Raw genomic sequence first — 56612 nt, 5'->3', positions numbered from 1 at the left:
ATAAAAAAGCCTTTATAATGGTTGGGAGGTACTAAACCATCCAAATCCAAAATAAAGGACAATAAGCATAGATAAGTTTACACGAAAAACATCATTTGAACAATGGTTTTCACCGATTTTCTCCACAAAACTCGAGGAATTGGTTGAAAGCTATCAATTAAATTACTATACAAAGAAGCTACACATTGCGTCATTCTTGAAATTGTTCGTATTCGCTCAGCTCAATGAAACCGAGAGTCTGCGTGCAGTCAGTGAGACATTATTTTCTGACGACCTTCAAAAAGCGACGCATTTAGAAGCGATTAGCTTTTCGCAGCTCGGACGCCGATTAAATCAAGTGCCGACTGAAGTGTTCCAACAGGTATTTTTGGATTTAGTTGCCCAAATTCACGAGAAATCACATTATGAGCAGCGCCGAGAAACGACAACACCACTGAAAATTATCGACTCGAGTACGTTGCCATTGAACTTGAAAAACCATAAGTGGGCTGAATTCCGTAAAACAAAGTCGGGCATCAAGCTTCATTTACGTCTTGTTTACGCAGAAAAAGGCTGTTCCTATCCAGATAAAGCGGTGCTGACAAACGCGAAAGAACATGATCGTGGTCAGCTGGAAGTACTCGTTGACGACAAAGAATGCATGTACGTCTTTGACCGGGGTTACTTGGATTATGAACGATTTGACCGCATGACAGACGATGGGTATTTCTTTGTGTCACGCTTACGAAAAAACGCTGTCATTCGTGTAATCGAGCCATTTAAACTGCCTGAAGACTCGCTTGTGTTTTCAGATGAAATGGTTTTGATTGGTACACCACAAAACCGTGCAGAAAACGCTTTTCGCTTCATCAAAGTGCTCGATTCAAAAGGAAACGAACTGCATCTGATCACGAATCGATTTGATTTAAGCGCTGACGAAATCGCTGAGTTATATAAGTCGCGCTGGGCAATCGAGCTATTTTTTAAATGGCTGAAGCAGCACTTGACTATTAAAAAGTTCTACGCACAAAGCGAACAAGGCGTGCATAATCAGGTGTACATCGCGATGATTGTCTATTGCCTGCATGTACTGGCACAACTGAACACGAATAGTTCGAGAACGTACTTACAAATTAGTCGTTTACTGAAGGCAGCTCCATGGAAATCCGCTCACTTATGGCTACGAAAAATCGCAGGAAAAGCGGTCCCATAAAGGGTTTCCCGCCTCTGTCACACTCGTCAACAGTTATAGTAAAAAAATGGATGTTTACTACCTCTGTTCAAGAGTATTCGTTTTTCTTTATAAAAGGAAAAATAAGAAAACAGAAAATTCGGTTAAAATTTATGCGACGCTAGTGACTATTTATATGTAAAAACTCTCTTAACTCGGTATAGTTATAGCGATACTGAAAGCGTGGTTCTTCAGCAGCCCATGAGGTAGAGGTACAGGTGAAAAACAGCATTAATGTTGTTAAGAGAAGGATGATTTTTCTCATGTCGATTACTCCTTTCATCTGATTGTTTGTTATTGGTTAGCTTTTAACAGATAGAGTAAATTATGCATTATTCTTTACTTATCACCTCATTAGGCAATATGATGAAGTATGATAAAAAAATGACAATTTGATAAAGAATATGTAAAAGCTAGTCTCTATTAGCTTCATGATGATATAATAAGAGGGGTAAAGACGTAACTTGCGTAATGGAAACCTCTAATGTTAAATTAGGGGTTATTTTTTTACTATGTAAGTTAGTCTTTCTACTATGTAATGAGAATAAATGTGTAAAGAAGAAAATAATAAAACAAATGAATGTTTCAATAAAGGAGTTCAAAACATGGCTACTGAAAAGACGACAAGTGATCAGCTGAGAAGTCTGTTTAAGTCCTTAGTCTGCATAATTGCACTTATATATATTATTCGTACTTTTATATTTGGCCCATATATAGTCCAAGGAGCTTCGATGAACCCGACGCTAGAAAATGGGGAACGATTGTTTGTTAACAAATTGTCTTACGCTATCCATGATTTGCAACGTGGAGATATTATCATTGTTGATGGAAACGGAGAAGCTAAGCATTATGTAAAACGAGTAGTTGGGTTACCTGGAGAGAAAATTGAAATGAAAGATGATGAATTATATATTAATGATAAGAAAGTAAAAGAACCGTATTTAGAGCGTAATTTACAAGCGGCTCGATACTTACAAATGCAGTTAACCGGAGATTTTGGCCCGATTAAGGTCCCTTCAGACTCAATATTTGTAATGGGTGATAATCGATTATATAGCAAAGATAGTCGAAATGGATTAGGGAATGTTAATATCAATGATGTAGTAGGAAAGGCAGAATTTGTTTTCTACCCCATTCAGGACGTAAGGAACGTTTACTAAATAACGTTCCTTTTTTATGTGATAAATCGTCATAAAGGATTGAAATAAAAGCCAAGCTAAAAGAAAAAAGGGTGTGAAACCTTTGAACGCCTCATATGAAAAATTATTTAAACATTTTAAATTTGTCCACGGAATGGAAATGAAAAATCGCCTTGTTATGGGGCCTTTATTTACGCAGAGTTCTCATGAAAATGGAGAGTTGTCTGATAAAGATATGGCTTTTTATCGAGAGCGAATCAAGGATGTTAGCATGGTGATAGTAGGCCCCGCTTATATAGAAGAAGGCGGAAAGACAATGGATGGTCAATTAGGGATTCATAGAGATTATGTAGCAAGAAAACTCCATGAATTTACAGCCATGGCAAAAAGAATGAAGGTTAAAACGATTTTACGCATCTCTCATGGTGGAGCTTTGTCAGCTGAGTATTTAAAAGTTGGGGACAAAGCAGTTGCTCCTAGCAGGGTGGCGGTCCGTAGAAAAGGAAAAAAACCAAAAGAACTGAATGAACCTCAAATAGATCATACGTTACACGCATTTGCTCGTGCAACCGAGCGTGCTATTCAAGCTGGCTTTGATGGGGTTGAAATTGAAGGAGGAAGCGGGCATCTTTTACAGCAGTTTACTTCAAAGCAAGCAAATCATCGTAAAGATACTTTTGGAGGAACAGCTGAAAATCGCCTATCTTTTTCAATTCAAGTTATTCGCACGGTCTCCAAAGTTATTAAAAATACTACTAATAGACCCTTTTTACTTGGTTATGCGATGACTCCGGAGGAAAAGGGATATGGAGGCAATAAGGTAGATGATACCATGGTATGGATTGATAAGTTAATTGAAGAAAAAGTTGACTATGTTCATTTAGAAGTCAAATCTTTTCATGCTAAAACAACGCCTCATAAAGAGGGTGAGGCTGAGGTTGTGCCAGCGATTATTAAACATGTAAATCAGCGCATTCCCATTATTAGCGGAGGAAATTTATTTACACCTTTACAAGTGGAGGAGGCAATTAGAGGAAAGTTATCAATGGTAACGATTCAACAAGCTTTAAATCTAGATCCTTACTGGGTGGAAAAAGTAAGAAGAAGCGAAGAGCCATTCTATGGAAAGGTTCCTGAATTAGAAGAAGTTGAAGCTTATCAAAAAGTAGATAGTAATGAGGTTGAAGATTTATTGGAGGAACTTTAAAAAAGAGAAATCATTATTTATGATTTTCAAAAAACACAGTTGACTTCTAGGAATAGTTTGAATTAAAATGAAACCATCTCATAAAAGCTGAATATACTGTAGCTAGCAATGAGTGGGCTGATCGGAAAAACCGAAGGCTTCTAACAATAGGTTAGGAGTCTTTTTTTGTTACCCAAATACAAAAAGGACTTTAACTATAAAAGAAAACAATTTATCATCATGAAAGGGTAAGGAAATAAAAAAATGAAAAAACTACTTACGTTTGCAATTATCGGATTTTTCGCTCAATTAATTGATGGATCGTTAGGAATGGCTTACGGAGTTACATCAACCACGCTATTACTCACATTTGGAATTGCACCTGCTGTTGCATCTGCATCCGTTCATTTAGCGGAGGTCGTAACGACTGCTGCATCAGGAGCTTCCCATATTAGATTTGGAAATGTTGATAAGACAACCGTATTACGCTTAGTAATTCCAGGGTCAATTGGAGCGTTTGTTGGAGCGTGTTTTTTAAGTAACATACCAGGTGATATGGTAAAGCCTTATATCTCTACATTTTTACTGCTATTAGGGGTTTACGTTTTAATTCGGTTTTTATTTATTTTTAAAGTGAGTGAGGAAAGGGAAGCAAAGCCATTATCTGCAAAACAATCAATTCCTTTGGGGTTAATAGCGGGATTCGCTGATGCTACGGGGGGAGGAGGATGGGGACCAATTGCTACCCCAGTTTTATTAACAAAACGTGGATTGAGTGCTCGTAAAGTTATTGGTACAGTAGACACGAGTGAGTTTGCTATTGCGGTTTCAGCTACTTTAGGATTCTTAATTTCGCTTGGTTGGGAACAAGTGAACTGGATGTGGGTAGCTGCTTTAATGATTGGTGGAATTATTGCAGCGCCAATCGCAGCTTGGCTTGTACGAATTATTCCAGCCCATTTATTAGGGGCGTTGGTAGGTGGCTTTATTATTTTGACTAATGCACGAACTCTTTTAATGTCTAGCTCTGTTTCTACTCCTATGCAAACAGCTATCTATGCGTTTATTTTAATTGTTTGGGCTGCTTCCATCACGTTAGCGTTAAGAAGAGGTCAAAAAGAAAAAAAAGAAGCGGGAAACCTTGCAAATAAAGTGGTAAATAATTAAAGAGTGAGGCTGGGACATAAGTAATTCAGCCAATGATAAACCTAAACGGTTGAGGGCTCCTCACTTTTAATCGTTCAGGTTTTTTGTTGATTGTGAAAAAGATTTTGGAAACAGGGTGGAATGGAGCGTAAGACACTTAGCTCCTGCGGGAAAGAGAGGGAAAACTGAGATCCCGCAGCGCAATCGAACAAACGTATTCTGACAACGTAAAGAGATGAGAAAAGGAGTTGTTCTTCTTTTTGAAAACTTGTTTTGTTATGTCCCACCTTCATGTATATATTGCCTTATAAAAGAAAGGAGCTATTGATATGCCGTTTAGCTATGTAGAATCGTTATCTTGTCCAAAATGTCAAAAGAAATATGATGCATCTAAAGCTAGAGGGGCAGCGACCTTTGCTGCGGTGAGACAACTAAAAGCGAGTGGGTGGCTAAAAGGAACGGAGCACATAGTTTGCTTAAATACAGGACAAGGAATTAAATACCCAGAGAGCGTAGAAGAACATGTAGAAGTTTTACAACCTAGTGATCGAATTTCATTTATCAGATAATGCTTAATTTAGTAGTGCTATGGTACAATAAGGATAAAAATGACCGAATGAAGATTATATAATCTGCATTGGAATATAAAGGTGTGAAAGAAGTTTGTGGTTTATTTTATTCTAGTTCTTGTAGCAGCAATCGAAATTATTGTTTTAGGAATTAATCGATCCGTATTTGCCAATATCCCATTGGTAGAATTTTATATTGTCCCGCTTATAGCTGTAATAGCAGCTGCTATTTTATTATCAAAGCGACCGAACCGAATGATGCGAGTAGCTCGACAAGGGTTCTTTACAGCAGCCATTATTGTGTTAGTATTTGTCCCAGTTATTTATACAAACAACCTTCCATTATATAGTTACGAAGAGGCAAAAGATATACTCGCCCAGCGAGAACAGCTTCTTCTATCTCAATTTATGGAAGGTGATAAAGTGTATGAAGCAAATGGTCCTCAGAATTCTCAAAAGAGACAATATTTACTTACAGTTGCGCGTGGAGAGCAAGTGTTAAAGTATGCTTTTGACCCTTTTAGCGGAGGTTTTGAACTAATATCGAGAGGTAGCAAAGAGTAAAAGGGGCTGGGGCATAAGTGTTTCAGTCAATGATTTGAGGCTGGGACATAAGTAATTCAGCCAATGATAAACCTGAACGATTGAGAGTTTCTCACTTTTAATCGTTCAGGTTTTTTGTTCGTTGTGAAAACAATGTTGGAAACAGGGTGGAATGGAGCGTAAGACACTCGACTTCCCGCAGAAAGTGAGTGTCTGCAGCGCAATGGAACGAACTTGTTTTTACAACTTAACGATGTTAGAACAGTCATGATTCGTCTGTGAAAAGGAACCATGTAGTTACGTCCGAGTTTCTTTTTTGTAAGTTACATGTACTAGTTTGACAAAATTCTTAACGAGATTTTGTATAGATTGAGAGAGGGCTTCTTATCGCAATAGTAAGTTTTGTACTTTTTTTTATTACAGAATTTGTTATTATTAGGTAGGTGCTGTAGGTTATTAAGTTATTACATTATTAGTACAAGGCTCATATGAAATGATCATATTAAAATCAATGATATCTAGTCGATTCAGACAGCTGAATCGATTTTTTTTGAGAAAATATTGTTAAAAATTTGAAACTTTCATGTTTGCGTCGCGTATATAATGGTGTAATGTCACACAATCGTCACAAACGGAGGTGAAAAAAGATGGAGAGTTTGTTGGAATACCGTCTATTGAAATTAAATGAAACATATACTTCTATTTATCATTATGAGTCTATTGAACTAGAACAAGTGCTTGCTCGGAGGGAATGTGAATTTTTCGTAAAAGAAGGTGTTACCTATAAGCAGCGTTCGTCTGCTTTTGAAGATGATATTCATGTAATCTACGTTGATGAATATGAGCATGCTCCTAAAGAGGAGAAGGAAAGTGATAGCGAATATTTAACGCTTGAAATTCGAGAACTGAATTCGTATCGTAATCACCCGTTGCTTACAATCAAGTCCCTCTCCAATCACCTTGAAGTGCTCTCATATTTAGGCACTGTTTATAGTTATTTCAACGGTCGAGAATGGGAGCGGGACTCAGCAGAAATTGATGAAGACCGAAAAGTATATGTACTATATGTCACCGAAACAGGAGTTAAGTATTGAGGAGGAAGAAAGATGTCAAAAACAAAAAAAATGATGGCTGGCGTTTTAACCACTGTAATGGTTACTTCACTCGTTGGCTGCGGGTCGAATCGCCCTCCTGAACCGGATGATGACAGCTGTAGAGACTGGGATTGGGATGAAGATACTCAAACATATTATTGTGATAGCTCATCAAGTACAACTGGTGGAGGCCACTACTATCATAATGGAAAAACATATAGCTCTAAAAAATCCTTAACAAGTGACTCATCCTATAAATCTTATAAATCTGGAATTGGATCAGGGACTAAAGGTGGTTTTGGGGGATAAACATGACCGATATACGCAAACAATTCTATGAAAATATCGACTCGTTTTGGCATGATTTATACGATGAAGAGTACGCTTTATACGATATAAAAGTCGAAAAGGCAGAAAAAATTAAGCAGGTTAAAACCGCTGCAGATCGAGTGGGGCATGTATTTTTTAAAACAGCTCATCTTTTACGAACGCTTAACGACGAAACGTTGCAATCATTAGGATTTCCAAAAGAAGTTTTACCTTATATTCGGCTTCAGACCATGGAGGTAGAAACTGTGATTTCTCGAATTGATTTCATCGTTAACGAATCTGGTATCAAAGTGATGGAGTTAAATGCGGACACTCCTACCTTCATTAAAGAATTATTCCACGTGAATCGTCGTGTTTGCAAGCAGTTTGGTTTACATGATCCTAATCAAAAAGAAGAAGAACATTTATCTCGTGTATTAAAAGAAGCCATTTTCAAAGCTTATGAAAAGCTTGGGAAGACGACGCATCCGCATATTGTTTTTTCATCCCATGGTGACCATGAAGAAGACAAATGGACAACAACGTATTTAATGGAACAAGCCAATGTAAAAGCAAGGTATGAACCGTTAGATAAGCTTAGAATTGTAGATAAGCCAATATATGAACAAGGAGAGCTTGTTTTAGAGCCAGGACTATATGATACGACCGGGCAGAAAATTGACGTTCTTTATCGACAAACGTATCCCATTGAGCACTTAGTGAACGATAGAGATCCAGTTACAGATGAAGGCGTTGGTGAGATGCTTTTAAAGCTTGTCAAAGATAAACAACTCGCAATTATCAATCCGCCATCTGCTTTTTTATTGCAATCAAAAGCAATTCAAGTTGTGATTTGGGGCCTGTATGAGCAGAAGCATCCGTTTTTTACAAAAGAAGAGCATGAATGGATTTATACTTATTTCTTACCTACATATTTAGAAGAAGATGTTTTTATAAAAAGTCAAAAGCCTTATGTAAAAAAGCCTTCGTTTGGTCGAGAAGGTGATACGGTTGAAATATATGAAGGTTCAGGTAAAAAAGTGGCTGAGGACGCACAAAAAACGTATGAAGATGAAGTGCCTGTTTATCAACAATTCTTAGAACTTGACATAGCAGAAATTGTCACAGAGAAAGGAAAACAACCGGCCCATATTATGTATGGTTGCTTTTTACTAAATGGAAGGCCGAGTGCAGTTGGTATTCGAGCGGGAAATCAAATTACTGATAATGCATCTTATTATTTGCCAATTGGATTAAAAAATGAAAGTGAGGATGAAAAAAATGGCGTTGACTGAATGGATTGAATGGGGAAGTATTGGTAGCTTTCTAGCTCACGTAGTTGTAGGTTTACTTTTGTTATTTCTTGGAATTATCGTATTTGAATTAACAACAAAGTTTAATGACCGTGAACTTATTCGAAAAGGAAACCTTGCCGTTGCACTTAAGTTATGGGGAAAAGGAATTGGTCTTGCAATTGTTATTTACACGGTTTGGAGCAATAGCGTTAACTTAGTTGATGCAGCTGTTTGGGGCATAGTGGGAATTGTAACACAGGTGATTGCTTATTGGATTATTGAATACATTATGACACCTAAAACAAACTTGGCAAAGAAAGTTGAAGAAGGTAATATTGCCGTTGGTTTTACGCTGTTTGCTGCTGCGATTGCTGTTGGCTTTATTGTTGCGGGAAGCTTAACTTATTAACGTTAGCTGAAATGTTAAAGAATGAACGATAGACAAAAGGCGATTCCTTGATTAAGGGGAATCGCTTTTTGGTACTTTGGATTGCTCAGCATCAAGAAGCTCTTTTGTATGAGCTCGATCGGCTTGAACAATTCGTTGCTGCATATAAAAAGGAATCACAAACAGCAAAATAAATAAAAACAGATAGCCCATGTGCTTTCCTCCACAATTAAAAGTCTTACTTTTATTATGTGAAAAAATAATAAAAATAATTCTCTGTAGAAATTATCATTCAGCATATATTTTTCTCGTGTTCGTTCGCATAGTTTTATATTCAAAACAAACACTAAATACAGCCTTTTATACTGAATAAATTAAAGAGGGTGAATGAATGAAAAAGAGATTTTTGTTGTTAAGCTTTACAATGATGCTATTAATAAGTTGCAGTCGTTCAAATGAAACAGCTAGGCCAAGCCTCTATTTAATTCCCGATGGATATAGAGGTTGGGTGGCGGTTGAATATGATAAAGATAACGGGCAACCTACGGAAATGGAAGGGGAATATACAGTTTTTCATATTGACCAAAACGGCAGAAGTCGAACAAAAACGTTACTGACGCATGAAGGATGGGCTACGAATAAATATTACTATGTAAGCGACGGTGGCGATAGAAAAGAGTTAAAACCAGGAAAAATGATTCATGGCGCAACGGAAGGGACAGAAAATACCAATCATACAATTGAGTTTTTCTTTGTAGGAAGCGCAGATGAATTTGACAAAGCAGGTGATTACAGAAGGGAATATAAATCAAACTAAAAAAGTAGTCAGCTATGAGTGCTGGCTACTTTTCGGAATGAAAAACACTAAATTTGAGCTGTTCAATTTTAGCTAGCGCTTCTTTTTGATCTTCGCTGCTTGTAACCCAGCTAGGAACGTAAACATGGAACAAATCGGGCTCGGGAATATGCCTTGGGTGGCCGACTTTAACATAGGATTCAATGTATTGTAAGTGTTCTAAATTATATGCCCATAGCAAATGATTTGGACAAGATGTTTTTAAATACAAAGGCAAGTTAAAAAAGGGATCGAATCCTTCTTTAAATTCAAAAGAAAGTTCCATTTTATGTGAAGCACTATCATCATAACCGCAGTTTGAGCATTCACACTGATGTAACCCATTGATATGGCTAACTGAAGTTATACGAGCACAAAGTTGACAGCTTGGACATTGAACTAAAATAAAATCATGAAACTTATATAAGCATTCTTTTTTGTTTTCTTGTTGATTTGTCATCATTTGTACCTCAAATTGTAAAGCTTTTAGAAAAAGTAAAGAGTATTTTTACTTTAAACGTTTACTCTCTGTATTATTCATACCATAGCTTTTACAGGAAAACAATAAAAAACCTTTTCGGAACCAAAGTTGTGTGATATAGTATGACAAATCAGAAAAAATATAGAGAATGGTGAGATGAGATGAGTCAACAGGAACAATGGACATCAAAAATTGGCTTTATTTTAGCTTCGGCTGGTTCCGCTATCGGAATTGGAGCTATTTGGAAGCTTCCTTATGTAGCAGGTACAAGTGGGGGAGGAGCGTTCTTTCTTCTATTTATTCTGTTTACAGCTATTATCGGTCTTCCTTTACTACTAGCAGAGTTCGTATTAGGACGTAATACGCAAAAAGAAGCAATTCGTGCTTATGACGCTGTAGCGCCCAAATCCATCTGGAAAGGAATTGGCTACCTAGGCGTAATTACGTGCTTTATTTTGTTATCATTTTATAGTGTAGTTGGCGGCTGGATTTTACAATACTTATTTGCCAGCGTGACAGGTGGACTCAGTGGAGTGAAAGACTATAGTACATTGTTTGGTAACACAATTGCTAATCCAACAAGCGCTGTAATTGCACAGTTTGTATTTTTACTCCTGACAATTATCGTAGTATCTCGAGGGATTCAAAACGGAATTGAAAAAGCAAACAATATTTTAATGCCTGCATTATTTGTACTTTTTATTGCTATTATTATTCGATCTTTAACATTAGATGGCGCAATGGAAGGCGTCAAGTTTTTTCTTTATCCAGATTTTACAAACTTAACGTCTGAAGCTATTTTATTTGCGATGGGTCAGGCATTCTTTTCATTAAGTGTGGGTGTTTCCGTAATGGTAACGTATAGCTCATATTTAACGAAGCAACAGAACTTGCCGAAATCTGCAGTGTCTATTGCTGGTTTAAACATTGTCATATCTCTATTAGCTGGCCTTGCAATTTTTCCAGCAGTTTTTTCAATGGGAGGAGAGCCTGCAGAAGGACCTGGGCTGTTATTTGTAGTTTTACCTACAATTTTTGAACAACTTCCTTTTGGACTAGTATTCCAAACATTGTTTTTAGCGCTATTTTTATTTGCAACATTGACATCTGCTTTTTCTATGCTTGAGATTATTGTGGCGTCATTAGCAAAAGGGAAATCTGGTAAACGTATTAAGTTGTCATGGATATCTGGAGTATTAATTTTTATTGTTGGTATTCCTTCAGCACTATCGTTTGGACCGCTAGCAGACGTAATGATTTTTGGTAAATCAATTTTTGATGCTGCCGATTTTTTAGTAAGTAATATTTTAATGCCGTTAGGTTGTTTGCTCTTAGCTTTATTTGTACCATGGAAAATGAAAAAAGCTGTCTTAATTGAAGAGTTTCAACAAGGTTCTAACAATGTGAAAAAGTGGTTTGCGCTTTGGTTACTAGTCATTCGCTATGTAGCTCCCGTATTAATCATCATTGTATTTGTAAATATGTTAGGCTTTCTTTGATAAGTTGCGAGAGAACGCTGTTTTGACGGCGTTCTTTTTGCTATGAGTAAAAGGGGGGACACGCAGGTGATTAATTTCTTATATGAGATGTTTGTTGGTGTCGGAGTATTTGTTTTGCTGTTTGTTTTATTAATAATTGCTAGAGTTGTGGGGAGTAGAAAGAAGTAGATGGTAACAAATTCTATTTGAATTTCAAAAAAAATAGTACACGTTATTAAAAAATGTGGTAGTATAATATCCTATGAGCATAATTAGACAATGTTCGCATGTGTTGTGATGAAGCGTTTTTTAGAAAGAGGGATCGTCTTGAGTGAGGAAGTTCTGGTCAAGATTCTATCTCAAGCGTATGAACAAAATAAGACGTTACCAATTGTCTCATTAGCGTCTTTCTTTGACGAAAATAGTTTGCATTTTCGAGTGAAAGCTACGCTGCCAACCGGTCTTACGTATCGTACGCTTATGTCAATTCAGAATAAAACGTGTGTCCAAGATGTGTTAGTGGAAGTACTACAAGTCGATCATGTTAACAATGATGGACCAGTTTCTGAATGTGTTTATATTTTAACAAATGGCACAGCGAAAGAGGTTGAACAGTGGGTTGAACCACTACAGCCGACAATGGTGTGCGAAGGATATTTATATGGCGAACCGTACAATGCGCCACAGCTAAAACATGACTACCGCGTGTTTGCTGTAAAATGGTAATCCCGTTTCGAACAAAAACAGCCCCCCTGCTAGTAGGGGGGCTGTTTTTGTTGAAATATGTTTAATAAGGGTGGGCATCGTGTCCTTTTTGTTCAGCTTCTTGTACAGCATCAGAAGCCTTATTACTTCCTAAAGGAGAACCCCTTCAATTGGGAAGTGCCCAAATGATGGGGTGATTTCGGATCCAGCTTCCATATCATAAGTGCCATCATCATTCATCGTAAAGCCAATGCCAGCTGCCACTTGTCGACCATAATCTTCGTCGCACTTTGTTAAAAGCTCGATCATACGCTGTTGGATCTGTTGGTGACAAGGCTTAAGCCCGTCCACAAGGTTTTGAATCAAATCTTTACGCTCCCATTCTTCTAGTAAACGATAGCGCTCACCAGCTTGCTTGAAATCATTTGTACGTTCAATTTTTTCTTTTTTAAGATGGCCTTCTACTTTGGGTTGATGAGGCTTAGGTCTATCTGTTGCTTCTTTAAGGCCACCTAAAAGCGAAGGTTCATAGTTAACATGAGGGTTTTGGGTCGGTGCCTCATCCACATGGTAAGCCATTTGGCCATCTCGTTGATTTGTTGCTACATGCTTTTTTGGTGCATTGATCGGCAGCTGCAAGTAATTTGCACCAACGCGATGACGCTGAGTATCTGAGTAAGAAAACGTTCTACCTTGAAGCATTTTGTCATCAGAGAAGTCAAGACCATCTACTAACACGCCAGTTCCAAACGATATTTGCTCGGTTTCAGCAAATACATTATTCGGGTTTTTATTAAGGACCATTTTCCCAACTGGTAGAAACGGAAATTGATCTTCAGGCCAAATCTTTGTATCATCTAAAGGGTCAAAATCCAGTTCAGGGTGTTCGCCATCCTCCATAATTTGCATGCAAAGCTCCCATTCTGGATAATCTCCTTTTTCAATTGCCTCATATAAATCTTGCGTAGCGTGACTAATGTTCTTTGCCTGAATAGCTTCAGCTTCGCTCTGAGTAAGATTTTTAATACCTTGTTTTGGCTCCCAGTGGTATTTAACTAAAAAAGCATCCCCATTTTTATTTACCCACTTATATGTGTTAACTCCTGAGCCCTGCATTTGACGGTAGTTAGCTGGAATCCCCCATGGAGAAAATAAAAAGGTAATCATGTGCATTGATTCAGGCGTTTGGCAAATGAAATCGAAAATTCGTTCCGTATCTTGTCTGTTTGTAACAGGATCTGGTTTAAATGAGTGGATAAGGTCAGGGAACTTAATTGCATCCCGAATAAAAAAGATTTTTAAGTTATTTCCCACCAAGTCCCAATTTCCATCCTCTGTGTAAAATTTAACTGCAAATCCTCGAGGGTCACGCATCGTTTCTGGAGAATCTTTTCCATGAGTAACAGTGGAAAAACGTACAAACACAGGAGTTTGCTTACCTGCTCCTGAAAAAACTTTTGCACGCGTATAATTCTCTACAGGTTCGTCACCTAGTTTTCCATATGTTTCAAAGTATCCGTGAGCACCGGTTCCTCTAGCGTGAACTACGCGTTCTGGTATACGTTCCCTATCGAAATGGGCAAGTTTTTCAATTAGTTGATAGTTCTCTAAAGTAGCAGGGCCGCGATTTCCAATTGTGCGACTGTTTTGGTTATCACGAATGGGGTGTCCTTGACGAGTTGTTAATGTTTGTTCATCTTCACCTTCAGTAAATCGCTTATCTTCAGAATCACCGGCGCCATTTACGTTCGTACCGTGAATTCCGTCTTTGTTAGACATTTACGTATTCCTCCAATCAGCTTAAGTTATTACAGCAAACTATTTTTTCCATGTTTTATCATTTTATGCATCTATTTCATTTGAAAAGGTGCATAAACGAAAAAAACACAAAAAAGTTTCAGGTTTTGGTAAAAATACGACGAACTATACAAAAAAATAATTGAAATATAAACATAATGTTAACGGTGATTTTAGAACCAATCTTACCCTCCGAAAAGGAATTTAAATGTAAAATAAAGTTAATTAAATAATCTTATATACTTATAAAGTACTGAAAATGTCATTCTGTAGGCATAGAAATGGAAGAAAAATGTCGGTTCTTGTAACAAAAATGTAATATTGGTGATGTTATTTTGTAATACAGTGTTGTTACAATGTAAACGTCTTAGATTAGTAGATTATGACAATGGAGGAACCTTTTCTATGAAAAAGTTAATATATTCTTTAGCATTATGTGGATCTTTAACAGTAGTACCAACAATTAGTGAAGCGGCATTAGGTGATACAACTTTACGTCCAGGAATGAGTAATTCAGATGTAAAACAATTACAACAACAATTAAAAAACAAGGGTTATTTTACATACGGTACAACTACAAATTATTATGGAACAATTACAAAGAGCGCAGTTATGAACTTTCAGCGTGCGAACGGATTAGCTGCAGATGGAATTGCCGGTAAAAATACATTTAGTAAACTGTTAGGAAGTAGTTCTAATTCTTCTAGCACATCTAGCACTTTATTACGTGTTGGTTCTAGAGGTGCAAATGTTCAATCTCTACAACAGCAGCTGAAAAACAAAGGTTATTTCAAGGGAAATACTACTCAATATTTTGGGTCAATTACGAAAAATGCAGTTATGGCTTTTCAACGTGCGAATGGTCTGTCAGTAGATGGAATTGCAGGGCCAGCTACGCTTAATAAACTGAAAAATGGTGGAACTAGCGCTGGTTCAGGCTCTACTTCAACGGGTACATCATCTATATTACGTCCGGGCATGTCTGGTTCATCAGTAAGTAGCTTGCAACAAAAATTAAAAAATAAAGGTTATTTCTCTGCTAACGTAACGGGATACTACGGTTCAATTACAACAAGTGCAGTTCGCTCGTTCCAACGCGCAAACGGCTTGTCAGCAGATGGAATTGCAGGGCCAGCTACGATGAACAAATTAAATTCTAGCTCAAGTTCAAACAACACTACGTCTAAGCCAAGCGTTAGTACGCCATCAAGCTCTAGTGCTTCAAAAGTAACTTCATATGGGAAACGTTTCGTGGGAACACCATACGTATGGGGAGGGACTTCTCCAAGTGGATTTGACTGCAGTGGATTCTTAAACTATGTATATCGTAACGCTGCAGGAGTTAGCTTACCGCGTACAGTTGCGGGTATCTACAGCACAGGAACTCGTGTTAGCACACCGAGCCCAGGAGATATTGTATTCTTTGAAACATATCAGCCGGGTGCAAGTCATGCAGGAATTTACTTAGGTGGAGGTCAGTTCCTTCATGCATCATCATCTAAAGGTGTTATGATTAGCTCTATGAGCAACTCATACTGGCAGCCTCGTTATTTAGGTGCGAAACGTTATCTATAAGTTTTAAAAGGGGATAATATACTATCCTCTTTTTTGTCATTGAAACAAGACAAGTATGACTTTTGTTTCTTTTTGGTATGATAAACATGAAAAAGGAGGAAGAAGTAACATGGCGATTGTAGATTTAACGATTATACCGGTAGGGACTAAAACGCCCAGCGTTAGCCAATACGTAGCGGATATTCAGAAAGTGTTAGAGAAATACAAAGAGGAGGTAGAGTATCAGTTAACTCCCATGAATACGCTTATTGAAGGTGAGCTTGGTCTTTTGTTGAAAATTGTTCAAGAGCTACATGAAGTTCCGTTTGAAAATGGAATCGAGCGAGTGTGTACTAACTTGCGTATCGATGATCGACGAGATAAAAAGCATACAATGGCTGGTAAATTAAAGGCTGTTGAATTAAAAATGAATCAAAACTAGCAGCTACCATCAGCTGCTAGTTTTTTTGTTACTTGTTTACCAAGAAGATGGTCACAAGGAGTATGTATGCATTTCATCATGGTACAGAAATTTTGTTAGTTGCGAGCCGTTAAACGTAAAGGAGTATGCTGGTTCTGCTTTTTCTCCTTTGGGAAATAAAATAGAGGTTTTAGTGCCGCTTGAAGTAGTTGGAAATGTAAAAAATCTAAGTTAGTTAAATTGGTATAATCTAGAAGGGAATCTTTTGAATAAATTAATAAAGACTCTGAAACTGAGCTCTTACAGGGATGTAAGAGCTCAGTTTTTTAAATAAAGTTAGAGTGTAAATGAGTGTGGATTTGAAACGCAATTCGTAGTCGAAGCGTTTCTTCCGGTGTATGAACCGACCTCCCTAATATTTCTTCACACTTTTCAATTCGATAAATAACGGTGTTTCTATGAATAAATAACTGTTTGGCTGTTTCTGATATTTGACAATTTAAGTTTAGGTAAGTAGATAACGTGTCTAATAAAATAGGTTGGTCTTTTCGATCGTAGTGAAGAAGTCCTTCCAGCGCTTTTTCGTGATATTCTTCCAAGTCTGCAGAGGGAATAAGTCTTAAAAGTTCTCGAAATTGTTTTGGTTGATAAAATTGAATAGGTGCTGCTTGGTCGGTCATTTGAATGTTTTCAAGTGCTTCGATGGCTTCTTTGTACGAATCTATCACGGTTAATAGCGTCTGGCTTTGGTTTCCTATTCCGAAGCATACGTTTTGTTTATAATGTCTTTTTACAACCTTTTGAATAAGGATGAGCTGGTTTGCGATAAACTGATGCTTATCGTAACTATCAGGGAAAAATAAAATGACGTAGCGATTATCCTGTGTGAATAATAAGCTTGGAATAGGCTGTTTTGACAATTCGTACTCGATGAGCTCATAAATCATTTCGCTATCTGTGTATGTGTAATGCTGTAATGGGATTTTCCCAACAGCACAAATGTACTTTTTGTCAGGAGAAAGTCCAATCTGCTTTCCGTGATAAGTGGCTTCATCTATATTTTTGAAGTAATCATGAGTTAGTTGATGGAAATATTCATTTTTCTTTCGGCGCTCTGCTTCTTTTAAAGCATGTTGACGCATCATTTCAAAGGAAAGTACATTCGCTGCTTGTTCAATTGTTAATAAGGATGATTCGTTTGGCAACATGCTGCGATAAATAACTAAAAAGTTGCTCTTGTGTGTATGTGTAGGAATTAAAAATAAGCTGAGTTCTTGTTTTGTTTTTGTGATAGAAAACGTAGCATAGCTGGCTTTAAGGTGAAAATAATTATTTATCTGAACGGCGATCTTTTCTAAAGAAGCTGATGCTTTTTCTTCTTTTTTCTCTGTGTGAAACAATAAATTTCCGTGAAGGTCGAATAGCCCAATTGGAGCGTCGCATAACGTTTGAAGTGAATGTAATATTTTTTCAACACCGTTTCCTTGTAGAATATAGGAGGAAAAGAGTTGATGAGTCATCATCGCTTGTTGAAGATCGCTTGTTTTTTTATCTAAAATAAAGCTTAAAGATTCGTTGATAATGGAACCAAGTGCTTCGTCTGTTTGTAAGTCGATGATAGGAAAGTTTAGCTTCTCTGCGAGTTCGCAAATAGATGAAGGTACTTGTTCGAAGAATCGCTTCGTTTTTATTGCTAGACCTGCGCACTGTTTTTTTGCCATGCCCTCAACCAATTGTAATAGGTTCTCTTCTTTTTCTTTAAAGTGATAGCCGGTTGTGACGAGCAGCTCCCCTTCTTTTAGAAACGTTAAAATATCTGGAGCGTCCATCATGTTAATATTTTGGACGGTTCTTGTTAACCCATTTTTTCCGGCCACAACAGATGCGCTAGCATAAGGCCGACTGCTTAATAATGTTTGTAACTCCATGTTCCCACCCCTTGTTATAAAAAGTTACATTAAATATTGCTATATTCCTATTTTAAAACATAAATTGGTTAAAATAAATAAAAAATTCAGAAAAAAATGTATAAAAAGTAGATGAATCGAGATAAAATCTTTTGTAAGATATATTATATAACATAATATGTAATAAAATATAACAATACGGAGGGGTTGGATGTCGCAGCCAGTTTTAAAAGAACATTCATTAAAAGAAGTAAAGAAAAAAAGAGAATTTCCTCATATTTACTTCATGTTAGCCATTATCATTGGTGTAATGACTATCGCTACATATCTAGTTCCAGCAGGAGCGTATGATCGAGTTCAAGGAGAAGATGGGAGGGAAATGATTGACCCTACTTCGTATGCAGAATTGGAGTCAAGTCCTGTCAGTTTGCTAGGGATGCTAAAAGCTGTTCCCCAAGGCATGGTTGAAGCAGCTCCTGTGATTTTCTTTACATTTGTCATTGGAGGAGTATTTGTAACGCTTCGGTCAGCAGGTGTAATCGAACTTGGGGTTGGAAAAATAGCAAAAAGTTTTTCTCATAAGCCGAAGCTACTAATTCCGGTATTTATGTTTACTTTTGCACTAATAGCATGCTTTATTGGAACGCCTGAATTAGCAATTGTATATGTCCCAGTGATTATGCCACTTATGCTTTCGTTGGGGTATGACCGGGTTACAGCTGCAGCAATTGCGTTATGTGGGACCATTGCTGGTTTTACAGCAGCTCTTACAAATCCCTTTACAGTAGGAACAGCACAAATGGTTGCCGGACTTCCTTTGTATTCAGGAATGATATATCGAATGGTTTGTTTTCTTATTATCATTAGCATTGGAATGGCTTATGTAATGAGGTATGCGGAAAAGAATCGCACTAAGCCAAAGGAGGTTATAAAACCACATGCGTTAAAGAGTAGTGCTACAAATAGACAGAAGGTTGCTGGTATTGTAACGGGTTTATTTTTTATTGGGATGATTGCAGGAGTTATTTTGTATCGTTGGGATATGGTGACATTAGGAGGCTATTTTATTGCGATGGGAATTATTCCGGCTTTAATCGTAGGAATGAACTCTAAAGAAATTGCTGAATCATTCAATGAAGGATTTCGGGACGTTTTAGTTGGTGCGATGGTTTGTGGAATTGCGAGAGGTGTAGCTGTTGTAATGAACGAAGGTCAAATCATGGATACAATTGTATATGGAATTTCTACTGTTATTTCACACCTTCCCGAAAGTGTTACTGTAATAGGGATGCTAATTACGCAAAGCGTATTTAATTTCTTTGTACCAAGCGGAAGTGGGCAAGCTCTTATCATGATGCCGATTATGGCACCATTAGCAGACTTAGTAGGTATTACGAGACAAACAGCTATTCTAGCTTTTCAGTTTGGAGATGGTTTTTCTAATATTTTGTTCCCTACATCAGGATACTTTATGGCTACGCTAGCGATTGCTGGAGTAGGGTGGAACCGCTGGGTAAAGTTTATTCTTCCTCTTTTCCTGCTGTGGATGACCGCGGGGGCTATACTGTTAGTCGTGGCAAACCTAATCGGTTGGTCTTAGTTATATTATCCAAAAAAACACCTTTTTTTTGGAGGATTTGTCAATGAAAACAACTTTTAGATTTCGTAAAATGAAAAGAAAGAGGTGGAAAAGATGGTTGCTGAAATGAAGGGGAAATCGAAGCTCTGCTTACAGGTTGAAAAAGACCTTCAGTGGCTTTCTCAATTTGGAGCGGATACTAGAAAAGGTGTTACACGTTTACTATATTCAACAGAATGGTACGCTGCTCAAGAAGCATTAAAAGAGAAGATGACAGAAAATCAACTAACTGCTTACTATGATGATGTGGGGAATCTTTATGGAAGACTTGAGGGGATAGAACAGAATCAAAAAACCATTCTAGTCGGATCACATGTGGATACAGTTGTGTATGGAGGCAAATATGACGGAGCGTTTGGAATTATCGCAGGTCTTATAGCAGTAGAGCACTTACGAAAAACGTACGGAATGCCAAAGCGGTCGATTGAAGTAGTGTCTCTCTGTGAGGAAGAAGGAAGTCGATTTCCTTTAACTTATTGGGGGTCTGGTCACATTGTTGGATTATACAGCTATGAAAATATGAGTCAAGAAATAAAAGATCGAGAAAATATTACGTTAAAGAAAGCAATGGAACAATACCAATTTGGAAAAGGTCACTATAAAAAGCCGTTTAGACAAGATATTTCACATTTTATTGAGCTACATATTGAGCAAGGTGAGCAGCTTGAAAAAAAACAGCTTGATATCGGAATTGTATCAAGTATTGCAGGACAAAAAAGGTTTACAGTAACCGTGCAAGGAGAGAGCAATCATGCTGGAACAACACCGATGACTCACCGTAAAGACGCTTTAGCAGCAAGCTGTCGTTTCATTACGTCTCTCTTGGATATGAGCAAAAAATACGAAGAGAAGCTGTATATGACGGTAGGAAAGTTAGATGTTTCACCTAACGTACCAAATGTTATACCTGGAAAAGTCAGCTTTAGTATTGATATAAGACACGGTGAAGATGGTGTCTTGGATAAAGTTGAACATGAGATAAAAGTGATGCTACGAGAAATTGCTATAAATGCAGGTGTAACAACAGAAATTAATCGGTGGATGAATGAAAAACCAGTACAAATGGATAAAAATTTATCTGAAATTTCTAAAAATATTTCCGAGGAAAAGAACATTTCATATATGAGCATGGTGAGCGGGGCTGGTCACGATTCACAGGTGTTTGGACCAAAATTACCTACTTGCTTACTGTTTGTACCAAGTAAAAATGGAATTAGTCACTCACCTAAAGAATACACAAGCGCTGAGCAGCTTGAGAAAGGAATTCAGGTATTAATTGAGTTACTTTACAAATTAGCCTATTAGGAGGATGTTAAGATGCTAAATAAAAAAATACTAAATGCTCCACCGAGAACAATCATGACACCTGGACCTGTAGAAGCAGACCCTAGGGTGCTAAGGGTGCTTGGAACGCCAATCCTTGGTCAGTTCGACCCTGCATTTACAACGATTATGAATGAAACGATGGAGATGCTAAGAGAATTGTTTCAAACCAAAAATAAATGGGCATTCCCAATCGATGGAACTTCAAGAGCTGGGCTTGAAGCAGTGTTAGCAAGCATTATTGAACCAGGAGATACGGTATTTGTACCTATATTTGGACGGTTTGGTCACCTGTTAACAGAGATTTCTGAGCGATACGGAGCAGTTGTCCACAATATTGAATGTGAATGGGGAAGCGTGTTTGAACCAGAACAAGTTATTCGTGAGATCAAGAGAACCAATCCGAAAATAGTAGCTATGGTTCATGGTGAAACATCTACAGGTAGAGTTCAGTCCTTAAAAGAAATAGGGAAAGCTTGCCGAGAAAACGATGCTTTATTTATTGTTGATGCCGTCGCAACAATTGGGGGTATAGATGTTAAAGTGGATGATTGGTATATTGATGCACTTATTGCTGGAACACAAAAGTGTATATCTGTACCTTCAGGGATGGCACCAATTACTTATAATGAACGAGTGGAGCATCATATTACTCAACGAAAAAAAGTGGAGAAAGGAATTGCTACAGAAGCAGATAACAATGTTCGAACACGACCGAATATTATTAGTAATTATTTTGATTTAAGTCAATTACAAGATTACTGGAGTGATCGTCGCCTTAATCATCATACGGAAGCAACATCAATGTTATATGCTCTTCATGAAGGAGTTCGGATCTTACTTGAAGAAGGTTTAGATATACGGTTTGCTCGTCATAAATTACATGAAAAAGCACTTGTTGCAGGTATTAAAGCAATGGGGTTATCGTTATTTGGCAATGAGGCTTCAAAGTTAACAACCGTGACGTGCGTTATTATTCCAAGCGGTATTAATGGAGAAGACGTTCGCAGTACGCTACTTGATCAATTTGGAATTGAAATAGCAAGCTCGTTTGGTCCGCTTCACGGTAAGATTTGGAGAATTGGTACGATGGGATATAGCTGTCGACAGGATAACGTTTTATATACGCTGGCCGGGCTTGAGGCAACCTTGTTAAGAAAAGGAACTTTAATAAATGCAGGGAAAGCCTTACAAGCTGCTTTAGATGTTTATGATAGTGAATTGGTTCATGTGTAGAAATAGATCATGTTGGGGAGTGGGAGAAATGAATGAATTTTTTTTAACGCATCCATACGGTTCGCAAAGAATGTGTACATTTGGAAAAAATGGAATGGTTGCAACAAGTCAACCTTTAGCAGCGCAGGCAGGTTTAGATATGCTAAAAAAAGGAGGTAACGCAGTTGATGCGGCAATTGCAACAGCAGCGTGCTTAACAGTAGTCGAGCCGACGTCAAATGGCATTGGAGGAGATGCATTTGCTCTTGTTTGGATAAATGATGAACTGCACGGCTTAAATGCTAGCGGACCTGCTCCTAAAAAGCTTTCAATAGAAGCTTTAAAAGAGAGAGGTATAACAGAAGAAATGCCCGAGTATGGCTTAACACCTGTAACAGTTCCTGGTGCACCTAGTGCTTGGGCTGCATTATCAAAACGATTTGGAAAGCTTCCTTTAACAGAAGTACTGCAACCTGCAATTACATATGCTCAAGAGGGGTTCCCTATCTCTCCGATTTTAGGTTACAATTGGAATGTTGCATACGAGAAGTTTAAAGGCGAATTAAAAGGGGAAGAGTTTGCTGGCTGGTTTGAAACATTTGGAATAAATGGAAAATCGCCAAAAATTGGTGAAGTGTGGTCATCAAGTGATCATGCAGATACGCTTATTGAGATTGCGGAAACAGAAGCTGAATCATTTTATCGAGGAAGAATTGCTGAAAAAATTGATGCGTTTTCTAAAGCTCATGGAGGCTTTATTCGAAAAGAAGATTTGGCAGCTTTTCAACCTGAATGGGTTAAGCCAATTTCGGTGTCTTATAGAGGCTATGATGTTTGGGAGATTCCGCCTAACGGTCAAGGCTTAATTGCTCTTTTAGCACTAAATACCTTAAAAGGTTATGAGTTTAAAACTAAAGATTCAGTGGATACGTACCATAAGCAAATTGAAGCGATGAAACTAGCTTTTGCAGATGGAAAGAAATTTATTACTGATTCTAAGCATATGAAGGTGGCTATAGAAGATCTGTTACACGATGAATATGCTGATGCACGTCGAGCTTTAATCGGTGACGATGCAAGGCTACCAGAAGCTGGTCAACCACTTCACAGTGGAACCGTTTATTTAGCAACGGCTGATGATGAAGGGAATATGGTTTCTTTTATTCAAAGCAACTATAAAGGCTTTGGATCAGGAGTAGTTGTTCCAGGAACAGGCATTGCTCTTCAAAACCGCGGACACAATTTTTCACTCGATGAGAGTCACGATAATCGACTAGAGCCAGGTAAAAGAACATATCATACTATTATCCCAGGCTTTTTAACAAAAGGTAATCAAGCGGTTGGACCATTTGGTGTAATGGGAGCGTTCATGCAGCCTCAAGGTCATGTTCAAGTCATTATGAATATGGTTGATTTTGATTTAAATCCTCAAGCGGCACTAGATGCACCAAGGTGGCAATGGATTAATGATAAAACAGTTCTTGTAGAAAAAGATATGCCAAGTTATATTGTGGAAGCGTTAGAGAGAAAAGGTCATGATGTTCAAGTGGCAACAAGTCGTCATTCGTTTGGTCGTGGACAAATTATTCGCAGAGATCCTCAAACAGGGGTATTGTTTGGAGGAACAGAGCCTCGAACAGATGGGGCTGTTCTAACGTATTAAGGAGAGATTACAACAAAGAAAGGAGCGTATAAAATGCAGCAATTACATATTTTTATCGCGTTTTTTCGCTCAGGTATGCTTGGTTACGGAGGTGGGCCGTCCGCTATACCACTTGTTAAAAAAGAGGTTGTTGATACATACAAGTGGATGGATAGCGATGAGTTTGGTGACGTATTAGCAATTGCTAATACGCTACCAGGTCCTATTGCAACAAAGCTAGCGGGATATATTGGGTATCGGGTTGGCGGAGTGATAGGGATGATTAACGCATTAATTGCGGCAGTAGCACCAACTGTCTTGCTTATGGTTCTCCTTTTGACAACCCTTACGCAGTTTAAAGACCAGGCATGGGTAATCGGAATGACTAAAGCTGTTGTACCTGTAGTTGGGGTTATGTTAGCTGTTATGACGTGGGATTTCTTGAAAAAATCTACTGGTGGATTAGGTTGGACAAAAGCTATTTTACTGGCATTTGTAAGTTTGGTACTGATGGAGTTTATTCATATTCATCCAGCAATTATTATTATTTTACTAATGGTTGCAGCGTGGATTCCCGTTAAAAGAAAGCAAAAAGAAAAAGAAGTTCAGGAACAAAAGAGGGAAACTGTATGATTTATTGGCAATTGTTTATGGCTTTTTTTGTATCAAATATTTTAGGTTATGGAGGGGGACCAGCCTCAATTCCATTAATTCAAAAAGAAGTAGTTGACCGCTACGGGTGGTTAACGGTTAATGAGTTTAGTGAAATGTTGGCAATTGGTAATGCGCTACCGGGTCCAATCGCAACAAAAATGGCAGGTTTTATTGGCTATCAAGAAGCAGGTATCCTGGGGGCGTTTGTTTCATTACTAGCTACAATTGCTCCTTCTGTCATACTTCTAGTTGTCTTATTACGGATCTTATATAAGTATAAAGATTCACCAAACGTGAAGAAAATGACAAACTTTATTCGCCCTGTTATTGCTGTTCTACTTGGAGTTATGGCTTATGATTTCTTTGCAAGCTCTTATGTGGATTCAGGGGTATGGCAGACGTTATTTTTAATTATTACGAGCTTTGTACTGATGGAGAGATTACGTGTTCATCCAGCGATTGTTATTGTAGGTGCTCTTGCTTACGGTGCTATTTTTCTTGCTTAAAAAAGACCTCGAGTATGAGGCCTTTTTTTATGTGAAAATAATAAAAATCAGTATTATTTATAAAAAAAATGAAGTTAATTGAAAACGTTTTATATGCTTATAATTCAACGTTTTAAGGAAGTCTATGGGAAAAGTTTGTAAAAGATTATAAAAAAAAACCTAAAAAAGTATTGACGATTTAGGTAAAACCATTCATAATACAAATCAACATCACACAACATCATCTAAACGTTAAAACAAACGTTTAAACACACATACATAGTCAATATTGAGCGTTGATAGGAGCAATAGTAGAAAAGGTTTCCCTGTTTCAGAGAGCTGACGGTCGGTGCGAGTCAGAACACAAACCCTTCGAAGTACATTCCTTGAGCATCTTTTCTGAGTAGGAAAAGACGGCATAGCCGTTATCGTAATGAAGAGGCAAGCAAATGCTTGCAACTAGGGTGGTACCGCGATTAATTCGTCCCTACTGACCTTACCTTAAGGGTGAGATCAGTAGGGACTTTTTGTATTTACCGCCCTATAGAAAATTAAATAATTAAACAAGCGATGAAAAGAGCATAGTAGCAACGTGTTTCCCTGTTTCAGAGAGCTGACGGTCGGTGCGAGTCAGAACACAAACTAGTTGTGAATTACATTCTTGGAGCTTACTTTTGCATAGCAAAAGCGGCATAGCCGTTATCGTAATGAAGAGGCAAGCAAATGCTTGCAATTAGGGTGGTACCGCGATCAATTCGTCCCTACTGACACAATCAGTAGGGACTTTTTGTATATTCCGCACTCAGCGGACATGTAAGATACTATAAAAACATACAAAATCTAGGAGGGTCTTAACAATGACAAAAACTTTAGAGCAATTACGTGGACAAATCGATCAATTAAATTTAGAAATTTTAGAATTATTAAATAAACGTGGTGAGATTGCAAAAGAAATTGGTGAACTAAAAGGTACACAAGGTGTAAAACGTTTTGATCCAGTTCGTGAGCGTGAATCATTAAATCACATTTTAGCAAACCATAACGGACCATTTGAAGCATCAACAGTTCAACATATTTTTAAAGAAATTTTCAAGGCAAGCTTAGAGCTTCAAGAAGATGATCATAGAAAAGCGCTTCTTGTATCTCGTAAAAAGAAATCTGACGATACAGTAGTCGATGTAAACGGAACGAAAGTTGGAGATGGAAACTTACAGTTCGTTATGGGACCATGTGCAGTAGAAAGCTACGAGCAAGTAAAACAAGTTGGCTTAGCTCTAAAAGAACAAGGCATTACGCTAATGCGTGGAGGAGCATTTAAGCCTCGTACATCACCATATGATTTCCAAGGTTTAGGTGTAGAAGGTTTGCAAATCTTACGTAAAGTTGGAGATGAGTTAGGTCTTCAAATTATCAGTGAAATTGTTTCACCACAAGATATTGAAACAGCATTAGAGTACGTAGATGTAATTCAAATTGGTGCACGTAACATGCAAAACTTTGAATTATTAAAAGCAGCAGGTTCAGTTGATAAACCGATCCTACTAAAACGCGGCTTAGCTGCAACAATTGAAGAGTTCATTAACGCTGCTGAGTACATTATGTCTCGTGGAAATGGTAACATCATCCTTTGTGAGCGTGGTATCCGCACATACGAGCGTGCAACTCGTAACACATTAGATATCTCAGCAGTACCAATCTTAAAACAAGAAACGCATTTACCAGTTGTTGTAGATGTAACGCATTCAACTGGACGTAAAGACTTATTATTACCTTGTGCAAAAGCTGCAATTGCGATTGGTGCAGATGCAGTTATGGCTGAAGTTCATCCAGATCCAGCTGTGGCATTATCAGATTCAGCACAACAAATGAACATTCCTGAATTCCATGACTTCATGGCAGAATTAAAAGGTGCGGCAGTTAAGTTATCATAATTATATAGCGATGCAATGAGAGGACTCTAGTAGCAAGCATCTCCCTGTTATAGAGAGCTGATGGACGGTGTAAATCAGTACAAAGATGTGAGCAAAATACACTCCTTGAGCACTCTGTAAAGAGCGGTCGACTGATCGTTAAACAATGAAGGTGGTAAGTACGAATAGCTTGCAACTAGGGTGGTATCGCGAGAATAAGCTCGTCCCTATCTTAAAAGAGGGGCGAGCTTATTTTATTAGGTGAAAAGATTGAATTTTACAAATTGGAGGATGGAAACGATGAGATATTTAACAGCAGGAGAGTCACATGGTCCACAATTAACAGCAATTGTTGAAGGGGTACCAGCGGGGCTTGAATTAACGGCAGAACATATTAATGAAGATTTAGCTAGAAGACAAAAAGGTCATGGTCGTGGTCGTCGCATGCAAATTGAAACAGACCGTGTACAAATTGTAGGTGGAGTAAGACATGGGGCTACTTTAGGTTCACCAGTGGCACTCGTAGTAGAAAACAAAGATTTTACGCATTGGAGAAATATCATGGGAGCTGACCCTGTGGATGAAGATGCAGAAGTGAAGCGTCAAATTACAAAGCCAAGACCAGGTCATGCAGATTTAAACGGTGCAATTAAATACGGACATCGTGACATGAGAAACGTTTTAGAACGTTCATCTGCTCGTGAAACAACAGTTCGTGTTGCAACGGGAGCTGTTGCAAAGCAAATTTTAAAAGCTGTTGGTGTCAATATTGCATGTCATGTTCTAGAAATTGGCGGTGTCAAAGCAGAGCAGACATCATACCAATCCTTAGCGGAACTTCAAGAAAAAACGGAAGCATCTCCCGTGCGTTGCTTGGATGAAGAAGCTGGACAAAAGATGATGAAAGCAATTGATGAAGCCAAAGAAAACGGTGATAGCATTGGCGGTGTAGTAGAAGTAGTCGTAGAAGGGATGCCAACAGCGGTTGGAAGCTATGTACACTACGATCGCAAGCTAGATTCAAAGCTTGCAGCGGCGATTATGAGCATAAATGCTTTTAAGGGTGTAGAGATTGGTGTTGGATTCGAAGCAGCACGTAAGCCAGGAAGTGAAGTGCACGATGAAATTTTATGGAGTGAAGAGCAAGGTTACACGCGTAAAACAAACAATGCAGGCGGATTAGAAGGTGGTATGACTACTGGAATGCCAATCGTTGTGCGAGGCGTAATGAAGCCAATCCCAACGTTATATAAACCGCTTCAAAGCGTAGATATTGATACAAAAGAACCGTTTGCAGCTAGTATTGAACGCTCTGATAGCTGTGCAGTTCCAGCAGCAGCTGTTGTAGCTGAATCAGTTATTGCATGGGAATTAGCTTCGGCTATTGTTGAACAATTTGGTTCAGACCGCATTGATTTGCTGCAACAAAACATTAATGAGCATCGAAAGCATGCAGCGCAATTTTAACATATAAAGGAGAATGAAAGGTGAAAAAACGTGTATTACTGATTGGTGTTGGTCTTATCGGAGGTTCACTGGCACTTTCTATTAAAAAAAATGAAAACGTGCATATTGTGGGAGCAGATATTAATATAGAAGAAATGCGTGTGGCAATGGCACACTCAGTCATTGACGAACAAGCAGATGATGTAAAAAAAGAAGCTGAAATGGCAGATTATATTATTTTAGCAACGCCGGTAGAAGAGACAGCTAATTGGATACACGTTCTTTCAAAGTGGACATTGCAACAAAATGTTGTTATAACAGATGTTGGAAGTACTAAAGTAGCAGTAATGGAAACGGCATTTTTGTTAAAAGAAAAAGGAGTAACGTTCATTGGCGGACACCCAATGGCTGGTTCTCACCAAAGTGGTGCAAGTAATGCACGAGCAGATCTATTTTATGAAGCTCGCTATATGTTAACCCCTTTTGAAGACGAAAATCCACAAAAGATAGATGCGCTTATGCATTTACTTGCGCCGACACAAGCTCACTTTGTCTTTATAGATGCGATTACACATGACCAAGTAACAGGGGTTATCAGTCATTTGCCTCATGTAATTGCCACCAGTCTTGTTCGTCAAGTGAAAGGATACTCAGCAAAGAATACGCTTATTACTGAGATGGCAGCAGGTGGCTTTCGAGACCTTACTCGGATCGCATCAAGTAGCCCGCATATGTGGAGAGATATTCTAAAACAAAATCGCTACACGCTGTTAGCACTTTTAGATGATTGGATGAAAGAAATGGAGCAAGTGAAGAACTTGCTCGAAAAGGGAGATAGTCATGAATTGTTTCATTACTTTTCAGATGCTAAACAATTCAGAGATTCCCTGCACGTATAAATTATTATAAAGGAGAATGAATATGACACTTCAAGGATTAAACGGGATAATTCAAGTTCCAGGTGATAAATCGATTTCGCACAGATCGGTAATGTTTGGATCAATTGCAGAAGGAACAACAACCATCTCAGGATTCCTACCAGGTGATGATTGCCTTAGCACTATTTCTTGCTTTCGTAAATTAGGCGTAGAAATTGAAGTTGTGAATGAAGAAACAGTTATTGTAAAAGGTCGTGGCATTCAAGGGCTACAAGAGCCGACTGAAGTATTGGACGTTGGAAATTCAGGAACAACAATTCGTTTAATAATGGGGATTTTATCAAATACGGCACATCATCATACGCTGATAGGAGATGAGTCTATTGCAAAGCGTCCCATGAAGCGAGTGACAGACCCTTTACGTAGCATGGGAATTCAATTAGATGGACGTGAAGAAGGCAACTTTACTCCTCTTTCTTTAAGAGGTGGAAATGTAAAAGGAATTACATATAAATCTCCGGTAGCTAGTGCGCAGGTAAAGTCAGCGATTTTATTAGCTGGGCTACAAGCCGAAGGCGTTACAACGGTTATTGAGCCAGAAAAGTCGCGAGATCATACTGAGCGAATGCTAGAAGCTTTTGGTGTTCAAGTGAAAGAAGAAGGATTATCTGTTTCAATTGAAGGTGGACAAACGTTAACGGGTACACATATTGAAGTGCCCGGAGATATTTCATCGGCTGCGTTTTTCTTAGTAGCAGGGTCTATTATTTCAAACAGTCAAATTAAATTAAAAAAGGTTGGTATGAACCCAACTCGCACAGGAATTTTAGATGTATTACTTAATATGGGTGCATCTATTGAAGAAAAGAATTTAAAGACAGATGTAGCAGAACCTTTTGCAGATTTAGTTGTAAAGTCAGCACCTTTAAAAGGCACTGAAGTAGGAGGCGATCTCATTCCTCGTTTAATTGATGAAATTCCAATTATCGCGCTGGCTGCAACTCAGGCTCAAGGAACGACAGTTATTAAAGATGCAGCTGAATTAAAAGTGAAAGAAACAAATCGAATTGACACAGTCGTTAATGAGCTAAATAAAATGGGTGCTAATATTGAAGCAACAGAAGATGGAATGATTATTCATGGAGGAACGCGGCTTCATGGTGCAAGCGTAAATAGTCATGGAGATCACCGTATTGGCATGATGCTAGCAGTTGCTTCTTGTATTGCAGAAGGTGAAACAATCATTAAAAATCGCGAAGCTGTATCGGTATCATACCCATCATTCTTTGCTCATCTAGATAAACTTAAAGGAAGTAAATAACCGATTAAAAACTAGGTGAAAAGATCGGTATTTCATATTTAACTTGAATATACCTAGGTTTTCTTTTAACTATCTTATATAATGGAAGAAAGTACGAAAGAGAATTTGGTGAATTACAATGTTTTTAATGTTTGTCTATATCGGAGGGATTTTATTCTTTCTAAAAGTTTTAAAGGATAGAGATTTTATTTGGCTATTGTTTTTGTTGCCATTTAGCTTTTTTGTTTTGTTTTATGAAACAAGCTATTTTAATCATATCCCAGTTTGGGGAAAGCTTGTTTTTTTTACCTCTTCCTTTTTAATGATGTACGCAATGATTTTAGTCTATAATCGATTCTTTCGAAAAGAAGCATAAAGAAAGCACACATTATTATGTGCTTTCTTCGTCGTTTAGATTAATCGTTTTTAGCGGCGTTTTAGCTGGACCCTCTAAGACCGTACCATCATAAGAAAAGCGGGATCCATGACATGGACAGTCCCATGTGCTATCTCCAGCATTCCAGTTCACTTCACAGCCTAAATGTGTACAAGTAGTGTCAACACAATGGATTTTTCCACCTTCATCTTTGTAGGCTCCTGCTCGTTTACTGTTTACATAAATGATATTTCCTTCTCCTTTTTCTAGTTGTTCAACGGACTTTTTAGGCAAATCAAGCTTTCCACGAATAAAATGATCTGCAACATCTAAATTTTGACGTAAGAAGTAGCGGATACTTGGATCAGCATGAAAACGAGAAGGCTTATATACTTCTTCATACGGATTCTTCCGTTGCATAATAAGGTCTGTAATAAGCTGTGCGGCTACCGTTCCGTGCGTCATTCCCCATTTTTTAAATCCTGTTGCAATAAAGATGTTTTCTTTGCTTTCTTTCAATTTACCAATATAAGGGATCTTGTCAATGGTAATAAGATCTTGAGCTGACCATCGATAGGGATATGAAAGAACGTTAAAGTTTTCTTCTGCAAATCGCTGTAACGATTGATAGTGGTATTCTGTATTGATTCCTTGTCCTACTTTATGACCTTCACCACCAATTAACACTACTTCCTCCCCATTTAAAGTAGCTGAGCGCAGCGAGTGTGTTGGTTGGTCTGCTCCTAAGTACATACCTCCCGGAAATTTTTGTTTTGTTTTTGCCGCTAATACGTAAGAGCGCTTGGCGTACATTCGAGTATAAAAAAACCCTGCTCCATCATAAAAAGGAAAATGTGTACAAATTGCAACATGCTGACAGGATATTCGGTGGCCATCCCTCGTAATGACAGTAGGGGATGTACCTTCTTCAATATCATTTGCTACGGTATTTTCAAAAATCACTCCACCCTTTTCCAAAAACTGTTTGGCAAGGTGAGTTAAATATTGGAGAGGATGAAATTGAGCTTGATTTTTCATAATAGCTGCAGCGCGAATATCAAACTGAAACGGAAGCGATGTTTTAAAATCGCATGGAATGTTAAGTTTTTCATACGCACGAAATTCTTTATGTATCCGATGATCAAATTCTAGTGTAGCACCATACAAGTAAGCGTCTTGCGTTGAGAATTGGCAATCAATGTTTTCTTTTTCGATTAGATCTTTCATAAAGTGTAGAGCGTTATCATTTGCTTCATAATAAAGCTTTGCTTGCTCAACGCCAATATGTCCAATTAGTTCATCATAAATAACGTCATGCTGAGCAGTAATTTTGGCTGTTGTATGACCAGTTGTCCCATTTAAAATTTCATTAGCTTCTAGAAGTGCCACGTTTAGCCCTTCGTTCTGCAACAAATAAGCCGTTGTAATTCCAGTAATCCCACCACCAACTACTACCACATCTACTTTGCGATTTTCCTGTAATGTACTGCCTTTTGGGAGTTTAACTTCTTCTCTCCACATCGGCTGTGCCTTTTTGGGAATATCCAACACTATCTCCACCTTTTTCGTTGTATATGCATAATGTTTCCAAATAAGGTCGTGAATATGTCTATAAATTTATTAAAGAGCTTAGCGTTGTCTTCTAAGCTCAGTCTATATCAAAGATTTTCGTTGCTTAAAATAGTGTTCATTATATAAAGTGCTAGCGTCTGTAGGGATTAAATCCGTACATTAATTTTGACTGTATCATCAACAGAACCCGTATCGATAATAATAATTTCATCAACTATATAAGTTTGATTTTAATTTCCGACGTGCTTATTTTTAAAAAAATGCGTCCATACTGTTCCTAAGATAATCATAAGGGAGTAGATGGATGATGAAAGTTCTACGTATTACAAATGACCATGGATGGACACCTGCTGACTTACGTCAATACGAAAAAACCATTCAAAACGTGAAAATGAGACAACGCGTCATGACGATTCGGCTCATCATGGAACGCTATACAGGAAAAGAAGTATCTCAGCTTTTGAATCTTCACCGTGAAACCGTGTCTATCTATGTCAAAACCTTTAATCAATATGGGATGGATGGTTTAGTCACCCGTCAGTATTCTACCGGTAAACCTGCTTATTTAACCCAAGAAGAAAAAGAAGAACTTCGACGCATGATCTTAGAAAGTACACCGGAAAAAGAAGGATTTGGGATTGACGCTAACTGGGATACACGTGTGATTCAACATGTCATCTACGAAAAATTTTCAGTCACCATGAGTCGAAGTGGCATTTATCGAATGTTGACGGGCATGGGATTGAGTTACACTAGACCTACTTATACCTTAGCAAAGGCGGATCAAAACGAACAAAAGCAATTCCTGCAAGACATGGAGATGGTAAAAAAAACCTCTCGGGCGATATGATTTTACTTTATGAAGATGAAAGTCGAATCCACGCCTATCAAGCTTTACGATCCACATGGTTTCAAAAAGGGAAACAAAAACAAGTCCCTACTTTTGGGCACCATGCAGCTGTTAGTCTATTTGGAGCTGTCAATGTCTTAAATGGCGACTTTCTCTGCCAAGTAGCTGACAATTGTAAAGCCCCAGCTTTTCATTCCTTTATGAAGTATGTGCTCGACTATTACCCAAATAAAGTCATTATTATGGTGTTGGATCGTGCTCGTATTCATGATGCAAAAGAGTTACAGCCCTTTTTTGAACAGCATGAGGATCGACTCATTCGTTTCTTTCTGCCGAAGTACTCGCCCAATTTGAACCCCGTTGAACGGATTTGGAAATGGCTGAAAGAAACCGTCATCCAAAATCGATTCCATCCTAACAAAGCAGCTATTCAAGAGTCTGTTTCTTCTTTTCTAGCTTTTTTGGAGGGGGCATCTGAGCAAATTTTAAAAAGAATAGCCGGTGTTCATATGCCGGATTATTAAGTAAAAATTATATAGTTGATGAATGCTTAACAAACAGCAGTCTAATGCAGGCTTATTAGCGACAGCACGGATTGTAACCAATGGTGTAGCAGTCCCATCCATGGTTGTAGGAGGTTTGGTTAGTTTACTAAACTATAAGGGATAAAGTATCGTCACTTTAGCAGCAGGCTCGACAATTTCACTACAGTTATTTGGTTTACTTGGTGCAGCCGTATTGACTACTGGAGCCGGTGTTACGTTAACCATTGTTTGTTTATCATAATAAAAATGATATTTGTCAAAAAACGTTCATAGAATAGAAGTATATGAACATTAATGTGTTCAAGACTAGCTAACGGGGTATAGAATAAGTACACTGACGACGTTCTTATTCGTTTAATTATAACTGGGCAAACGATTTGTTTGTCCTTTTATCATCTTCTAGTGACAATTTTCACATATAGGTGTAAACAGAAAAATGAAAACGTTGACAAAAAGAGGTGTAATGTTATGACAGGCTCACTACCTTTTGTTATTATGGCTTTGTTACTTCTCTCTTTAGATCACGATCAGGAATTCTCAACACAATCTGGTGGTACGTTTAAAACATATACTTATCAAGGAAAGAAATTTAAAGTCTATTTGCCTAAAAATTATTATTTCTTGAAAACGTATCCTCTTATGGTTATGCTGCACGGTTGTACACAGAGCGCAGGCGATTTCGCAAAAGGAACAAACATGAACACACTTGCAGATGAAAAAGGATTTATCGTTATCTATCCTCAGCAATCAAGTAATGCAAATTTAAAGAAGTGCTGGAACTGGTTTGAGCCTCTTCATCAACTGAGAGGTTTGGGAGAGCCTGCTATTATTGCTGGGATGGTTAAAAAAGTAAAGCGTATGCACTTTATTCAACACGACAAAGTGTTTATTGCAGGGCTATCTGCTGGCGGAGCAATGAGCATCGTTATGGGCGTTACGTATCCTGAATTATTTTCTGGAATCGGCGTGGCGGCTGGACTTGAGTATCAGGCAGCATTAAATGTATTTAATGCGTACGCAGCAATGGCGAATCAAGGTCCTCCACCTGTGAGACAAGGTAGAGTTGCACATCAGGTAATGGGTAAGCGAGCTAAGCCGATGCCGGTGATTGTGTTTCATGGAAATGCGGACTCTACGGTAAATGTTTTAAATGCAGATCAAGTCGTAGAACAGTGGATTACTACGAATAATTTAGCGTTTGATGGAAAGGTTGAAGGGTGGATTGACCATAAGCCTAAAAAGGTTAGAGAAGAAAAAAGGCAGTTTGGAAGAGATTTTACTTATGCTCAATATGCAAGCCCCAAAGGAGAAATTTCAATCGATCAATACACTGTAAATGGTATGGGACACGCGTGGTCTGGCGGAAACGCAGAAGGAAGCTATACGGATGAAAAAGGCCCTGATTCAAGTAGGATTATGTGGGAGTTTTTTATGAAAAACGGAAATGCCTTTCGTGTATAAACTAATAAATAAAAAGCTCAGTCCGGTTCATATACTGAGCTATCTACTATGATATCAAGACATTTACTTATGATAAATAGCCTTGTATAGCAGGAATATTCAGGTGTGTAAAGAATATGTAATATAAAGGAAAGAAGAGCTGACGAGTCAGCTCTTCACTTATTCATTAGTATCCCCAGCCACCATAGCAACTGCAACCTACGATAACTAAAAGAATGAATAGTACGACTAAAAATGCAAAACCACCATTGTAACCGCCATAAGAACCCATTCGTAACGCCTCCTTCCTTATATTACACTTTTATTGTACGCAAGACGCTTGAAAAGGTGACGATAATGGGCGGGAATACTAAATGTGCGAACTTATGTAATTTCTCGATTAGAGTGAATAAAATGTGTAAAATAAGATTGATGATATGCTTGTTAGGGAATAGTAACGAAGAAAACGTGTAAACATGTATATACTAATTATAATTTGTTACTGTTCGAAATAAATAACAAGAAAAGTAAACAGATAAGAAGGACGTTTAGTGGGAAAAAAGGAGAGTAAAAAATGAATTTGGCATTTTTTTTGATTCCAAAACAAGAAGTAGTAACCCTTAATATTCAATCAACCTTAAGGCAGGCGCTTGAGAAGATGGAGCACCATCGCTATTCTACGGTACCTTTGGTAGATGATGAAGGTAAATACGTTGGTGTTTTAACTGAAGGGGACTTGCTTTGGAAGTTAAAAAGTCTAGGAGATTATCGCTTTCAAGATATGGAAAATATTAAGGTAACAGAGGTTGATCGTTATCAAGATTATCAACCAATTCCAATTTATGGAGAAATTGATGGGATTATTACAAAGGCAATCGAGCAAAATTTTGTACCTGTTGTTGATGATCAAGGAGTCTTTATCGGTATTATTCGTAGAAGAGAAATATTAGAGTTTTATTCAGATAATATAATTAAACGTATGATTAAGTGAAAAAAGCCTTTACATCCAAACGATGTAAAGGCTTTTTTTTAGAAGAAATATAAAAAAAGGCGCAGTTACTTAATTGCAACAATGCACGTACTTATAGGATTGTACATAGTTTATTACTATAAATAAAATATTCTATGTTGAAAGGTGAATTTATATGACAGAAAAACATCGTAAAGAAGCAGAAAAAAAGTTTCATCAATCAAATCAATACTACTTTAAAGCAGAAGCTAAATGTAAGAAAAGAAGATGCAAACGCAAAGAAGAAGATTATGTCAAAGCGGAATGTCGTGTAGAAAAAGGGAACTGTAAAAAGAAGGAAGAGCGAGTAGAAAGAGAAAAAGGGCACTGCAAAAAGAAGGAAGAACGTGCAGAAAGACATCGCCTTCGTGATGAGCGTAGAGCGGAAAGACAGGATCGAAAAGAAAAAAACCAGCATGATGAAAAAAGTACGCATCATAAGAAAAAGGGAGATAACTGGAATCGCCTACTATATTAAGAGTGTAAAACCTTACCTCCATCGGGTAAGGTTTTTTTATTTTAATAAAAAAAATAAAGTTTACAAACACTTAACATTATGATTAACTTTATCATGTTATGATATCAATATCCGATATCAAAATATGATATTGGATAAGGGGGATCCTTATGTTACGCGAATTCTTTCTGGGAAGTATTAAAATCCACATTTTGTACCATGCCAGCGTCGAGCCAATTTACGGGTCGTATATGATTGAAGAACTTCATTCACATGGTTACGATATTAGCCCTGGAACCATTTATCCTACGCTTCATCATTTGGAGAAAGATGGGCTTTTAATAAAAGAAGAGCGAATTGTAAAAGGGAAAATTCGCAAGTATTATACGATTACTGAAAAAGGGCAAGAGGTGCTTCAAGGTGCAAAAGAGCAAATTCGTGAATTAGCTAGAGAAGTATTAAAAGAAGGAGAGGATACAACATGAATCAATCAGTGTTTCGAAGGTGGATTGAAATTTTACTGATTTCAACTAAGCTTGGGTTAACCTCTTTTGGTGGGCCTATTGCACATTTAGGATATTTCAGAGAAGAATATGTAAAAAAGAGAAAGTGGCTTGATGAAAAAAGTTATGCGGATTTGATTGCATTGTGTCAATTTTTACCGGGACCAGCTAGCAGTCAAGTGGGAATTTCGATTGGGATGCTGCGCGGTGGGATTTTTGGAGGCGTGTTGTCATGGATAGGTTTTACAATGCCTTCAGTTATTGTGCTTATCGTGTTTGCATATTTAGTGCAAGGATTTGACGCATCAAGTGCAGGCTGGATTAATGGTCTGAAAATTGTTGCTGTTGCAGTAGTTGCCCAAGCGGTTCTTGGCATGGGAAAAAACTTAGCGCCAGATCGACCTCGTATTGCGATGGCTATACTCGCAGCGCTAATTACTTTGTTTTTTCCAAGCGCTATTGGACAAATTGGTACTATTATAGCTGCTGGCATAATAGGATATGTTCTATATAAAGAAATGAAAATGGATGATGTGCAGGACATGCCTATTACAATCAGCCGAAAAGTTGGCGTGCTGGCATGGATTGTATTTATCGCATTATTAGTAGGATTACCACTTTTACGTACCGCAATTCCTACTGTTTGGATGAGCATAATTGATATTTACTATCGAGTTGGTTCGATTGTCTTTGGAGGAGGCCACGTTGTTCTTCCAATGCTAGAACGTGAAGTAGTACCAATTAACATGGTGACAGAGTCTGAATTTCTAGCCGGATACGGTGCAACTCAAGCAGTTCCAGGGCCTTTATTTACGTTTGCGAGCTACCTTGGAACAGTAACCGCTGGTTGGTCCGGTGCCTTAGTTGCAACTGTTGCAATGTTTCTACCGTCATTCTTGCTTGTTCTTGGAACCTTACCATTTTGGAATGTTCTTCGTAGAAAACCAAGCGTACGAGCAGCTTTAATGGGCGTAAATGCAGCTGTTGTAGGAATTTTGCTTGCAGCATTATATGATCCAGTTTTTACTAGTGCAATCAAAACAACACCAGACTTTGCATTAGTGCTTGTGGCATTTGGCTTATTAATGTACTGGAAAGTAGCTCCCTGGATTGTTGTACTTGCAACTGCTCTAGGTGGTTATCTACTATCGGTTTTTTTCTAATACCAATGACTATTCACTTCTAACTGGGCGAACGCATAGTATAGATAACTATGCGTTATCACTGAAGAGGAAAAATCCGTGGAGTGGATTGAAGAGCTATTACGTGATAAAGAAATTGCGGCTTAGTTAATTAAAACAGTCGGTGTTAGCATTATTGTGATAGGCTATATTTGTTTATTTGTCGGCGAAGCGAGCTGAACATTTTACAAAAGATGAAAGAATTAAGGGTGCGATAAAAGTTCTCGGAGTGAGAACTTTTTTTTGAAACTTATATAAAAAGCGTTCGTATGTAGTAATACAAGTGTAAGTAATTTAAAAGGAGGATTATCATGTTAAAGAAAATATTTGCAAAGATGGGTGTAGGCGCTGCAAAAGTCGACCTCACTTTGAACGAAAATACATATAAGCTAGGTGAGCATGTGGAAGGAAAAATCAAAGTCCAAGGTGGCAAAATTGAGCAGCACATTAATTTTATAAATGTAGAACTATGGCTGGAGGTGCGTGGACGTAACGGTCAGTTTCATACACATAAAGTAGCGAGCATCCCAATCGTTTCTTCTTTCCTTATTAGAGAAGGAGAAGAGAAAGAATGGGGTTTTAAATATGATTTACCAATGGATATTCCTATTTCAGCAAGCAATTGTAGCTATTTCTTTCAAACACATTTAGATATTGAAGGAGGAGCAGATGCCAAAGATCGAGATGACATCCGTATTAAAGCTCCTGAGGCACTTTATCAATTTGTAGAAGCACTTGAAAGTTTAGGGTTTAGAGAGAAACAGCATTCTGGCCAATTTAACGGTTATAAACAAGAGTTTGAGTTTTTCCCAACCTCTCAATTTCAACGCCGTATTCGAGAGCTAGAATTTGAGGTAGCTGTAGAAGATAAAGGTCTTCGTATTTTGCTTGAACTGGATTTACCAAGCTTTGGTCGAGAGCGTGAAATAAAGCGAGAAATCTCTTTTTCAACTGAAGAACTCAGTAATAATAAGAAGCTTCAGCAATCACTTCATCAAATTATTGAAGAAATGATTGACAATCCAGCTAGCTATGAACACTTTCAGCCTTCTCATTACCAAAGAGGCGAGTATAAAAGAGGTATGAGCGGTCTTGGAGGCGCTATGGGAGGGTTTGCAGCAGGTATGATAGGTGGTATGCTTTTAGGAGAAGTGATGGATGACATGTTTGAAGATGTGGCATTTGATGACATACAAGAAGACTTAGAAGGAGCCGATGATCTCTTTGATGGTGGCTTTTTTAGCGGAGACGATGAGTGGTAATAAGAAACAAAGAGACTGAGACATAAGTAGTTCAGCCTTTACTATACCTGAACGATTGAGAGTTCATAACTTCTAATCGTTCAGGTTTTTTGGTTGATTGTGAAAACAATGTTGGAAACAGGGTGGAATGGAGCGTAGGACACTCGACTCCTGCGGGAAAGAGAGGGAAAACGGAGATCCCGCAGCGCAGCGAGGAAGCTCAGGTTCCTCCCCGCGGAAAGCGAGTGGCCGTAGCGCAATGGAACGAACGTGTTGAGACAAACTAAAGAGATGAGAACAGCTAGTGTTCGTCTTTTAGAAGCCATCATTTTGTTATGTCTCAAACTCTTCTTTTTTTATTTTATCTTCATTACTACTTGAAGAATTTTCTTTTCGTTTCTTTACTTCCACGTATTTAATATGAAAGTCTTCAATGACTAACACTTTAAAATAAAAATCATTATATTGTACTATATCGTTTTTAACAACATCGAATCGTTCAGTTAGTACCCAACCGGCAATCGTATCTACTTCGTCGTCGCTAATATCTGTACCAAGCAAATCATTTACTTCGCTAATTAACATTTTGCCATCTAAAATATAATGATTTTCTTTAATTTTTTGTACATAGGGAATTTCGTCTGCATCAAACTCATCACGAATTTCACCAACAATTTCTTCAACGATGTCTTCAATTGTGACTAAACCAGCTGTACCGCCATACTCATCAAATAAAATCGCCATTTGGACACGATCTTTTTGCATTTTTACTAATAAATCATGAATCGGGATGGTTTCAATTACTTTTAAAATTGGCTTGACATAGGATTCTAAAGTGTTTGTACCATCCTTTTGGTTAAACACAATGTCATTATAAATTTCTTTGATATTTACAAGCCCAACTATTTTATCTTTGTCACCATCTTCAATAATTGGATAGCGAGTATATTTTTCCACATTGGCCACTTGTAGAAAAACTTCTACAATATCATCTTTTGATGCAGTTACAATCTCAGTGCGAGGTACCATCACTTCTTTTGCTAAGCGGTCATCAAAATCAAAAATCTTATTCATATACTTATATTCAGATTGGTTAATTTCTCCGCCTTTTAAGCTTTCAGAAAGTAAAATTCGAATTTCTTCTTCGCTATGAGCTACCTCATGCTCAGAAGCAGGCTGTAACCCAAACATACGAGTTAGGAGCTGAGCGGATCCGTTTAGTGTTTTAATAAATGGATACATAATTTTATAAAACCCAATAATTGGCTTAGAAAATAATAAAGTAATTCGTTCTGCCATTTGAATAGCGAACGTTTTCGGTGCTAGTTCACCTACCACAACATGTAAAAATGTAATAATGACAAATGCAATCGCAAATGACAGAATGCCTGCTAAACGTTCATTCATATTGATATCGTCAAAAAGAGGATGTAGGATGCGTTCAAGTGTTGGTTCACCAAGCCAACCAAGACCTAGAGCTGTAATGGTAATTCCAAGCTGACAAGCAGATAGATATTCGTCTAGATGCGTGATAACATGCTTAGCCGCTATCGCTTTTTTATTTCCTTCATCAACAAGCTGGTTAATGCGCGAGCTTCTCACTTTTACAATTGCGAACTCAGTTGCTACGAAAAAGGCAGTTAAGCCAATTAAAAGAGCAACGAGGAAAAGATTTAAAATCGTCAAACGTTTCACCACCTATTTAGTACGTGTATATAGTAAGTGTTATCTAAACGAAGGAAGAACATGTATTGAAACAATCCCCAGCGCTATTTAAAAAGAGAAAGAAGCGTTCTCATTAATGGGTTTGTGCTATACTAGCCTAGAGGTGAAAATAGTGAATATATTGGATAATTTAATTTTGAAACATGGACTTCAAACACTAAAGGAAGATATATATAGCTCTTTGTATACATGTGTTATGGTACACCCAACACGTGCTGACGAACTGGAAGTGGGTACATCAAAATTAGGAGGATACCCAGATTTACCGGAAGATTTTTACTGGCCTAAACAGGATGGAGAATATCTACAGTTTATTGGTCAAATCAATCTATCTCAGTTAGAAGGTGCGTGGAAGCAAGATTTACTTCTTCCTGACACGGGTTATCTGTACTTCTTTTATGATGGTGAAGCATATGGTGAAGCGGATCAACAAAATGGTTGGCGCGTACTTTTTTATGAAGGGACAGCAGATGATTTAACTGCAACAAAAGTAGACGTTTCAAGCATATACCTACAGTGTGGGGTAGAGTTTAGCTATGATATCCGACTTGGAGATACATATATAGAAGACGATCAGCTGTATGATCAATTTGATGCTCTTATGTTAGAAATCAATGGTAACATTCCATTTCATCAAATTGGGGGAACAGCGTGGGATATCCAAGGGGACGTTTTGGAAGAATGTCAAGAGTTCTCTGGTAAGAAAGGCGACTGGCAGTTATTATTTCAAATTGACTCTGATGATCAGCTTAATATGATGTGGGGCGACGTTGGAATTTTATATTATTGTATTGAAAGACAAGCTCTTGAAAAAAAACAATTCGAAAACACATGGTTAATCATGCAATGTTCATAAAAAAAACACCTGCTTTCACACAAAGCAGATGCTTTTTTTAATGTAACGTTTTATTGTTTGGAAGCTCGGGAGGCTGTGTAGATTTTGCGAAACTTTGCGTCATTTGCTGTACATCTTGAGCGGCTAGCTGCGGTACTTGGTAATCATGACGCTTGTTTTGATAGTGGGCTACTTCATATGCCATTTCAATCCAATTAGGAACGCTATCAGCGAATAAGCGGCGTACAATAGGATTTGTAATTTCAAGTGAGGTCATGGTAACGAGTGAAGCATGACCTTTTAATAAGCCTAACATGTGCCCAGAAATTCCTTTATCGCTAATGTCATTAATGGATTGATTTGGTTTTTTAGGCTGACTTGCTTTTAATCCGTATACAAAACCGTTTGATTCTGCCATGTTATAGGTTTGCGTTGGACTAGAAGGGTCTTGGCCTGTTGAAAAAGATTCTACAATACGGTTGTAGTCTTCCAAAATAAAACTATATTGACGATCTAACATTTGCTTTAACTCTTCATCTTGAATGTATTGTCGAAACATCATGAACTGATCTAAAACATTGATCATGCCAGCTAGCGTTTCATGAACGTCAAATAGTCCATGTCCTCCGTGATTCATAACTTGAGGAACCTTACCAGTATGCATATTCATATGTGTTTGTTCGTTATTCATATCCATCCTCCTAGTGTAATAAATACGTTGTTTAGTGTAAAGAATCCAAGCATCTTTATACGTACAAAAAGAAAAATATTGAAAGGTTTTAGATTTTATTGATGATATCAAAGGAATTTTACAACACATATCGAATATGAACTTTAACTTTAAGGATTGGAGATATAGCTTAATGAATGAGTTAATGGTATGGTCGGAGCAACTACAAGCAGAAGCAACAAGCTTATTGGAAGAATATCAGCTTTTACATTTATGCAAACAATATGGCAACCCTCTCATTGCAGGCAGCTTTGATTTAAATGTCATGGTACTTCGTCATCTCGATGTTTACATTGGAAGCGATAAGGTTATTGAAGATTTATTTTTTGCACTTGGTAAAGACTTAGCATTGAGAATGAAGCCCGTTAAAATGATCTTTATTGGTAATAAAGAAAAGGAAGAAGAAATGACTTGGGCTGTATACACAGACATCGAAGGACATGAATGGAAAATTAATGTGAATGTTGTGTCTGAAGCAACCATACAGCAGATGCTACAAAAACAGCAAAAGTTAAAAGCAAAAATGACAGAGAAGAAAAGAGAGCAGATTTTATTTTTTAAACAGCAAAATGGGTATAATCGCTATTATAAAAGTGCACATGTGTATGAAGCAGTTTTGGTTGAAGGTGTTCAAGATGATATGACTTTTTTTAAATGGCTACAACATAAAAAACGAGCCAAGTAAAGTAGGCTCGTCTTTTATTTATACTAATTCTTTTACTGGTAAAAATGCATTAAGCATCCAGATATGCTTTTCAAAACGACCAACTGTGCCGATGAATAAGTCAGCAGTAACGTGATCATTTGCTTCTTCAGCAATCTTAATCCCCATTTTGAGCTGTTGAACGAGAATTAGGTAATCATTAACAACAGATTCAATCATTTCGTGAGCAGTTTGTTCATTTCCCTCTTCACTTAAAGTAGCTAGGCTTAAAAAACCTTTTAACGTAGCTACAGGCTGTCCACCAATTGCTAATAAACGCTCTGCATATTCATCGATATCCGCAGCCGTTTCTGTATATAGTTCTTCAAATTTCTCATGAAGAGTAAAGAACTGAGGTCCTTTTACATACCAATGAAAGCGGTGGAGCTTCGTGTAAAATACGTTTAAGTTAGCAATTTGTTGATTTAAGAATTGTTCTAAATTCATGTGTCATTCCTCCTGGTTTAACTGATATATATAGATTATAACATATATTAGATTATAATCAATACTTATTTATAATTATTATAATTTAATAACGAACCTTTTTTCTTTAATGAGAAGAGTTAGGAGGTTATGTTAAGATAGCTAAGAGAATATAGTAAAGGGAAGAGATTGAATGATTATTACAAATGAAGCAAAAGCATTGATTGAAGAGATTTTATCAGAACAAGAAATTGAAGGTATTCGTCTTTACTTTAAAGGAATTAGCTGTGAAATTCCAAATATCGGATTGTCATTTGAAGAAGCCCAAGAAAATGATGAACTGCAGGTCATTAACGGTATATCAGTAGCAATCCAAGAGGCGATTCTACCTTATACAAAAGAACTTTTACTAGATGTTCATCTAACACCATACGGACCTGGGCTAGCTTTAGTAGGTGCCAAAGGTCAATAAGTAAAGGTTTTGAAAAAAGTCGATAAATAATTTGTTAGAATGTCTGACAAATCTGTTGGAATAATGGAAAAATATTGTTTTACTTAATTTAAGCGTTAATGAAAACGAGGGGGGATTACATGCTTCTTTCTCATCATGTAACGGTTGAACAACGTAAAAAAATTAAACATTTTAAACAGTTAATTCGAGACTCGCGTTCAGCCAAAGAACGTTTGATGTATCAGCAGCAGTTAAATCAATTTGTTGAGCGACTGTTTATCGAGAATCGTCTTCAGCGTCATGGAGAGCACAAGTGAGTAACAAGGCTGGGACATACGTATTTCAGTCAAGGATCTATCCGAACTGTCGGGAGTTAACTCCTTTTGATAGTTCGGATATTTTTTGTTGGTTTGAAAACAATTTAAAAAAGCGAGTGTTTGCAGCGCAATGAAACAAACTTGTTCTTACAACCTAACTATTTTAGAAACATCACCATTCGTCTTTGGGAAAGAATCATTTCGTTGTGTGCTAGACTCTTTATTAGGTATTATTTCACTATCTTTTGAAAACGTTTTCTGTTAAAGTTAAACTATAATTAGTTCCAATATAACATATGTAAAATGCGTTCTAAAAAGCAAGAAGGAGTTGGTTTGCATGAGTGAAAATGGAAACTTCTTACTGGGCTTACTATGGGGAACGTCTTTAAGTATTCCGCTTTGGCTTTCTGTCTTTGGATGGATAAAGTTATTATTAAAGATCAGTTTATAACACATAACGGACAAGCTAATAAGTTGCTAGATTACCGGCTAGATACAAACCAGTATCTAGTCTTTTTATTTTGATAAATATTTTTTGGGGTTAGAGAAATGCTATTACTAACTAGGATGAAGAAGGAGGGAAGGAAGATGAAGTTACTAATTGGTGTTTTACTTTTAAGCGGTATCATTACGGCGATTGAGCTTCCTTCTTTATTAAAAAAAGAGCAGAAAAAAGAACTCTATTTATTTTCTTTCTTTCTACTCTTTAGCATGACTCTAAATATTTTACATAGCATGCACTTTTCGCTCCCTAATCCGTTAGATTGGCTGAGTGCAATTTTTAAGCCTATTAACCATCTAATTGTAAACTAGAGATGAGGTGACGTGCTATTACAAAGGTCGATATGCATCAGGAAGCAGTAATCATTAGCCCGAAACAGTTTTTTATTATTTCAATATGTATTTGAAATGATTATCTTAATTGCTATCTTTCCATTTGTAAGAAACCAAAAAGCAGCTACAAAAGCATATGTTAGGTAGTACGGGTGGAATATTAATGCTATCGATTGTGATTGTAATTGCTTTGTTAGTATTTGGTGTGTTGTTACCGTTTCTTGTCGGAGGGTTTATCATTCTAAAAAAACAGCTGCACAAACAATGATGGAACTTCATTTGTGAATTTTTTGTAGCAAAATTGTGTTGTTTATTGAGAAGACACAAAGAAAAACGTACACTTGGTAATGGATAGAAACAAATACATAGAAAATTTAAATGAAGGTGAAAATTAATGAGAAAAATCATGATGTTTTTAATGGTAATGTTACTCGCTCTTCCAACGGTGAGTTTTGCCCATACGCATGTTCAAACAACCGTACCTGAAAACGGGGCTACGGTTACGTCTCAGCTAACTGAAATAAAACTTAGCTTTGAGACACATATTGAAAAAGTAAGTACACTGACCGTGACAAAAGATGGTCAAGAACTTTCAACTGATTCACAGGAAGTATCAGGTCATGATTTAATAGGTACATTTGAAGAGCCGCTTCCAAATGGAGAATATGAAGTGAAGTGGAACATTGTAGGAGAAGATGGTCACGTTATGGAAGATGCAATTTCATTTACCGTGAATGCAGATCAAGAAGAAGTAACATCTGAAAATAAAGATACACAAAAAGAGTCTGCTACAGAAGAATCTGAAAAAAGCAGCTCTCCAGATGAGCAAACAGAAGCTGAATCAACAAGCGAAAACTCATCTTTCTTCGTTATTATGATTGTAGCAGTGGTTATCGTAGCAACAGCACTCATCTTTGTGTTTAGAAAAAAGAAAGGCTGATTCAATGTCAGTAGTTTTACCGCTATTTGAATGGGTTACGTATATTGGTTTAGCGTTCTTACTCGGTACAGCAGTTTTACAGTATATCTCTGAAGAGAACAAGCCTGCTTTAAGTATATCGAGTAAGTGGCTAATTGGCAGTGCTTCTGCAGTAGGGATTTTTTCTATAGGCCCAGTTTTAGAAATTGTGCTTGCATTTTCAAAAATTAGAGGTTTCTCAGATACAATTCAGGCAGTACTATTTGGAAGTAAAACAGGTCATGCATGGTTGATTGTTGTACTTTCCTCGATGTTATTGATTCTTACGATTGTCGTAAAAAGTCATCCTCATATCTATACAATACTAACTATTGGTCTAGTGCTTGGGATCTCTTATGCTGGCCACGCCGCCTCGATTTCGCCGCTTAACGGCATGCTTTCGCATTTTCTTCACGTGCTGTTTGTCGGTCTTTGGAGCGGAGTTGTTTTAACCGTTTCCTTTTTTATACAAAAAGCTGTGAATTGGAAACCTTTTTTAACATGGTTTACTCCCTTTGCAGTAGGGTGTTTTATTCTACTTTCACTAAGCGGAGTAATTGCCATGCTTATTATAGTAGGACTCCCTAACTACATAAATTCATGGTCTACAAACTATGGACAAGGTTTGTTACTTAAACAAATAAGTATTATTTTATTAATCGTTTTTGCAGTAATCAATGGTATTTTGCTTCGTAAAGTGAAACGCTCACATACTTTTCGCCCAACTAGATGGCTAAGAGTTGAAGCGGTGACCTTACTAATTATTTTCTTTGTAACAGGCGTGATGGTTAATCAATCACCGCCTACAAATCTACAGTATGCAGAAGCAAATTCTCTGCTTCCATTTATTTATGGTCAGCCAATCACCTTACCAATTACGTTTCACTTTACAATCGTAGGTGCAATCTTCTCATTTTTGGCAATCTTCTTTCTTGCATATATCTTTGTTATTTTTTATAAAAAAATAAATGCCTGGTTTAGTTTGCTAAGTGGAGCATTGTTTGTATTTTCTTTATACATTGCTATGATTACAAGCATTTCTTTTTAATAAAAAAGGCTTTCAACGTTGTTTGAAAGTCTTTTTTCGTTGCCGTAATTTTTTACCTGATTTGCTATCATTAGCTGGTTCATCACCTGTTGTGGGCGATACGCTATTTTCTTTTGAGTTAGTGAAAGGAGAAATGTAGCATACGTCACCAAAATTAACAATTCCACCGGTGATTTTTCCAATGTAAACGGATTTAATCCAAACGGGCATAATCATCATCCTTTTTTTGAGCACTCTTTATATATTATGACAAGCCATTTTATCATGTATAGACGAGTGTAAAGGGAAAGTAAATATTTCTATATTTGTTTTCATTTCGTGTACAATAGAAATGGAAAACGTAGAATTTAGAAAGATAGAAGGTAAATTATGAACAAATCTAAAGAAGCTAAAACAAACTTTTCATTTAAAAAGCTCTGGAGACTAACCAATCCATCAAAAGGAAAGCTTAGTGTTTCTTTTGTATTTGCATTAGCAAATACAGGGTCTTCTCTTGTTATTCCTTTACTAATTAAAGAGCTGATGGATACAATTAACAGCGGTTTATCAAAACAAATGATTGCAGTTTTAATTGGACTATTTATTATTCAAATGATTACCAGCGCTTTATCTCTATATCTTTTGGCGCAAGTGGGACAAGGCGTGGTTGAGAAGCTGCGCACAACGATTTGGGATAAGCTTGTTAAGCTGCCGGTATCATTTTACGACCGCAATCGCTCTGGCGAAATGGTGAGTAGAATCACAAATGACACAACCATTGTGATGAACTTACTATCAACAGAAATGATAGAGTTTGTCAAAAATATTTTATCAATCAGTATATCAATTGTTATTTTGTTTACGCTAGATATTCCAATGACGCTCATTTTATTAGCGGTTATTCCAGTAATGTTCTTATTGGTTATGCCACTTGCCAGAAAGATTCATAAGATCTCTCGTGAACAGCAGGATAAAATGTCAAAGCTCACGGCGTTTTTAGCTCAAATGCTTAGTGAGATACGCTTAATTAAAGTATCAAGTTCTGAAAGGAAAGAAATTGAAGAGGGGAAAAGCTCATTTCACTCACTTTTTTTATTTGGGATACGCCGTGCAAAGATTGAAGCGATTATAACGCCAATTATTAGTACCGTGATGACAAGCGTTATGATTGCAATTGTAGGATTTGGTGCATACCGCGTTAGTCAGGAGTTTATTAGCGCAGGAGAGCTAGTAGCATTTGTTCTTTATCTCTTTCAAATTATGGTACCTGTTGGTTCACTTACTCGCTTTATTACAAGCTTTCAACAAACGAAAGGTGCATCAGAGCGTATTTTTGCTATCTTGGATGAAGAAGAAGAGTCTTTTCATCATGGAGAACAAGTTAAGCGAATTGGTGATTTAACGTTTCAACGTGTTGCGTTTAAATACGAGGAAAAATTGGTGTTGAAAAATATTTCATTTTCTGCTCGAAAAGGAGAAGTAACGGCGTTAGTTGGTCCAAGCGGTGCAGGGAAATCAACCGTTTTTTCACTGCTTGAGCGCTTCTATGCCCCATCTTCTGGTCAAATCTTATTAGAGGGTAAAGATAGTCAGGTTATTAATCTAAGAGAGTGGCGTCAGTTGTTTAGCTATGTGCAGCAGGACTCGCCAATTTTAGCAGGAACGATTCGTGAAAATTTAACGTATGGGCTAGAGCGTACAATTTCAGACGCTGAAATAATTGAAGCAACAAAGCAGGCAAATGCTCATGAGTTCATTATTAATTTTGACGATGGATACGATACAATGCTTGGTGAAAGAGGAGTAAACTTATCTGGAGGTCAGCGTCAACGAATTGCAATTGCAAGAGCGCTGCTTCGCAATCCTCAATTTTTACTTCTTGATGAAGCGACAGCAAGTCTTGATTCGGAGTCTGAAAAGCTTGTGCAAGAGTCGCTTGAACGAGTTATGAAAGGGCGAACTTCCCTTGTCATTGCACACCGCTTATCAACGGTTATAAGTGCTGATCAAATCGTAGTAATTGAAGATGGAGAAGTGACGGGGAATGGAACACATGAAGAGCTTCTAAGCACGCACACCTTTTATCGCCGCTTGGTTCAACAGCAGTTCCAAACAGAATCTTGATAATGTAAAAAGAGCGTACTAGAGTGGTTCTAGTGCGCTTTTTTAGTGGAAAATCACTATCTTTGTCGAAGGTCTTGTGAGACATCCTAGAACTATGATAAAGTGAACGTTAAAACCATTTACTGAAAAAAAGGGGGCTAGATAATGAAAGTAGGAGATAACGTTTTTTATAACAGTAAATCATATAAGCTTATTCATGTATATCGTAATGGAACATTAGAGCTTTTGTCGACCCAACAACCGGACTTTGGAAAGACCATTATTGTTGATGCTGCTAAAGTTAAAAATAACTGAGAGTGAGAAGTAACATGATTGAATTATAAAACCCCCTTTACCTTCAGCAAGGTGAAAGTAAAGGGGGGTAATCAGTTAAGCTTTTAGCTTTTTTACAAGTTCATCGCCCATCAGTTCTGAAGAGAACGGATCACGGCTTGTAATGATTTGGTCGTTAGCCCAAACAGCATACTCTTGTATGTCCTGCTTCTTCTAGCTTTAATAAAGGAGCAAATAGTTCTTCTGCCCACCATCCAGTCTTATACTCTTTTTCTTCATATCCGCTTGATAATACGGCTAATTTACGTGCCATGAAAAAACCTATGCAGCTATTGCATAGGTAAGGATTGATCTTCTAGATATGTAATAGAAGTATGAAGTTGTTTAGGTATCTGTTGTGTTATAAACAAGATAGGAATGTTCAAGCTCTGTTTGAGTTTATGAAGCACTTCGTAAAATGAATGACTGTACTTATATGCAAGGCTATTTACAACTAGCAGAGAAGACATAAAAACACCTTCTTCTTTAAAACAAATCGAAATCATTATTATTTATAATAATAGACAGCTTATGTTTTGTAAATCATGAAATTTTGCAAAAACTTCATGATTTTCTCACATTTACAGTTTATAGTAAATAATGAGGGGATTATATGGAAGGGAGCGGTCAAATTGAACGCAAAGAAAATTGTATGTCTAGTAAGTATATGTGGTTTTCTAATGGGGTGTGGGGTAGATCAAGAGCAAGAAGCGAGTGCTGAACCTAAAATGCTAGATGTGAAGCTGAATGGTCCATCTGAAGTATCTAAAGATGAAACCGTTATCTTTAAAGCGGTTGTTACATATGGTGATGAGAAAGTTGAAAACGCAGATGACGTACAATTTGAAATTGAGAAAGAAAATGCAGAGGGACAAGGGGAAATGATTGAAGCAAAACATCGCAAGGACGGCATATACGAAGTGGAAACGGATTTTCAAGAGCCTGGAATTTATACAGTTCAATCGCACGTAACGGCAAAAGACTCTCATAATATGCCTAAAATACGTGTGGAAGTAAAATGAAGAGACTGAGACATAAGTAGTTCAGTCCTTACTATACCTGAACGATTGAGAGTTCATAACTTTTAATCGTTCAGGTTTTTTGGTTGATTGTGAAAACAATGTTGGAAACAGGGTGGAATGGAGCGTAGGACACTCGACTCCTGCGGGAAAGAGAGGGAAAACGGAGATCCCGCAGCGCAGCGAGGAAGCTCAGGTTCCTCCCCGCGGAAAGCGAGTGGCCGTAGCGCAATGGAACGAACGTGTTGAGACAAATCAAAGAGATGGGAACAGCTAGTGTTCGTCTTTTAGAAGCAATCATTTTGTTATGTCCCAAACTCTCTATTGGAAAGATTCGTAAGGAAACGTAATTGTAACGGTAGTTCCTTGACCAAGATTACTTTTAAAGTTTAAGGTTCCATCGTGATAATGAATAATTTCCTTAGATATCGCTAATCCAAGGCCCGTACCACCTTTGTCGCGAGTCCGAGCTTTATCCGCTCTGAAAAAACGTTCTCCTAAGCGACTTAAATCTGCTTTTGATATGCCGATTCCCGTATCAGTTACGTTGATGTCAACTTTGTTTTCATCATGGGAAAGTGAGATGTCAATGTGTCCTTCCGCATTCGTGTAACGAATTGCATTATGAATCAGATTATAGAATACCTGTTTTAAACGGAGCTCATTTGCATTCATGATAATATCTTCATCTAAGTTGGCTGAAACTGTTAACCGCTTTTTAGCAATGCTAATGGCTAAAACGTCAAGCGTTTCATTAATAAGCTGTGCCAAAACAAGAGGCGACTTTGTCATGGTGAGCGTTTCGGATTGAAGCTGAGATAAGTCTAAAAGATCATGAACAAGTGCATTCATTCTTGTCGTTTCTCGTTGTATTACGTGCAAATAATCGTTTCGTTCTTGTTGGCTCATAGTTGAATCTTGTAAAAGTTCACTGTAGCCCTTTATATAGCTAAGCGGTGTGCGTAGTTCATGAGCGACGTTTGCAAGAAACTCACGCTTTTGTTCATCACTTTTTTTTAAGGAAGATGCCATGGAGTTAAACGCTTCAGCAAGGTGACCAACTTCGTCATTGCTGGTAGAAGGTATACGTATAGAAAAGTTTCCTTTTGCAATTTCATTTGAAAAAGTTTTCATTCGCTGTAATGGATTCACAATTGCTTTTGTAATCCGATTACCAATTAAATATAGAAAAATAAACGTAATAACTGCGACAATCGCTAAGATGTTTGCTGCTTTTGTAAAAACTTCATTCAATGAAGCTAAAGGGACATATAGGTAAACGATACCTGCTAGCTCATTTGTTTTTTGATCAATTAGCGGTACAATAGCACCAATAAGATTGCGTTCAAATTTTTCTTCGTAGCCTTTTTTAACAATGTATTCGCCTTTTAAGAGTTTTTTTCGTTCTGCTTTTGAAATAATAGGCTTATCTTCTTTAGAAAATGGAGAGTATCCACTCAGCTCTTCGGGATTATTAAAAATTAAAAATTCCGCTTCTGAGACTGTATTATGCCAGTTCACGTTTCCAATTAAAAAATCGGAAATTTTACCTGTGTGATAGTGAGCAGCAATTTGTTGGCCTTCTGCTACAAGTGAGCTTTCTGTTTTGTCTACATAGAGTGATTCGTAAAGAAACTGAATAAATAAAAATGAAAATACGATAGAAAAACATAGAAGGCCGCTTATTAATAAGCGGAGCTTGGTTGTTAGAGAAAGTGAAAGCTTTTTCATACTTCTGCTTTATAACCGATTCCCCATACGGTTTGAATCAAGTCACCTTCCGCTTTTAACTTTAAGCGCAGCGTTTTGATATGAGTATCAACGGTACGCTCACTTCCTAGGTAATCTAGTCCCCAAATTTGACGTAGCAGCTGTTCACGTGTGAAGGCTCGTCCAATGTGGTTGCATAAATAGACGAGTAGTTCATACTCCTTTAACGTCAGCGGTATCGCTTCATCATTTACATATACAGTTCGACCAAGCTTGTTGATTTTAACGTTTCCAAATCGCTGATAGACTTCAACTGAACGTGGAAGTGCAGTTGTACGGCGGAGGACAGCCTCAATACGTGCTATTAGTTCTCCGCTGCTAAACGGCTTAACAATGTAGTCGTCCCCTCCAATCTTTAATCCATGTATACGATCAAATTCATCTCCGCGTGCAGTCAAAAAGATGATTGGAATAGATGGGTGGACGCTTCTTATTCGTTCAGCTAATGTAAACCCATCCATGATTGGCATCATCACGTCGATGAGAATAAGGGAAGGAAGCATATGAGCTAATTCATCTAATGCTTCTTCTCCATTTGAAGCTTCGATGCACATATAGCCTTCTCGCTGAAGAGATAGCTTGATTAAATGTCGCATTTGTTGTTCATCATCGACAATTAATATAGTTGGCTTTTGCATTTTCATCATGCCCTTTCTCAGTATAAAGTTCTTCTTTTAGTATATCGGAAATATGTGAGAAATCAGTGAACTTTTGCAATCGTTTGCTTTATTGTAGCTTGTGAAGAGATTGTAATATAACGAAACAATTCTCTCTCAAAAACAAACCATGCCGTTTCTAAATAGTATAAGTTGTGAGAATACGTCCGTTCGATGGAGCTAGTTTTTTAAATTGTGTTCCGAAGCAGCAAAAAAATATCCGAACTACCAAAAGTATTTAACTTTCTATAGTTCGGACCTAGCATTAACTGAAATATCTATGTCTCACCCTTATTAGTTAGCAGGGCTGTTTGTCAAATGTAATCGTTGCAACAGCATCGTGTAAGTGAATAGACTCTTCATTACGACATGATACAGTAAAGGCTTCTACAAATGGATACTCGTATAAGTCAGCAGCTACTAAGCGGACCATATCTTCAACAAATCGTGGATTTTCATATGCTTGTTCAGTGACCATTTTTTCATCTGGACGTTTAAGAATCGGGTGGATTTTAGCACTTGCGTTTGATTCGATGGCCTCTAATAAAGCATGTTTCCAGTCAATAGCATCATTGATTGAATCAGCTAACCGAACATCTACCGATACGTAGCCACGCTGGTTATGAGCGCTATATTCACTGATTTCTTTTGAACAAGGACAGAGTGTTTTTACAACAGCTGTTAATCCAACTTCAAACGTCACACCAGCTTCTTTTGTGTAAGAAACTTTCAAACGAGCTTCAGAATGGTTAAGACCTGATAATCCTGAAGAAGGTGCTACTTGGTCATAAAACCATGGAAATGAAATCTCTACTTTAGCATCAGGGATACGTAGGCGATCAGAGAGTTCCGTTACAAATGAAGTAAGGGCAGCAAACGTTAAATTCAACTCACTGCGCTTGCGATACTCTTCTAAAAGTTCCGTAAAGCGACTCATGTTTGTGCCTTTTGAATCCTTCGGAATAGAAGAAGTGAGAGTGAAAGTAGCGATTGTAGGCGTAGCTCCACCTGGGGCATATATGTTTACAGGTATTTTAACGTTGGAAACACCAACCGCTTGAATATCAAATAAAAAATCTTTCTTTTTATTTTGTAAATCAGCCATTTCTTCTTTTTTAGTGGGCTTTGTTTTTGGGCCAGGATCTACTGAACCGAATAGTTTATGGCGTTCTTGCTTTGAAGGTAAGTTTATTGTTGTCATCGTTGTCATGGCTCTTTCTCCTTTCACCTAAGAGAAGGTGGTCGCTAAAAATATGAATCTGGAAAAATTTTAACCTACTTTGTTCTTTTCTTGCAATGATTAATTTAGGAAAATGGAGTGCTCTGTGCCAAACAGGCATAAAGTTGCTCTATTTCTCATAAGGTGAACATAACATGAAAGTAGGACAAAGTATAGAAGGGTTATCTAAAGAAATTGATAATTAGATTGTTGTCATACATGTAGGTAGGACAAGAATTGAGGAGATTAGTAGATGAATACTTTTCTAAAAGGAACATTTATCTTAGCAGGAGCTGCTTTTGCAGGGGAGCTCATTGAATTTTTAGTGAATATGGTATTAGCACGAGAGCTTGGCAAAGAGGGAATGGGGATGTATATGACGGTTCTCCCTATTATTTTTCTCGTTGCCACAGTAGCAAATTTAGAGCTGCCGATTTCTATTTCAAAGTTTATTGCAGAACATAATCGACATGAGCATCGCAATATGATGAAGCATGCCACCACGTTTGCAACGGTATTAAGCCTCGTTATTTTTTTCGTCACGTTTGGTGTTGTTTCTTTTTTTCCTTTCTTTACACATTACCATCCCTACTTAAAGTGGGCCGTATTAATCTTTATTCCAATTGTCTCTTTCTCGGCCGTATTGAGGGGATATTTTACCGGAAAAAACAGTATGTCAACCATTGCGGTTTCAAACTTTATCCGAAAAGCCTTTCAATTAACAATCTTATTTGTTATTTTTCAAATGTTTCAGTTTACAGATGTGAAAACTTCTCTGTTCATTGCTATCTGTACCCTAATTGGAACAGAAGCTGTTATCTTACTTTATTTTTTTATCACGTATGTGACTCAATTGAACGTCATTACAAGAGGGCATAGAGCACAATTAACCCCTCAAGATGTTCGAAAGAAGCTACTGAGCGTTTCGTTGCCAACAACTGGTTTGCGCTTGTTTAATGCGATTTGTAATGCTATCCAGCCATTTTTGATTAAGCATGCTCTTATTTTGTCAGGGATGACGCTTAGCGGTGCAACGCAGCACTTTGGGATGCTCACAGGAGTAGCGATGAGCATTGGGTTTTTTCCAGCATTTTTTGCTCATTCTCTTTTAGTAGCTCTTATTCCTGCGGTATCTGAAGCACACGCAAAGGATCAAGAAAAGCAATTGCAAAAGCTTCTTCTTCAAAGTATGCAGCTTACGTTTATTTACGGTATTCCATCTGTTTTGGCTATGTATATTTTTGCGGAGCCATTAACGAGCTTATTCTTTCATTCCACAGAAGCTGTTTTTTATCTGCAGGCACTGTGGCCATATTTTCTGTTTCATTTCTTTGCCATTCCGCTTCAAGCCTACTTAATTGGGTTAGGGTACGTGAAAGATGCGCTATTTCATACGATTTGGTCTCACGTTGTTTCCTTTTCACTTATGTTTGTACTCGGTTCGCAGCCAACGATTGGTATGACAGGAGTTATTATCGGTATGAATGCTGGTATCGTTGTATTGACGCTTTTACACTACGTCACAATCTGTCGAGTCATTAACGTTTCGTTTTTTTCGCTTAAAAAACATAAAACAATTTTATAAAAAATGAGGGTGGGACATAACAAAACAAATTTTCAAAAAAGACGAACAATCCCTTTTCTCACCTCTTTACGTTGTCAGAACACGTTCGTTCCATTGCGCTACGGCCACTCGCTTTCCGCGGGGAGGAACCTGAGCTTGCGGGATCTCAGTTTTCCTTCTGTTTCCCGCAAGAGTCGAGTATCCTACGATCCATTCCAC

The 56612-nt window shown here is 37.6% G+C and carries 60 protein-coding genes and 3 other annotated features; of the genes, 45 read left to right on the top strand and 15 right to left on the bottom strand.

What is annotated here, in order from left to right; all coding sequences use genetic code 11:
* Nucleotides 1-67 precede the first annotated feature (67 nt).
* Nucleotides 68-1192, top strand: a complete 1125-nt coding sequence (locus MKZ18_RS12590; RefSeq protein WP_340842986.1) for an IS4-like element IS4Bsu1 family transposase — start codon at nucleotides 68-70, stop codon at nucleotides 1190-1192.
* Nucleotides 1193-1331: 139 nt separating this feature from the next.
* Here MKZ18_RS12590 and MKZ18_RS12585 read toward each other — a convergent pair whose 3' ends face one another.
* Nucleotides 1332-1475, bottom strand: coding sequence for a hypothetical protein (locus MKZ18_RS12585; RefSeq protein ID WP_340842512.1), 144 nt, complete (start codon nucleotides 1473-1475; stop codon nucleotides 1332-1334).
* A 340-nt stretch (nucleotides 1476-1815) separates the two neighbouring features.
* On the opposite strand from MKZ18_RS12585, the gene lepB reads away from it, so the two are divergent.
* From lepB to MKZ18_RS12540, 9 genes are all read left to right on the top strand, one after another.
* Complete coding sequence (gene lepB / locus MKZ18_RS12580) at nucleotides 1816-2370, top strand: signal peptidase I (RefSeq protein ID WP_035321281.1); 555 nt, start codon at nucleotides 1816-1818, stop codon at nucleotides 2368-2370.
* A gap of 82 nt (nucleotides 2371-2452) precedes the next feature.
* Entirely contained in the window at nucleotides 2453-3556 is a 1104-nt protein-coding gene (locus MKZ18_RS12575; RefSeq protein ID WP_144594070.1) for an oxidoreductase, read from the top strand.
* 243 nt (nucleotides 3557-3799) lie between these two features.
* Nucleotides 3800-4702 carry a sulfite exporter TauE/SafE family protein gene (locus tag MKZ18_RS12570; RefSeq protein ID WP_100348180.1) on the top strand — a complete coding sequence of 301 codons (903 nt, stop codon included), beginning with the start codon at nucleotides 3800-3802 and terminating at the stop codon, nucleotides 4700-4702.
* A gap of 308 nt (nucleotides 4703-5010) precedes the next feature.
* Entirely contained in the window at nucleotides 5011-5250 is a 240-nt protein-coding gene (locus tag MKZ18_RS12565; RefSeq protein ID WP_025911304.1) for a hypothetical protein, read from the top strand.
* Nucleotides 5251-5346: 96 nt separating this feature from the next.
* A complete protein-coding gene (locus MKZ18_RS12560) occupies nucleotides 5347-5814 on the top strand; it encodes a hypothetical protein (protein WP_025911306.1) in 468 nt (155 codons plus the stop codon).
* A gap of 626 nt (nucleotides 5815-6440) precedes the next feature.
* Nucleotides 6441-6887 carry a hypothetical protein gene (locus MKZ18_RS12555; RefSeq protein WP_035321291.1) on the top strand — a complete coding sequence of 149 codons (447 nt, stop codon included), beginning with the start codon at nucleotides 6441-6443 and terminating at the stop codon, nucleotides 6885-6887.
* A 12-nt stretch (nucleotides 6888-6899) separates the two neighbouring features.
* A complete protein-coding gene (locus MKZ18_RS12550) occupies nucleotides 6900-7196 on the top strand; it encodes a hypothetical protein (RefSeq protein WP_025911357.1) in 297 nt (98 codons plus the stop codon).
* Between the two features lie 2 nt (nucleotides 7197-7198).
* Nucleotides 7199-8491, top strand: coding sequence for a glutathionylspermidine synthase family protein (locus tag MKZ18_RS12545; RefSeq protein WP_144594069.1), 1293 nt, complete (start codon nucleotides 7199-7201; stop codon nucleotides 8489-8491).
* Entirely contained in the window at nucleotides 8478-8900 is a 423-nt protein-coding gene (locus MKZ18_RS12540; protein WP_061786393.1) for a DUF350 domain-containing protein, read from the top strand. Before MKZ18_RS12545 ends, MKZ18_RS12540 begins: the two co-directional genes overlap by 14 nt.
* 51 nt (nucleotides 8901-8951) lie before the next feature.
* Here MKZ18_RS12540 and MKZ18_RS12535 read toward each other — a convergent pair whose 3' ends face one another.
* The gene (locus MKZ18_RS12535; protein ID WP_167556126.1) at nucleotides 8952-9092 is read right to left on the bottom strand and encodes a hypothetical protein; all 141 of its coding nucleotides are present in this window, start codon (nucleotides 9090-9092) and stop codon (nucleotides 8952-8954) included.
* Between the two features lie 178 nt (nucleotides 9093-9270).
* On the opposite strand from MKZ18_RS12535, the gene MKZ18_RS12530 reads away from it, so the two are divergent.
* On the top strand, nucleotides 9271-9696 hold the full coding sequence (locus MKZ18_RS12530; RefSeq protein ID WP_061786392.1) for a DUF6843 domain-containing protein: 426 nt from the start codon (nucleotides 9271-9273) through the stop codon (nucleotides 9694-9696).
* 25 nt (nucleotides 9697-9721) lie between these two features.
* Here MKZ18_RS12530 and MKZ18_RS12525 read toward each other — a convergent pair whose 3' ends face one another.
* Nucleotides 9722-10177: a hypothetical protein gene (locus tag MKZ18_RS12525; protein ID WP_144594068.1), complete on the bottom strand. Its 456-nt coding sequence runs from the start codon at nucleotides 10175-10177 to the stop codon at nucleotides 9722-9724.
* 179 nt (nucleotides 10178-10356) lie between these two features.
* Between MKZ18_RS12525 and MKZ18_RS12520 the strand changes: the two genes are divergently transcribed.
* Nucleotides 10357-11694 carry a sodium-dependent transporter gene (locus MKZ18_RS12520; protein ID WP_025911316.1) on the top strand — a complete coding sequence of 446 codons (1338 nt, stop codon included), beginning with the start codon at nucleotides 10357-10359 and terminating at the stop codon, nucleotides 11692-11694.
* 306 nt (nucleotides 11695-12000) lie between these two features.
* Nucleotides 12001-12399 (top strand): hypothetical protein, encoded by a 399-nt coding sequence (locus MKZ18_RS12515; RefSeq protein WP_225002376.1) that lies wholly within the window; start codon nucleotides 12001-12003, stop codon nucleotides 12397-12399.
* Nucleotides 12400-12528: 129 nt separating this feature from the next.
* Here MKZ18_RS12515 and MKZ18_RS12510 read toward each other — a convergent pair whose 3' ends face one another.
* A complete protein-coding gene (locus tag MKZ18_RS12510) occupies nucleotides 12529-14157 on the bottom strand; it encodes a catalase (RefSeq protein ID WP_341344551.1) in 1629 nt (542 codons plus the stop codon).
* Between the two features lie 423 nt (nucleotides 14158-14580).
* Between MKZ18_RS12510 and MKZ18_RS12505 the strand changes: the two genes are divergently transcribed.
* On the top strand, nucleotides 14581-15750 hold the full coding sequence (locus MKZ18_RS12505; protein ID WP_061786389.1) for a C40 family peptidase: 1170 nt from the start codon (nucleotides 14581-14583) through the stop codon (nucleotides 15748-15750).
* Between the two features lie 109 nt (nucleotides 15751-15859).
* A complete protein-coding gene (locus MKZ18_RS12500) occupies nucleotides 15860-16171 on the top strand; it encodes an MTH1187 family thiamine-binding protein (protein ID WP_025911324.1) in 312 nt (103 codons plus the stop codon).
* 305 nt (nucleotides 16172-16476) lie between these two features.
* Here MKZ18_RS12500 and MKZ18_RS12495 read toward each other — a convergent pair whose 3' ends face one another.
* A complete protein-coding gene (locus tag MKZ18_RS12495) occupies nucleotides 16477-18078 on the bottom strand; it encodes a PucR family transcriptional regulator (RefSeq protein WP_025911325.1) in 1602 nt (533 codons plus the stop codon).
* 190 nt (nucleotides 18079-18268) lie between these two features.
* On the opposite strand from MKZ18_RS12495, the gene MKZ18_RS12490 reads away from it, so the two are divergent.
* The 11 genes from MKZ18_RS12490 (at nucleotide 18269) to MKZ18_RS12440 (ending at nucleotide 30925) form a co-directional block, all read left to right on the top strand.
* Nucleotides 18269-19657 carry a YfcC family protein gene (locus tag MKZ18_RS12490; protein ID WP_061786226.1) on the top strand — a complete coding sequence of 463 codons (1389 nt, stop codon included), beginning with the start codon at nucleotides 18269-18271 and terminating at the stop codon, nucleotides 19655-19657.
* Nucleotides 19658-19750: 93 nt separating this feature from the next.
* Nucleotides 19751-21001: an allantoate deiminase gene (gene allC / locus MKZ18_RS12485; RefSeq protein WP_025911329.1), complete on the top strand. Its 1251-nt coding sequence runs from the start codon at nucleotides 19751-19753 to the stop codon at nucleotides 20999-21001.
* A gap of 12 nt (nucleotides 21002-21013) precedes the next feature.
* A complete protein-coding gene (locus MKZ18_RS12480) occupies nucleotides 21014-22255 on the top strand; it encodes a pyridoxal-phosphate-dependent aminotransferase family protein (RefSeq protein ID WP_061786228.1) in 1242 nt (413 codons plus the stop codon).
* 28 nt (nucleotides 22256-22283) lie between these two features.
* The gene (locus MKZ18_RS12475) at nucleotides 22284-23897 is read left to right on the top strand and encodes a gamma-glutamyltransferase family protein (RefSeq protein ID WP_025911333.1); all 1614 of its coding nucleotides are present in this window, start codon (nucleotides 22284-22286) and stop codon (nucleotides 23895-23897) included.
* Between the two features lie 33 nt (nucleotides 23898-23930).
* Nucleotides 23931-24509: a chromate transporter gene (locus tag MKZ18_RS12470; protein WP_025911334.1), complete on the top strand. Its 579-nt coding sequence runs from the start codon at nucleotides 23931-23933 to the stop codon at nucleotides 24507-24509.
* On the top strand, nucleotides 24506-25036 hold the full coding sequence (locus MKZ18_RS12465) for a chromate transporter (protein WP_061786229.1): 531 nt from the start codon (nucleotides 24506-24508) through the stop codon (nucleotides 25034-25036). The genes MKZ18_RS12470 and MKZ18_RS12465 overlap by 4 nt, the downstream gene beginning before the upstream one ends.
* A gap of 266 nt (nucleotides 25037-25302) precedes the next feature.
* Nucleotides 25303-25507: a binding site (T-box leader), on the top strand.
* Nucleotides 25508-25576: 69 nt separating this feature from the next.
* Nucleotides 25577-25781 (top strand) — a binding site (T-box leader).
* 91 nt (nucleotides 25782-25872) lie between these two features.
* Nucleotides 25873-26946 carry a bifunctional 3-deoxy-7-phosphoheptulonate synthase/chorismate mutase gene (locus MKZ18_RS12460; protein ID WP_025911338.1) on the top strand — a complete coding sequence of 358 codons (1074 nt, stop codon included), beginning with the start codon at nucleotides 25873-25875 and terminating at the stop codon, nucleotides 26944-26946.
* A gap of 6 nt (nucleotides 26947-26952) precedes the next feature.
* Nucleotides 26953-27157, top strand: a binding site (T-box leader).
* A gap of 68 nt (nucleotides 27158-27225) precedes the next feature.
* Nucleotides 27226-28392 carry a chorismate synthase gene (aroC, locus tag MKZ18_RS12455; protein ID WP_061786230.1) on the top strand — a complete coding sequence of 389 codons (1167 nt, stop codon included), beginning with the start codon at nucleotides 27226-27228 and terminating at the stop codon, nucleotides 28390-28392.
* A gap of 20 nt (nucleotides 28393-28412) precedes the next feature.
* Nucleotides 28413-29270, top strand: a complete 858-nt coding sequence (locus MKZ18_RS12450) for a prephenate dehydrogenase (protein ID WP_061786231.1) — start codon at nucleotides 28413-28415, stop codon at nucleotides 29268-29270.
* A 22-nt stretch (nucleotides 29271-29292) separates the two neighbouring features.
* The gene (gene aroA / locus MKZ18_RS12445; RefSeq protein ID WP_144594067.1) at nucleotides 29293-30570 is read left to right on the top strand and encodes a 3-phosphoshikimate 1-carboxyvinyltransferase; all 1278 of its coding nucleotides are present in this window, start codon (nucleotides 29293-29295) and stop codon (nucleotides 30568-30570) included.
* Between the two features lie 118 nt (nucleotides 30571-30688).
* Nucleotides 30689-30925, top strand: coding sequence for a hypothetical protein (locus MKZ18_RS12440; protein WP_035321301.1), 237 nt, complete (start codon nucleotides 30689-30691; stop codon nucleotides 30923-30925).
* A 15-nt stretch (nucleotides 30926-30940) separates the two neighbouring features.
* Here the strand turns inward: MKZ18_RS12440 and MKZ18_RS12435 are convergent, their stop codons facing one another.
* Nucleotides 30941-32446, bottom strand: a complete 1506-nt coding sequence (locus tag MKZ18_RS12435) for an FAD-dependent oxidoreductase (protein ID WP_186317476.1) — start codon at nucleotides 32444-32446, stop codon at nucleotides 30941-30943.
* A gap of 355 nt (nucleotides 32447-32801) precedes the next feature.
* Between MKZ18_RS12435 and MKZ18_RS12430 the strand changes: the two genes are divergently transcribed.
* The 3 genes from MKZ18_RS12430 to MKZ18_RS12420 all read left to right on the top strand — a co-directional run bounded on the left by MKZ18_RS12430 (nucleotide 32802) and on the right by MKZ18_RS12420 (nucleotide 35353).
* Nucleotides 32802-33347, top strand: a complete 546-nt coding sequence (locus MKZ18_RS12430) for a helix-turn-helix domain-containing protein (protein ID WP_239422052.1) — start codon at nucleotides 32802-32804, stop codon at nucleotides 33345-33347.
* A complete protein-coding gene (locus tag MKZ18_RS12425) occupies nucleotides 33344-33871 on the top strand; it encodes an IS630 family transposase (protein ID WP_100346442.1) in 528 nt (175 codons plus the stop codon). Before MKZ18_RS12430 ends, MKZ18_RS12425 begins: the two co-directional genes overlap by 4 nt.
* Before the next feature lie 489 nt (nucleotides 33872-34360).
* Nucleotides 34361-35353, top strand: coding sequence for an extracellular catalytic domain type 1 short-chain-length polyhydroxyalkanoate depolymerase (locus tag MKZ18_RS12420; RefSeq protein WP_163070882.1), 993 nt, complete (start codon nucleotides 34361-34363; stop codon nucleotides 35351-35353).
* 166 nt (nucleotides 35354-35519) lie between these two features.
* Here MKZ18_RS12420 and MKZ18_RS12415 read toward each other — a convergent pair whose 3' ends face one another.
* Nucleotides 35520-35624, bottom strand: a complete 105-nt coding sequence (locus MKZ18_RS12415; protein ID WP_076512409.1) for a YjcZ family sporulation protein — start codon at nucleotides 35622-35624, stop codon at nucleotides 35520-35522.
* Nucleotides 35625-35906: 282 nt separating this feature from the next.
* Between MKZ18_RS12415 and MKZ18_RS12410 the strand changes: the two genes are divergently transcribed.
* From MKZ18_RS12410 to MKZ18_RS12390, 5 genes are all read left to right on the top strand, one after another.
* Nucleotides 35907-36323, top strand: coding sequence for a CBS domain-containing protein (locus MKZ18_RS12410; protein ID WP_025911347.1), 417 nt, complete (start codon nucleotides 35907-35909; stop codon nucleotides 36321-36323).
* Nucleotides 36324-36477: 154 nt separating this feature from the next.
* A complete protein-coding gene (locus tag MKZ18_RS12405) occupies nucleotides 36478-36819 on the top strand; it encodes a hypothetical protein (RefSeq protein ID WP_206782719.1) in 342 nt (113 codons plus the stop codon).
* Between the two features lie 149 nt (nucleotides 36820-36968).
* On the top strand, nucleotides 36969-37283 hold the full coding sequence (locus MKZ18_RS12400; RefSeq protein ID WP_025911351.1) for a PadR family transcriptional regulator: 315 nt from the start codon (nucleotides 36969-36971) through the stop codon (nucleotides 37281-37283).
* Nucleotides 37280-38464, top strand: coding sequence for a chromate efflux transporter (chrA, locus tag MKZ18_RS12395; RefSeq protein ID WP_061786524.1), 1185 nt, complete (start codon nucleotides 37280-37282; stop codon nucleotides 38462-38464). The genes MKZ18_RS12400 and chrA overlap by 4 nt, the downstream gene beginning before the upstream one ends.
* A gap of 329 nt (nucleotides 38465-38793) precedes the next feature.
* Nucleotides 38794-39744 carry a sporulation protein gene (locus MKZ18_RS12390; RefSeq protein ID WP_283880071.1) on the top strand — a complete coding sequence of 317 codons (951 nt, stop codon included), beginning with the start codon at nucleotides 38794-38796 and terminating at the stop codon, nucleotides 39742-39744.
* Between the two features lie 312 nt (nucleotides 39745-40056).
* On the opposite strand, the gene MKZ18_RS12385 is transcribed toward MKZ18_RS12390, so the two are convergent.
* Nucleotides 40057-41409 carry a hemolysin family protein gene (locus MKZ18_RS12385; protein WP_340842514.1) on the bottom strand — a complete coding sequence of 451 codons (1353 nt, stop codon included), beginning with the start codon at nucleotides 41407-41409 and terminating at the stop codon, nucleotides 40057-40059.
* 151 nt (nucleotides 41410-41560) lie between these two features.
* Between MKZ18_RS12385 and MKZ18_RS12380 the strand changes: the two genes are divergently transcribed.
* Nucleotides 41561-42304 carry a YwqG family protein gene (locus MKZ18_RS12380; RefSeq protein WP_061786372.1) on the top strand — a complete coding sequence of 248 codons (744 nt, stop codon included), beginning with the start codon at nucleotides 41561-41563 and terminating at the stop codon, nucleotides 42302-42304.
* A gap of 37 nt (nucleotides 42305-42341) precedes the next feature.
* Here the strand turns inward: MKZ18_RS12380 and MKZ18_RS12375 are convergent, their stop codons facing one another.
* Nucleotides 42342-42974: a spore coat protein gene (locus MKZ18_RS12375; RefSeq protein ID WP_144594348.1), complete on the bottom strand. Its 633-nt coding sequence runs from the start codon at nucleotides 42972-42974 to the stop codon at nucleotides 42342-42344.
* Nucleotides 42975-43146: 172 nt separating this feature from the next.
* Between MKZ18_RS12375 and MKZ18_RS12370 the strand changes: the two genes are divergently transcribed.
* The gene (locus MKZ18_RS12370; protein WP_025911234.1) at nucleotides 43147-43698 is read left to right on the top strand and encodes a hypothetical protein; all 552 of its coding nucleotides are present in this window, start codon (nucleotides 43147-43149) and stop codon (nucleotides 43696-43698) included.
* Nucleotides 43699-43716: 18 nt separating this feature from the next.
* Here MKZ18_RS12370 and MKZ18_RS12365 read toward each other — a convergent pair whose 3' ends face one another.
* Nucleotides 43717-44163, bottom strand: a complete 447-nt coding sequence (locus MKZ18_RS12365; protein ID WP_061786371.1) for a Dps family protein — start codon at nucleotides 44161-44163, stop codon at nucleotides 43717-43719.
* A gap of 172 nt (nucleotides 44164-44335) precedes the next feature.
* Here MKZ18_RS12365 and MKZ18_RS12360 point away from each other — a divergent pair, with 172 nt between their 5' ends.
* From MKZ18_RS12360 to MKZ18_RS12340, 5 genes are all read left to right on the top strand, one after another.
* Entirely contained in the window at nucleotides 44336-44614 is a 279-nt protein-coding gene (locus MKZ18_RS12360; RefSeq protein ID WP_025911238.1) for a Fe-S cluster assembly protein HesB, read from the top strand.
* A gap of 119 nt (nucleotides 44615-44733) precedes the next feature.
* Entirely contained in the window at nucleotides 44734-44910 is a 177-nt protein-coding gene (locus tag MKZ18_RS12355; protein ID WP_167556128.1) for a hypothetical protein, read from the top strand.
* Between the two features lie 588 nt (nucleotides 44911-45498).
* The gene (locus MKZ18_RS12350; protein ID WP_119543383.1) at nucleotides 45499-45723 is read left to right on the top strand and encodes a hypothetical protein; all 225 of its coding nucleotides are present in this window, start codon (nucleotides 45499-45501) and stop codon (nucleotides 45721-45723) included.
* A 415-nt stretch (nucleotides 45724-46138) separates the two neighbouring features.
* Complete coding sequence (locus tag MKZ18_RS12345; RefSeq protein WP_144594350.1) at nucleotides 46139-46684, top strand: copper resistance CopC family protein; 546 nt, start codon at nucleotides 46139-46141, stop codon at nucleotides 46682-46684.
* A 4-nt stretch (nucleotides 46685-46688) separates the two neighbouring features.
* Nucleotides 46689-47750, top strand: a complete 1062-nt coding sequence (locus MKZ18_RS12340; RefSeq protein WP_025911244.1) for a copper resistance D family protein — start codon at nucleotides 46689-46691, stop codon at nucleotides 47748-47750.
* A gap of 12 nt (nucleotides 47751-47762) precedes the next feature.
* On the opposite strand, the gene MKZ18_RS12335 is transcribed toward MKZ18_RS12340, so the two are convergent.
* Nucleotides 47763-47960 carry a spore germination protein gene (locus MKZ18_RS12335; RefSeq protein ID WP_025911246.1) on the bottom strand — a complete coding sequence of 66 codons (198 nt, stop codon included), beginning with the start codon at nucleotides 47958-47960 and terminating at the stop codon, nucleotides 47763-47765.
* Between the two features lie 159 nt (nucleotides 47961-48119).
* On the opposite strand from MKZ18_RS12335, the gene MKZ18_RS12330 reads away from it, so the two are divergent.
* Together MKZ18_RS12330 and MKZ18_RS12325 are read left to right on the top strand one after the other, a co-directional pair.
* Nucleotides 48120-49853, top strand: a complete 1734-nt coding sequence (locus tag MKZ18_RS12330; protein WP_025911248.1) for an ABC transporter ATP-binding protein — start codon at nucleotides 48120-48122, stop codon at nucleotides 49851-49853.
* A 144-nt stretch (nucleotides 49854-49997) separates the two neighbouring features.
* The gene (locus MKZ18_RS12325; protein ID WP_153301153.1) at nucleotides 49998-50147 is read left to right on the top strand and encodes a hypothetical protein; all 150 of its coding nucleotides are present in this window, start codon (nucleotides 49998-50000) and stop codon (nucleotides 50145-50147) included.
* Nucleotides 50148-50301: 154 nt separating this feature from the next.
* Here the strand turns inward: MKZ18_RS12325 and MKZ18_RS12320 are convergent, their stop codons facing one another.
* Nucleotides 50302-50439 carry a hypothetical protein gene (locus tag MKZ18_RS12320; protein ID WP_226372918.1) on the bottom strand — a complete coding sequence of 46 codons (138 nt, stop codon included), beginning with the start codon at nucleotides 50437-50439 and terminating at the stop codon, nucleotides 50302-50304.
* Between the two features lie 358 nt (nucleotides 50440-50797).
* Between MKZ18_RS12320 and MKZ18_RS12315 the strand changes: the two genes are divergently transcribed.
* Complete coding sequence (locus MKZ18_RS12315) at nucleotides 50798-51187, top strand: FixH family protein (RefSeq protein ID WP_035320781.1); 390 nt, start codon at nucleotides 50798-50800, stop codon at nucleotides 51185-51187.
* Nucleotides 51188-51505: 318 nt separating this feature from the next.
* Here MKZ18_RS12315 and MKZ18_RS12310 read toward each other — a convergent pair whose 3' ends face one another.
* The 3 genes from MKZ18_RS12310 to folE2 all read right to left on the bottom strand — a co-directional run bounded on the left by MKZ18_RS12310 (nucleotide 51506) and on the right by folE2 (nucleotide 54820).
* Nucleotides 51506-52915: a sensor histidine kinase gene (locus tag MKZ18_RS12310; protein WP_144594167.1), complete on the bottom strand. Its 1410-nt coding sequence runs from the start codon at nucleotides 52913-52915 to the stop codon at nucleotides 51506-51508.
* Nucleotides 52912-53592, bottom strand: coding sequence for a response regulator transcription factor (locus MKZ18_RS12305; RefSeq protein WP_174521204.1), 681 nt, complete (start codon nucleotides 53590-53592; stop codon nucleotides 52912-52914). Before MKZ18_RS12305 ends, MKZ18_RS12310 begins: the two co-directional genes overlap by 4 nt.
* A 316-nt stretch (nucleotides 53593-53908) precedes the next feature.
* Nucleotides 53909-54820, bottom strand: a complete 912-nt coding sequence (folE2, locus tag MKZ18_RS12300) for a GTP cyclohydrolase FolE2 (RefSeq protein WP_061786637.1) — start codon at nucleotides 54818-54820, stop codon at nucleotides 53909-53911.
* A gap of 262 nt (nucleotides 54821-55082) precedes the next feature.
* Here folE2 and MKZ18_RS12295 point away from each other — a divergent pair, with 262 nt between their 5' ends.
* A complete protein-coding gene (locus tag MKZ18_RS12295; RefSeq protein ID WP_061786638.1) occupies nucleotides 55083-56414 on the top strand; it encodes a polysaccharide biosynthesis protein in 1332 nt (443 codons plus the stop codon).
* Nucleotides 56415-56612 lie beyond the last annotated feature (198 nt).

Origin of the sequence: Priestia sp. FSL W8-0001, from assembly GCF_038050335.1 — a bacterium.
Lineage (GTDB): Bacteria > Bacillota > Bacilli > Bacillales > Bacillaceae_H > Priestia > Priestia flexa.
Note: the sequence above shows the minus strand (reverse complement) of the source record. Positions and strands in the feature narration are given on the sequence as shown.

Bases quoted from the DNA above. Each gene is read 5' to 3' on its own strand.
- MKZ18_RS12585 (WP_340842512.1), bottom strand. From the start codon at position 1,475: ATGAGAAAAATCATCCTTCTCTTAACAACATTAATGCTGTTTTTCACC.
- lepB (WP_035321281.1), top strand. From the start codon at position 1,816: ATGGCTACTGAAAAGACGACAAGTGATCAGCTGAGAAGTCTGTTTAAG.
- MKZ18_RS12570 (WP_100348180.1), top strand. From the start codon at position 3,800: ATGAAAAAACTACTTACGTTTGCAATTATCGGATTTTTCGCTCAATTA.
- MKZ18_RS12565 (WP_025911304.1), top strand. From the start codon at position 5,011: ATGCCGTTTAGCTATGTAGAATCGTTATCTTGTCCAAAATGTCAAAAG.
- MKZ18_RS12555 (WP_035321291.1), top strand. From the start codon at position 6,441: ATGGAGAGTTTGTTGGAATACCGTCTATTGAAATTAAATGAAACATAT.
- MKZ18_RS12550 (WP_025911357.1), top strand. From the start codon at position 6,900: ATGTCAAAAACAAAAAAAATGATGGCTGGCGTTTTAACCACTGTAATG.
- MKZ18_RS12545 (WP_144594069.1), top strand. From the start codon at position 7,199: ATGACCGATATACGCAAACAATTCTATGAAAATATCGACTCGTTTTGG.
- MKZ18_RS12540 (WP_061786393.1), top strand. From the start codon at position 8,478: ATGGCGTTGACTGAATGGATTGAATGGGGAAGTATTGGTAGCTTTCTA.
- MKZ18_RS12535 (WP_167556126.1), bottom strand. From the start codon at position 9,092: ATGGGCTATCTGTTTTTATTTATTTTGCTGTTTGTGATTCCTTTTTAT.
- MKZ18_RS12530 (WP_061786392.1), top strand. From the start codon at position 9,271: ATGAAAAAGAGATTTTTGTTGTTAAGCTTTACAATGATGCTATTAATA.
- MKZ18_RS12525 (WP_144594068.1), bottom strand. From the start codon at position 10,177: ATGATGACAAATCAACAAGAAAACAAAAAAGAATGCTTATATAAGTTT.
- MKZ18_RS12520 (WP_025911316.1), top strand. From the start codon at position 10,357: ATGAGTCAACAGGAACAATGGACATCAAAAATTGGCTTTATTTTAGCT.
- MKZ18_RS12510 (WP_341344551.1), bottom strand. From the start codon at position 14,157: ATGTCTAACAAAGACGGAATTCACGGTACGAACGTAAATGGCGCCGGT.
- MKZ18_RS12505 (WP_061786389.1), top strand. From the start codon at position 14,581: ATGAAAAAGTTAATATATTCTTTAGCATTATGTGGATCTTTAACAGTA.
- MKZ18_RS12500 (WP_025911324.1), top strand. From the start codon at position 15,860: ATGGCGATTGTAGATTTAACGATTATACCGGTAGGGACTAAAACGCCC.
- MKZ18_RS12495 (WP_025911325.1), bottom strand. From the start codon at position 18,078: ATGGAGTTACAAACATTATTAAGCAGTCGGCCTTATGCTAGCGCATCT.
- MKZ18_RS12490 (WP_061786226.1), top strand. From the start codon at position 18,269: ATGTCGCAGCCAGTTTTAAAAGAACATTCATTAAAAGAAGTAAAGAAA.
- allC (WP_025911329.1), top strand. From the start codon at position 19,751: ATGGTTGCTGAAATGAAGGGGAAATCGAAGCTCTGCTTACAGGTTGAA.
- MKZ18_RS12480 (WP_061786228.1), top strand. From the start codon at position 21,014: ATGCTAAATAAAAAAATACTAAATGCTCCACCGAGAACAATCATGACA.
- MKZ18_RS12475 (WP_025911333.1), top strand. From the start codon at position 22,284: ATGAATGAATTTTTTTTAACGCATCCATACGGTTCGCAAAGAATGTGT.
- MKZ18_RS12470 (WP_025911334.1), top strand. From the start codon at position 23,931: ATGCAGCAATTACATATTTTTATCGCGTTTTTTCGCTCAGGTATGCTT.
- MKZ18_RS12465 (WP_061786229.1), top strand. From the start codon at position 24,506: ATGATTTATTGGCAATTGTTTATGGCTTTTTTTGTATCAAATATTTTA.
- MKZ18_RS12460 (WP_025911338.1), top strand. From the start codon at position 25,873: ATGACAAAAACTTTAGAGCAATTACGTGGACAAATCGATCAATTAAAT.
- aroC (WP_061786230.1), top strand. From the start codon at position 27,226: ATGAGATATTTAACAGCAGGAGAGTCACATGGTCCACAATTAACAGCA.
- aroA (WP_144594067.1), top strand. From the start codon at position 29,293: ATGACACTTCAAGGATTAAACGGGATAATTCAAGTTCCAGGTGATAAA.
- MKZ18_RS12440 (WP_035321301.1), top strand. From the start codon at position 30,689: ATGTTTTTAATGTTTGTCTATATCGGAGGGATTTTATTCTTTCTAAAA.
- MKZ18_RS12435 (WP_186317476.1), bottom strand. From the start codon at position 32,446: ATGTGGAGAGAAGAAGTTAAACTCCCAAAAGGCAGTACATTACAGGAA.
- MKZ18_RS12430 (WP_239422052.1), top strand. From the start codon at position 32,802: ATGATGAAAGTTCTACGTATTACAAATGACCATGGATGGACACCTGCT.
- MKZ18_RS12425 (WP_100346442.1), top strand. From the start codon at position 33,344: ATGATTTTACTTTATGAAGATGAAAGTCGAATCCACGCCTATCAAGCT.
- MKZ18_RS12420 (WP_163070882.1), top strand. From the start codon at position 34,361: ATGACAGGCTCACTACCTTTTGTTATTATGGCTTTGTTACTTCTCTCT.
- MKZ18_RS12415 (WP_076512409.1), bottom strand. From the start codon at position 35,624: ATGGGTTCTTATGGCGGTTACAATGGTGGTTTTGCATTTTTAGTCGTA.
- MKZ18_RS12410 (WP_025911347.1), top strand. From the start codon at position 35,907: ATGAATTTGGCATTTTTTTTGATTCCAAAACAAGAAGTAGTAACCCTT.
- MKZ18_RS12405 (WP_206782719.1), top strand. From the start codon at position 36,478: ATGACAGAAAAACATCGTAAAGAAGCAGAAAAAAAGTTTCATCAATCA.
- MKZ18_RS12400 (WP_025911351.1), top strand. From the start codon at position 36,969: ATGTTACGCGAATTCTTTCTGGGAAGTATTAAAATCCACATTTTGTAC.
- chrA (WP_061786524.1), top strand. From the start codon at position 37,280: ATGAATCAATCAGTGTTTCGAAGGTGGATTGAAATTTTACTGATTTCA.
- MKZ18_RS12390 (WP_283880071.1), top strand. From the start codon at position 38,794: ATGTTAAAGAAAATATTTGCAAAGATGGGTGTAGGCGCTGCAAAAGTC.
- MKZ18_RS12375 (WP_144594348.1), bottom strand. From the start codon at position 42,974: ATGAATAACGAACAAACACATATGAATATGCATACTGGTAAGGTTCCT.
- MKZ18_RS12370 (WP_025911234.1), top strand. From the start codon at position 43,147: ATGAATGAGTTAATGGTATGGTCGGAGCAACTACAAGCAGAAGCAACA.
- MKZ18_RS12365 (WP_061786371.1), bottom strand. From the start codon at position 44,163: ATGAATTTAGAACAATTCTTAAATCAACAAATTGCTAACTTAAACGTA.
- MKZ18_RS12360 (WP_025911238.1), top strand. From the start codon at position 44,336: ATGATTATTACAAATGAAGCAAAAGCATTGATTGAAGAGATTTTATCA.
- MKZ18_RS12355 (WP_167556128.1), top strand. From the start codon at position 44,734: ATGCTTCTTTCTCATCATGTAACGGTTGAACAACGTAAAAAAATTAAA.
- MKZ18_RS12350 (WP_119543383.1), top strand. From the start codon at position 45,499: ATGAAGTTACTAATTGGTGTTTTACTTTTAAGCGGTATCATTACGGCG.
- MKZ18_RS12345 (WP_144594350.1), top strand. From the start codon at position 46,139: ATGAGAAAAATCATGATGTTTTTAATGGTAATGTTACTCGCTCTTCCA.
- MKZ18_RS12340 (WP_025911244.1), top strand. From the start codon at position 46,689: ATGTCAGTAGTTTTACCGCTATTTGAATGGGTTACGTATATTGGTTTA.
- MKZ18_RS12335 (WP_025911246.1), bottom strand. From the start codon at position 47,960: ATGCCCGTTTGGATTAAATCCGTTTACATTGGAAAAATCACCGGTGGA.
- MKZ18_RS12330 (WP_025911248.1), top strand. From the start codon at position 48,120: ATGAACAAATCTAAAGAAGCTAAAACAAACTTTTCATTTAAAAAGCTC.
- MKZ18_RS12325 (WP_153301153.1), top strand. From the start codon at position 49,998: ATGAAAGTAGGAGATAACGTTTTTTATAACAGTAAATCATATAAGCTT.
- MKZ18_RS12320 (WP_226372918.1), bottom strand. From the start codon at position 50,439: ATGGCACGTAAATTAGCCGTATTATCAAGCGGATATGAAGAAAAAGAG.
- MKZ18_RS12310 (WP_144594167.1), bottom strand. From the start codon at position 52,915: ATGAAAAAGCTTTCACTTTCTCTAACAACCAAGCTCCGCTTATTAATA.
- MKZ18_RS12305 (WP_174521204.1), bottom strand. From the start codon at position 53,592: ATGCAAAAGCCAACTATATTAATTGTCGATGATGAACAACAAATGCGA.
- folE2 (WP_061786637.1), bottom strand. From the start codon at position 54,820: ATGACAACGATGACAACAATAAACTTACCTTCAAAGCAAGAACGCCAT.
- MKZ18_RS12295 (WP_061786638.1), top strand. From the start codon at position 55,083: ATGAATACTTTTCTAAAAGGAACATTTATCTTAGCAGGAGCTGCTTTT.